At 72.6% G+C, this 57,671-nt stretch carries 50 protein-coding genes (1 of these 50 running past the window's edge); 34 read left to right on the forward strand and 16 right to left on the reverse strand.

Annotated features, from left to right (window positions below; all coding sequences use genetic code 11):
- The coding region (locus tag IEY93_RS21295) for a GlxA family transcriptional regulator (protein WP_307837580.1) at window positions 1-975 on the forward strand (975 nt) is incomplete at its 5' end.
- A 263-nt stretch (window positions 976-1,238) separates the two neighbouring features.
- Window positions 1,239-1,724: a hypothetical protein gene (locus IEY93_RS21300; protein WP_189164870.1), complete on the forward strand. Its 486-nt coding sequence runs from the start codon at window positions 1,239-1,241 to the stop codon at window positions 1,722-1,724.
- A 132-nt stretch (window positions 1,725-1,856) separates the two neighbouring features.
- Here IEY93_RS21300 and IEY93_RS21305 read toward each other — a convergent pair whose 3' ends face one another.
- Window positions 1,857-4,001 carry a HelD family protein gene (locus tag IEY93_RS21305; protein WP_189164871.1) on the reverse strand — a complete coding sequence of 715 codons (2,145 nt, stop codon included), beginning with the start codon at window positions 3,999-4,001 and terminating at the stop codon, window positions 1,857-1,859.
- Between the two features lie 169 nt (window positions 4,002-4,170).
- Here IEY93_RS21305 and IEY93_RS21310 point away from each other — a divergent pair, with 169 nt between their 5' ends.
- Window positions 4,171-4,509, forward strand: a complete 339-nt coding sequence (locus tag IEY93_RS21310; protein ID WP_189164872.1) for a hypothetical protein — start codon at window positions 4,171-4,173, stop codon at window positions 4,507-4,509.
- 232 nt (window positions 4,510-4,741) lie between these two features.
- On the opposite strand, the gene IEY93_RS21315 is transcribed toward IEY93_RS21310, so the two are convergent.
- The 3 genes from IEY93_RS21315 to IEY93_RS21325 all read right to left on the reverse strand — a co-directional run bounded on the left by IEY93_RS21315 (window position 4,742) and on the right by IEY93_RS21325 (window position 9,907).
- Window positions 4,742-6,394, reverse strand: coding sequence for a DNA repair helicase XPB (locus tag IEY93_RS21315; protein ID WP_189164873.1), 1,653 nt, complete (start codon window positions 6,392-6,394; stop codon window positions 4,742-4,744).
- A gap of 138 nt (window positions 6,395-6,532) precedes the next feature.
- The gene (locus IEY93_RS38415) at window positions 6,533-7,360 is read right to left on the reverse strand and encodes a hypothetical protein (protein WP_203968480.1); all 828 of its coding nucleotides are present in this window, start codon (window positions 7,358-7,360) and stop codon (window positions 6,533-6,535) included.
- 129 nt (window positions 7,361-7,489) lie between these two features.
- On the reverse strand, window positions 7,490-9,907 hold the full coding sequence (locus IEY93_RS21325) for a helicase-associated domain-containing protein (RefSeq protein WP_189164874.1): 2,418 nt from the start codon (window positions 9,905-9,907) through the stop codon (window positions 7,490-7,492).
- 331 nt (window positions 9,908-10,238) lie between these two features.
- Between IEY93_RS21325 and IEY93_RS21330 the strand changes: the two genes are divergently transcribed.
- Window positions 10,239-11,678 carry a hypothetical protein gene (locus tag IEY93_RS21330; RefSeq protein ID WP_189164875.1) on the forward strand — a complete coding sequence of 480 codons (1,440 nt, stop codon included), beginning with the start codon at window positions 10,239-10,241 and terminating at the stop codon, window positions 11,676-11,678.
- Here IEY93_RS21330 and IEY93_RS21335 read toward each other — a convergent pair.
- Entirely contained in the window at window positions 11,626-12,270 is a 645-nt protein-coding gene (locus IEY93_RS21335) for a TetR/AcrR family transcriptional regulator (RefSeq protein WP_189164876.1), read from the reverse strand. The genes IEY93_RS21330 and IEY93_RS21335 overlap by 53 nt on opposite strands.
- Window positions 12,271-12,627: 357 nt before the next feature.
- Here IEY93_RS21335 and IEY93_RS21340 point away from each other — a divergent pair, with 357 nt between their 5' ends.
- Together IEY93_RS21340 and IEY93_RS21345 are read left to right on the forward strand one after the other, a co-directional pair.
- Window positions 12,628-13,251: an HAD family hydrolase gene (locus IEY93_RS21340; RefSeq protein ID WP_229691331.1), complete on the forward strand. Its 624-nt coding sequence runs from the start codon at window positions 12,628-12,630 to the stop codon at window positions 13,249-13,251.
- A gap of 65 nt (window positions 13,252-13,316) precedes the next feature.
- Window positions 13,317-13,715: a cold-shock protein gene (locus IEY93_RS21345; RefSeq protein ID WP_189164960.1), complete on the forward strand. Its 399-nt coding sequence runs from the start codon at window positions 13,317-13,319 to the stop codon at window positions 13,713-13,715.
- Window positions 13,716-13,837: 122 nt separating this feature from the next.
- On the opposite strand, the gene IEY93_RS38420 is transcribed toward IEY93_RS21345, so the two are convergent.
- Window positions 13,838-15,781: an MFS transporter gene (locus tag IEY93_RS38420; RefSeq protein ID WP_229691332.1), complete on the reverse strand. Its 1,944-nt coding sequence runs from the start codon at window positions 15,779-15,781 to the stop codon at window positions 13,838-13,840.
- A gap of 312 nt (window positions 15,782-16,093) precedes the next feature.
- Between IEY93_RS38420 and IEY93_RS21355 the strand changes: the two genes are divergently transcribed.
- Together IEY93_RS21355 and IEY93_RS21360 are read left to right on the forward strand one after the other, a co-directional pair.
- Complete coding sequence (locus IEY93_RS21355; RefSeq protein WP_189164878.1) at window positions 16,094-16,915, forward strand: DUF3027 domain-containing protein; 822 nt, start codon at window positions 16,094-16,096, stop codon at window positions 16,913-16,915.
- 88 nt (window positions 16,916-17,003) lie between these two features.
- Window positions 17,004-20,054: a sacsin N-terminal ATP-binding-like domain-containing protein gene (locus tag IEY93_RS21360; RefSeq protein ID WP_203968440.1), complete on the forward strand. Its 3,051-nt coding sequence runs from the start codon at window positions 17,004-17,006 to the stop codon at window positions 20,052-20,054.
- A gap of 99 nt (window positions 20,055-20,153) precedes the next feature.
- Here IEY93_RS21360 and IEY93_RS21365 read toward each other — a convergent pair whose 3' ends face one another.
- Window positions 20,154-20,441, reverse strand: coding sequence for a DUF2530 domain-containing protein (locus tag IEY93_RS21365; protein WP_189164879.1), 288 nt, complete (start codon window positions 20,439-20,441; stop codon window positions 20,154-20,156).
- A 150-nt stretch (window positions 20,442-20,591) separates the two neighbouring features.
- Here IEY93_RS21365 and IEY93_RS21370 point away from each other — a divergent pair, with 150 nt between their 5' ends.
- On the forward strand, window positions 20,592-22,067 hold the full coding sequence (locus IEY93_RS21370; RefSeq protein ID WP_203968441.1) for an NCS2 family permease: 1,476 nt from the start codon (window positions 20,592-20,594) through the stop codon (window positions 22,065-22,067).
- 61 nt (window positions 22,068-22,128) lie between these two features.
- Here the strand turns inward: IEY93_RS21370 and IEY93_RS21375 are convergent, their stop codons facing one another.
- On the reverse strand, window positions 22,129-23,451 hold the full coding sequence (locus tag IEY93_RS21375) for an FAD-dependent oxidoreductase (RefSeq protein ID WP_189164880.1): 1,323 nt from the start codon (window positions 23,449-23,451) through the stop codon (window positions 22,129-22,131).
- 47 nt (window positions 23,452-23,498) lie between these two features.
- On the reverse strand, window positions 23,499-24,044 hold the full coding sequence (locus IEY93_RS21380) for a PadR family transcriptional regulator (protein WP_189164881.1): 546 nt from the start codon (window positions 24,042-24,044) through the stop codon (window positions 23,499-23,501).
- Between the two features lie 317 nt (window positions 24,045-24,361).
- Here IEY93_RS21380 and IEY93_RS21385 point away from each other — a divergent pair, with 317 nt between their 5' ends.
- The gene (locus IEY93_RS21385) at window positions 24,362-24,619 is read left to right on the forward strand and encodes a helix-turn-helix domain-containing protein (protein ID WP_307837584.1); all 258 of its coding nucleotides are present in this window, start codon (window positions 24,362-24,364) and stop codon (window positions 24,617-24,619) included.
- A 63-nt stretch (window positions 24,620-24,682) separates the two neighbouring features.
- Here the strand turns inward: IEY93_RS21385 and IEY93_RS21390 are convergent, their stop codons facing one another.
- Window positions 24,683-26,689, reverse strand: a complete 2,007-nt coding sequence (locus tag IEY93_RS21390) for an ATP-binding SpoIIE family protein phosphatase (RefSeq protein ID WP_203968443.1) — start codon at window positions 26,687-26,689, stop codon at window positions 24,683-24,685.
- Between the two features lie 343 nt (window positions 26,690-27,032).
- On the opposite strand from IEY93_RS21390, the gene IEY93_RS21395 reads away from it, so the two are divergent.
- Window positions 27,033-27,584 (forward strand): helix-turn-helix transcriptional regulator, encoded by a 552-nt coding sequence (locus IEY93_RS21395; RefSeq protein WP_229691333.1) that lies wholly within the window; start codon window positions 27,033-27,035, stop codon window positions 27,582-27,584.
- A gap of 10 nt (window positions 27,585-27,594) precedes the next feature.
- Window positions 27,595-28,023 (forward strand): VOC family protein, encoded by a 429-nt coding sequence (locus IEY93_RS21400; protein WP_189164884.1) that lies wholly within the window; start codon window positions 27,595-27,597, stop codon window positions 28,021-28,023.
- Window positions 28,024-28,127: 104 nt separating this feature from the next.
- Here the strand turns inward: IEY93_RS21400 and IEY93_RS21405 are convergent, their stop codons facing one another.
- Together IEY93_RS21405 and IEY93_RS21410 are read right to left on the reverse strand one after the other, a co-directional pair.
- A complete protein-coding gene (locus IEY93_RS21405; RefSeq protein WP_189164885.1) occupies window positions 28,128-28,982 on the reverse strand; it encodes a cellulose binding domain-containing protein in 855 nt (284 codons plus the stop codon).
- Window positions 28,983-29,241: 259 nt separating this feature from the next.
- Window positions 29,242-29,832 (reverse strand): peroxiredoxin-like family protein, encoded by a 591-nt coding sequence (locus tag IEY93_RS21410; protein ID WP_189164886.1) that lies wholly within the window; start codon window positions 29,830-29,832, stop codon window positions 29,242-29,244.
- Between the two features lie 129 nt (window positions 29,833-29,961).
- On the opposite strand from IEY93_RS21410, the gene IEY93_RS21415 reads away from it, so the two are divergent.
- The 5 genes from IEY93_RS21415 (at window position 29,962) to thpR (ending at window position 34,753) form a co-directional block, all read left to right on the forward strand.
- On the forward strand, window positions 29,962-30,591 hold the full coding sequence (locus IEY93_RS21415; protein ID WP_189164887.1) for a TetR/AcrR family transcriptional regulator: 630 nt from the start codon (window positions 29,962-29,964) through the stop codon (window positions 30,589-30,591).
- A gap of 104 nt (window positions 30,592-30,695) precedes the next feature.
- Complete coding sequence (locus IEY93_RS21420) at window positions 30,696-32,045, forward strand: MFS transporter (RefSeq protein WP_189164888.1); 1,350 nt, start codon at window positions 30,696-30,698, stop codon at window positions 32,043-32,045.
- Between the two features lie 248 nt (window positions 32,046-32,293).
- Complete coding sequence (locus IEY93_RS21425) at window positions 32,294-32,752, forward strand: MarR family winged helix-turn-helix transcriptional regulator (RefSeq protein ID WP_189164889.1); 459 nt, start codon at window positions 32,294-32,296, stop codon at window positions 32,750-32,752.
- 236 nt (window positions 32,753-32,988) lie between these two features.
- Window positions 32,989-34,236: an MFS transporter gene (locus IEY93_RS21430; protein WP_189164964.1), complete on the forward strand. Its 1,248-nt coding sequence runs from the start codon at window positions 32,989-32,991 to the stop codon at window positions 34,234-34,236.
- Complete coding sequence (gene thpR, locus IEY93_RS21435; RefSeq protein WP_229691335.1) at window positions 34,187-34,753, forward strand: RNA 2',3'-cyclic phosphodiesterase; 567 nt, start codon at window positions 34,187-34,189, stop codon at window positions 34,751-34,753. The genes IEY93_RS21430 and thpR overlap by 50 nt, the downstream gene beginning before the upstream one ends.
- Before the next feature lie 228 nt (window positions 34,754-34,981).
- Here the strand turns inward: thpR and IEY93_RS21440 are convergent, their stop codons facing one another.
- Window positions 34,982-35,953, reverse strand: a complete 972-nt coding sequence (locus IEY93_RS21440; RefSeq protein WP_189164890.1) for an aldo/keto reductase — start codon at window positions 35,951-35,953, stop codon at window positions 34,982-34,984.
- A 172-nt stretch (window positions 35,954-36,125) separates the two neighbouring features.
- On the opposite strand from IEY93_RS21440, the gene IEY93_RS21445 reads away from it, so the two are divergent.
- The 6 genes from IEY93_RS21445 to IEY93_RS21470 all read left to right on the forward strand — a co-directional run bounded on the left by IEY93_RS21445 (window position 36,126) and on the right by IEY93_RS21470 (window position 43,052).
- A complete protein-coding gene (locus IEY93_RS21445; RefSeq protein WP_189164891.1) occupies window positions 36,126-37,253 on the forward strand; it encodes a hypothetical protein in 1,128 nt (375 codons plus the stop codon).
- Window positions 37,254-37,388: 135 nt separating this feature from the next.
- A complete protein-coding gene (locus IEY93_RS21450) occupies window positions 37,389-37,850 on the forward strand; it encodes a hypothetical protein (protein ID WP_307837581.1) in 462 nt (153 codons plus the stop codon).
- Between the two features lie 107 nt (window positions 37,851-37,957).
- The gene (gene lhgD / locus IEY93_RS21455; protein ID WP_229691336.1) at window positions 37,958-39,142 is read left to right on the forward strand and encodes an L-2-hydroxyglutarate dehydrogenase; all 1,185 of its coding nucleotides are present in this window, start codon (window positions 37,958-37,960) and stop codon (window positions 39,140-39,142) included.
- 23 nt (window positions 39,143-39,165) lie between these two features.
- Window positions 39,166-39,867: a response regulator transcription factor gene (locus IEY93_RS21460; RefSeq protein WP_189164892.1), complete on the forward strand. Its 702-nt coding sequence runs from the start codon at window positions 39,166-39,168 to the stop codon at window positions 39,865-39,867.
- Complete coding sequence (locus tag IEY93_RS21465; RefSeq protein WP_307837582.1) at window positions 39,864-41,555, forward strand: sensor histidine kinase; 1,692 nt, start codon at window positions 39,864-39,866, stop codon at window positions 41,553-41,555. Before IEY93_RS21460 ends, IEY93_RS21465 begins: the two co-directional genes overlap by 4 nt.
- A gap of 432 nt (window positions 41,556-41,987) precedes the next feature.
- Window positions 41,988-43,052, forward strand: a complete 1,065-nt coding sequence (locus IEY93_RS21470; RefSeq protein WP_189164893.1) for a cobalamin-independent methionine synthase II family protein — start codon at window positions 41,988-41,990, stop codon at window positions 43,050-43,052.
- 133 nt (window positions 43,053-43,185) lie between these two features.
- Here the strand turns inward: IEY93_RS21470 and IEY93_RS38425 are convergent, their stop codons facing one another.
- Entirely contained in the window at window positions 43,186-43,866 is a 681-nt protein-coding gene (locus IEY93_RS38425) for an efflux RND transporter periplasmic adaptor subunit (protein ID WP_229691351.1), read from the reverse strand.
- Between the two features lie 370 nt (window positions 43,867-44,236).
- Here IEY93_RS38425 and IEY93_RS38430 point away from each other — a divergent pair, with 370 nt between their 5' ends.
- From IEY93_RS38430 to IEY93_RS21520, 11 genes are all read left to right on the forward strand, one after another.
- On the forward strand, window positions 44,237-44,836 hold the full coding sequence (locus IEY93_RS38430; protein WP_229691355.1) for a hypothetical protein: 600 nt from the start codon (window positions 44,237-44,239) through the stop codon (window positions 44,834-44,836).
- 288 nt (window positions 44,837-45,124) lie between these two features.
- A complete protein-coding gene (locus IEY93_RS39940; protein WP_443728968.1) occupies window positions 45,125-45,406 on the forward strand; it encodes a hypothetical protein in 282 nt (93 codons plus the stop codon).
- 305 nt (window positions 45,407-45,711) lie between these two features.
- Entirely contained in the window at window positions 45,712-46,908 is a 1,197-nt protein-coding gene (locus IEY93_RS21480; protein WP_189164895.1) for an efflux RND transporter periplasmic adaptor subunit, read from the forward strand.
- Window positions 46,909-47,087: 179 nt separating this feature from the next.
- Window positions 47,088-47,816, forward strand: a complete 729-nt coding sequence (locus tag IEY93_RS21485; protein WP_189164967.1) for an ABC transporter ATP-binding protein — start codon at window positions 47,088-47,090, stop codon at window positions 47,814-47,816.
- Window positions 47,813-49,105, forward strand: a complete 1,293-nt coding sequence (locus tag IEY93_RS21490) for an ABC transporter permease (protein ID WP_189164896.1) — start codon at window positions 47,813-47,815, stop codon at window positions 49,103-49,105. The genes IEY93_RS21485 and IEY93_RS21490 overlap by 4 nt, the downstream gene beginning before the upstream one ends.
- A 25-nt stretch (window positions 49,106-49,130) precedes the next feature.
- A complete protein-coding gene (locus IEY93_RS21495) occupies window positions 49,131-49,787 on the forward strand; it encodes a hypothetical protein (protein ID WP_189164897.1) in 657 nt (218 codons plus the stop codon).
- Window positions 49,788-49,832: 45 nt separating this feature from the next.
- Complete coding sequence (locus IEY93_RS21500; protein ID WP_189164898.1) at window positions 49,833-50,522, forward strand: response regulator transcription factor; 690 nt, start codon at window positions 49,833-49,835, stop codon at window positions 50,520-50,522.
- A 73-nt stretch (window positions 50,523-50,595) separates the two neighbouring features.
- Window positions 50,596-52,083 (forward strand): sensor histidine kinase, encoded by a 1,488-nt coding sequence (locus IEY93_RS21505; protein WP_189164899.1) that lies wholly within the window; start codon window positions 50,596-50,598, stop codon window positions 52,081-52,083.
- 279 nt (window positions 52,084-52,362) lie between these two features.
- A complete protein-coding gene (locus IEY93_RS21510; RefSeq protein ID WP_189164900.1) occupies window positions 52,363-52,890 on the forward strand; it encodes a hypothetical protein in 528 nt (175 codons plus the stop codon).
- A gap of 105 nt (window positions 52,891-52,995) precedes the next feature.
- A complete protein-coding gene (locus IEY93_RS21515; RefSeq protein WP_203968444.1) occupies window positions 52,996-54,879 on the forward strand; it encodes a P-loop NTPase family protein in 1,884 nt (627 codons plus the stop codon).
- The gene (locus tag IEY93_RS21520; protein WP_189164901.1) at window positions 54,876-56,615 is read left to right on the forward strand and encodes a GTPase; all 1,740 of its coding nucleotides are present in this window, start codon (window positions 54,876-54,878) and stop codon (window positions 56,613-56,615) included. Before IEY93_RS21515 ends, IEY93_RS21520 begins: the two co-directional genes overlap by 4 nt.
- A gap of 471 nt (window positions 56,616-57,086) precedes the next feature.
- Here IEY93_RS21520 and IEY93_RS21525 read toward each other — a convergent pair whose 3' ends face one another.
- Both IEY93_RS21525 and IEY93_RS21530 read right to left on the reverse strand, forming a co-directional pair.
- Complete coding sequence (locus IEY93_RS21525; protein WP_189164902.1) at window positions 57,087-57,554, reverse strand: DIP1984 family protein; 468 nt, start codon at window positions 57,552-57,554, stop codon at window positions 57,087-57,089.
- A 103-nt stretch (window positions 57,555-57,657) separates the two neighbouring features.
- A protein-coding gene (locus IEY93_RS21530; protein ID WP_189164903.1) for a DMT family transporter crosses the window boundary here: on the reverse strand, window positions 57,658-57,671 show its end. The gene runs 301 nt beyond the window's last position; only the last 14 of its 315 coding nucleotides appear in the window; its start codon lies beyond the right edge, outside the window — the gene reads right to left on this strand; its stop codon occupies window positions 57,658-57,660.

Here is a 57,671-nt window from a genome sequence, read left to right on the forward strand (position 1 = left end):
CGGGAAGGCAGGACGGTGGTCGTCGTCGTGTTCGACGGTGTCCGGCTGCTCGACGTGACGGGGCCGCTGGAGGTGTTCACCACCGCCAACGAGCACGGCGCGGACTACCGGCTCCGCCTGGTCTCACCCGGCGGCCGGGACATCATCGCCAACGGCGGCGTCCGCCTCGGCGCCGACGGCGCCCTGGAGGACCTGCGCGAGAGCCCCGGCATCCTGCTCGTGCCCGGCAGCCCGGACGTCGCGGCCACCACCGCCGACCGGCCGCTGCTGGACCAGATCAGGCGGCTGGCCGCCGAGGCGGAGCGGGTCGCCTCGGTGTGCGCCGGAGCGTTCGCGCTGGCGGCGGCCGGGGTGCTGGACGGGCATCGCGCCGCCACCCACTGGGACCTCGCCGACCGGCTGGCCCATGAGTACCCAGGGGTCACCGTCGACGGCGACGCGATCTTCGTCACCGACGGCAGGATCGTCACCTCGGCCGGGATCAGCTCGGGCATCGACCTGGCGCTCGGCCTGGTCGAGGCCGACCACGGCGCCGACCTGGCGAGGACGGTCGCCAAGCACCTGGTGGTGTTCATGCAGCGGCCCGGCGGCCAGTCGCAGTTCAGCGTCAGGCTCACCACCCAGGCGCGGCGGTCGGCGACGCTCCAGCCGGTGCTCGACGCGGTCGTCCTGGACCCCGCGGGCGAGCACGGCCTGGAAGCCATGGCCGGCCGGGCCGGGCTCAGCGTCCGCCAGTTCACCCGGCTGTTCCGGCGCGAGACCGGGACGACGCCGGCGCGGTACGTCGAGCGGGCGCGCGTGGAGCACGCCAAGAACCTGCTGGAGACCGGTGACGAGCCGCTCGACGTGGTCGGCCGCAGGGCCGGCTTCGGGTCGCCCGAGACCATGCGCCGCGCCTTCGTGCGCGAGCTGAGCGTGCCGCCGGCCACCTACCGTGCCAGGTTCCGCACCACGGGAGCGGGCCGCCGGCCCTGACCGCGGGGCTCGCCGGGCGGGCGGAAGCAGCCATCCGGCGAAGGTGAGCGGGCGCGGCACTACGCGAGGGCCGCACCCGGTGGGCCGGGCCGCGGGCTCTTGTGCGTCGTTGTGCACACTCGGCGCCGAGTGTGCATTCGTCCACAGAACAGGACGGATCACTCCCGTAGTTTCTGGGTCGTCCGGAACCGAGCGGCACCCACGCTCGGCGGGAACCCAAGGGGACCCGGTTCACCGGGCACTGTTCACACGGGAGGAACCCCATGCGCAAGCTTCGCACCCTGCTGGCCGGCACGGCCGTGGCCGGCTCGCTGGTGGCCGGCCTGGCCGGCACCGCCACCGCCGCCTCGGCCGACACCGCGGCGGCGACCACCACCGCGGGCACGGCGGCCACCGCGCAGGCGCAGAGCTCCAAGCACTACTTCGGCCCGATCTACTCCACCTACGGCCGTGGGGAGCACCGCGGCGACCGCTCCTATGTCAAGGGCTACTGGTGGTACTCCAAGTCGGAGGGCCGTTACTACATCGACTTCGACCTGTTCGATCGTGACCAGGACCGGCAGTACAGCTACGCCGACTTCTACTACCACGACGACGAGGGCTGGCACCGCTACAAGCGCTTCGCCACCTACGGCCACATGGGCAAGCGCATCTGGCTGGACGACGACGTCGACGGCTTCCGCTTCCGCGTCGGCGAGGGCGGCAGCAGGGACTACGACTGGAGCACCTGGTACAAGTACGGCTTCTGAGCCGGCCTCCGCGGCCCTGGCGGGATCGCGGGATGAACAATGAAGGGCGGCCGTTCCCTGCGGAGCGGCCGCCCTTCTCGCGTGGCGCCGGAATGCCGATCGCCAGGGAGGACGGCGTACGCCCCGGCCGCGCTAGGTGAGCTGCGGGGGGAGGTCGCGGGTGTGCAGGACGGTCAGGGCGGTGACCGCGCGGGTGAGGACGACGTAGAGGCGCGCCAGGCCACGAGCCTCGGCGTCGGCGATCTCGGCCGGTTCCACGACGATGACGTGGTCGTACTCCAGACCCTTGGCCAGCGAGGCGGGGATGACCGAGACGCGCTGCTCGGCGGAGGAGTCGGGGCCGAGCAGGTCATGGGGGAGGCCGGCGGCGGCCAGGGCGTCCGCGGCGGCGGGGGTGGCGGCGTCGGCGGCGATCACGCCGATGGAGCCCTCGCGTGCGGCCGCCGCCCGGACGGCCTCGACCAGAGCCGCGGTCAGGTCGCCGGCGCGGCGTACCGTCAGCGAGCCGGCGCCGGGGCGTAGCGAGCGCGGGGCGGCCAGGGTGGGGGCGACCGAGGGGAGCAGGCGGGCGGCGAAGTCGAGCACCTCGCGGGGGACGCGGAAGCCCAGGGTCAGCTCGGTGACGTCGCCCTCGTCGAAGCCGAGGTGGCGCAGCACCTCCTCCCACGACCGGGCCGACCAGGGGGTGGTGCCCTGGGCCAGGTCGCCGAGGACGGTGGCCGAGCCGGTGCGGCACCGGCGGCCGAGTGCCCGCAGTTGCATCGCCGAGAGGTCCTGGGCCTCGTCCACGACGACGTGACCGAGCGTCGGGGTGCGTTCGATCAGGTCGGCCAGCTCGTCCAGCAGCCCGGCGTCGGCGGCCGACCACTTGGCCGACTTCCAGGACCGTGGCGGCTTGGCCCACAGCAGAGCCTCGCGCTCCTCGGGGGTGAGATCCGACTTGGCGGCCGCGGCGGCGAGGAAGTCGCCGTCCGACAGCAGCCGGAACAGCACCTGCTGCGGGGTGACCTTGGGCCAGATCTGGTCGACGAGCTGCTTGACCGGCTTGGACCTGGCCACGGCGTCCTGTACCCGGTCGTCGGGCGACTCGCCGCGCTGCTCCATGCGCACGAGCACGGCGTGCGCGAGCCGCTGGGCCAGGGCGGCGCGTCCGGGTCCGTACCGGGTGGTGCCGCGCAGTGCGGCGACGATCTCGCGCACCTCGTGGTCGGGGACGCGGAAGCGGTTGACGCCCCGGGTGATCAGCACGCCCTCCTCGGGCTTGCTGATGTGCAGCCACAGGGCCCGGTGGAGCACCGGCGCCATGCGGGCGTCGCCCTTGATCGTGGCGATGGCGGGGTCCTCGGGGGCGGCGTGGTCGCCGAGGATGCCCGCGACCGTGGTCTGGTCGACCTTCACCTCGCCCAGCGCGGGCAGGACCGAGGAGATGTAGGACAGGAAGGCGCGGTTCGGCCCGACGATCATGACGCCGGCCCGTGAGAGCTTCTCGCGGTGGGTGAACAGCAGGTACGCGGCGCGGTGCAGGCCGACGGCGGTCTTCCCGGTGCCGGGCGCCCCTTGGACGCACACGGTGCGCGTCAGATCGGCGCGGACGATCTCGTCCTGGTCGGGCTGGATGGTGGCGACGATGTCGCGCATGGGGCCGGTGCGCGGACGCTCGATCTCCTCGGTGAGGATGCGGGACTCCTTGAGCGCCGTCCCCTGGTCGAGCGGTTCGTCCTCGTACGCGGTCAGCTCGCCGCCGTGGAAGCCGAACCGCCTGCGCAGCCGCACTCCCATCGGCTCGGACGGCCGGGCCTGGTAGAACGCCCGGGAGACCGGGGCGCGCCAGTCGATCACCAGCGGGCGGCTGCCGTCGTCGTGGACGTGGCGGCGGCCGACGTGGATGGTCACCGGCAGGTCGTCGTCGCCGGCCCGGTCGAGGCGGCCGAAGAACAGCGGCGTGTCGGGGTGGTCGGCGAGCGCGGCGACGCGCTGGTCGAGCAGGCCCTGCAGGACCTGCCGGGAGACCCAGTCACCGGCGGCGTCCGCGGAGAGCGACTGGGCGTGCTCGCGCATGGCCCGCAGCGCGGCGCGCGAGATGGCCAGGTGCGCCCGTTCGGCCTGGAGCACGTCGGTGGGTTCGTCCCCGATCGGGACCTCTGGCGGGCCGGCGGTGACCTTGGCCGGGTCCCGCGGCGGATCGGACGGGTGATCATTCAGTGGGGAGAGGGAATCGGGCGGGTCGGGCTGGTGCTGGTCGCCGGGTATGTCGGGGGCCAATCGATGTCCGGGCATGCCGAAGCGCTCCTTGAGGGACGGAGGTGGTTGACAAAGGCAGCGAACCAACGAGCTTAACGGATTTGGCGGGCAGGGTTGCCTGCTCGCCCGCCGGGAACGGGGTGGGGGTAGATGCGACGCTTGTCCGGAGTTTGCCGCCTCTTGGGCGTTGGGTACGCAGGGGAAGGTGACGATGCGTGCCCCGACGGCGGTCCCTGCGGTCATTCCCGCCCTGGCGAATCTTCTGCTCGGCGGTCTGTGGACGCTGTCGGTCTTCGCGGGCTGGGGACTCGCCGCCTTCTGCGGGGACGGAGAGGCGCTCGACGCGTGCATGGACCGGCTGACCGTGGTGGCCACATTGTCCGGCCTGTTCGCCATCGCGGCCGCCACCGGCACGGTGGGCGGGTTGTTGCCACCGGTAATACGGAGATATCCGGAAAAGTCGTTGATACTCGTGGCGGTTGCTACGGGTTCCTGGCTAATCGCGTTGGGTGTGCTTTACGTCGGCGGGTTAGTCGGTCGGTGATCCCGCCGACACGTTGCGTTGCCGTCGCCCAAAATCCTGAAAAAGCGGGACATGCCTTGTGATTTGATTGAATCATGGGGGTATGTCGCAGTTGGCACCCGGGCTGCCAATAGGCGAGGGGGTGATGCGGTGAACAGGACCCAAGGTATTTCCTGGACCTGAATGCCCGTTTCCTGGGGAAACCTTTTCCTGGGCCGGGTTTGGGGGGACGGCGACGTGCCGCTCGGCGAAGTCATTCGCCGGCGAGCACGTCGTCCGCATCGATGATCTGATAGGCGTATCCCTGCTCGGCCAGGAACCGCTGCCGGTGCGCGGCGAAGTCCTGATCCACCGTGTCCCTGCTCACCACCGAATAGAACCGTGCGCCCCCGCCGCCGGCCTTCGGGCGCAGCACCCGGCCGAGCCGCTGGGCCTCCTCCTGCCGCGAGCCGAACGTCCCGGACACCTGGATCGCCACCGACGCCTCCGGCAGGTCGATCGAGAAGTTCGCGACCTTCGAGACGACCAGCACCTGGATCTCCTTGTCGCGGAACGCCTGGAACAGCCGCTCGCGCTCCTTGACCCGCGTCTCGCCCTTGATCACCGGCGCGTCCAGGTGCTCGGCCAGCTCGTCGAGCTGGTCGATGTACTGCCCGATCACCAGCACCTGCTCGCCCGCGTGCCGGCCCACCAGCGCCTCGGTGACCTTCAGTTTGGACGGCGTCGTCGCGCAGAAGCGGTAGCGCTCCTCGGCCTCGGCCATCGCGTACGCCAGGCGCTCGGTGTCGCTGAGCGTGACCCGGACCTCCACGCAGTCGGCCGGCGCGATCCAGCCCTGGTTCTCCATCTCCTTCCACGGTGCGTCGTACCGCTTCGGGCCGATGAGCGAGAACACGTCGCCCTCGCGGCCGTCCTCGCGGACCAGCGTCGCGGTCAGGCCGACCCGTCGCCTGGCCTGCAGGTCGGCGGTCATCCGGAAGATCGGTGCGGGCAGCAGGTGCACCTCGTCGTAGATCACCAGGCCCCAGTCGCGGGCGTCGAACAGCTCCAGATGGCGGTAGGTGCCCTGGCGGCGCGTCGTCATGACCTGGTAGGTGGCGATGGTGACCGGGCGGATCTCCTTCTTCGTCCCGGTGTACTCGCCGATCTCGTTCTCGGTGAGCGAGGTGCGCCGGAGCAGCTCCTGCTTCCACTGGTGCGCGGAGACGGTGTTGGTGACCAGGATCAGCGTCGTCGCCTGGGCGTGCGCCATCGCCGCCGCGCCCACGATCGTCTTGCCCGCGCCGCACGGCAGCACCACGACACCCGACCCGCCGTGCCAGAACGCGTCCGCGGCCTGCTGCTGGTAGGGGCGCAGCTGCCAGCCGTCCTGGGCCAGCGTGATCGGGTGGTGCTCCCCGTCGACGTACCCCGCGAGGTCCTCGGCCGGCCAGCCGATCTTCAGCAGGGCCTGCTTGATGTTGCCGCGCTCGCTCGGATGCACCGCCACCGAGTCGCCGCCGATGCGCTCGCCCAGCATCGGCTGGATCTTCTTCGAGCGCAGCACCTCTTCGAGCACGGCCTTGTCACTGCTGGTCAGCGTCAGGCCGTGGTGGTCGCTCTTCTCCAGGCGGAGCCTGCCGTACCGCGACATCGTCTCGGCGATGTCCACCAGCAGCGCGTGCGGCACCGGGTAGCGGCTGTGGGAGATCAGCGCGTCGATGACCTGCTCGGCGTCGTGCCCGGCGGCGCGGGCGTTCCACAGCGCGAGCGGAGTGATGCGGTAGGTGTGGACGTGCTCGGGCGCCCGCTCCAGCTCGGCGAACGGCGCGATCGCCTTGCGGCAGTCGTCCGCCTTCTCGTGCTCGACCTCGAGCAGCAGCGTCTTGTCGGACTGGACGATCAACGGGCCATCAGACACGTTCATACTCCTGGGTTGGCATACGGGAACCGTACCGGCGGCCCCGTCCGCTCATCCAACAAGTGAGCGGCCCGGATCAGTCCCGCTTTCCCATCGCTTGACCTGCGAGAGGCCGTGCGCGGCGGCGCGCAGGCCCCCGGCCGGTCACTGGTTCTTGCTGATCGCCATGACGATGACGACGGCGAGCACGATGAGCAGCAGCGCGACATTGATCCCGAGCGAGATCCACGTCCACTTGAGCAGTGAACGGGCCCGCTGCGGCTCGGTGTCCACCTTGCCCAGGGCGACGCCGGCGGTGATGGCGCCCGCGATGCCGCCCGGCGTGACGTAGCAGGTCATCATGCAGACGATGCTGATGACCAGGGCGACGATGGCGTGCGTGCGCGGCCCATCGCCGGCCGGCCGCGGCGCGTAGCCGTAGGGCTGCTGGTAGGGCGCGCCATAGCCGTACGGCGGCTGCTGCCCGGCGTAACCGGCGCCCGGGTCGTACCCCGCCTGACCGTATGCGGGCTGGCCGTAACCCTCCGGCCCATAACCGGGTTGCCCGTATCCGGGCTGGCCGTAGGCGTTCTGGCTCTGGCCGTATCCCGGCTGCTGGTAGGCGGCCTGGCCCTGGGCGGGCGCGCCGTAGGGATCGTAGGACTGCTGCCCCGGAACCCCGTACTGCTGCTGCGCCCCGTACGGCTGGGCCGCGGGCCCGGGGGGCGGCTGCTGCCCGTACGCCTGGCCGTACGGCTGCTGGGCCGCGCCCCCATAGGGCTGAGCCGATGGGTGCCCGTACGGCTGCTCGTCGAAGGGGGGCTGCACGAGGGTGCGGTCGATGGGCGGGCGCGCACCGTCCTGCCGCTGGTCGTGTCCCTGACCGTAGGGCGACGGCGAGCCGCCGTGATCGTACTGCCCGCCCTGTGGCCCGTAGGGACTCTGCCAGTCCTGCGGGCCACCGCCGTAGGACTCGGGGGTGCCGCTGCTCAAGATCTCTCACTTCTCCCGGGTGTCCGGCGGATCAACACTTACCACGCGATAAACCCCCACGCCCGGCCAATGCCTCGAACGTCACAGATCAGTGCCGTTCCGTCGTCGCGGGGCTCGGTGTTCGCACCGTCAGTTCACGTCCGCGACGCCGGTGATGCGGTGCAGCGCGAACCGGTGGACGGCGGCGCGCGTCTCGTCGTACGCGGTCAGGTAGCCGCCCTCCATGCGGGCGGGTTCCAGGATGCGGCTGGTGGCGTGGCCCTGGGAGTCCAGATAGCCGATCCACACGCGGGCGCCCTGCCGGATGGCCTCCTGCAACGCCAGCACCGTCCCGGTCGAGGGGGACCGCGGCACCTGGCCGTCCGGCGCGGCCACCGGTCGCCTGCGCGCCAGATGGGCCTCGTCGCCCGCCCTGATCGCCCGTACGGCCGCCGTCACCACGTCCGGATCGAGACCCGCGGGCCCCGGGCCGGGCCGTGCCGACGGCGGGCGCTCGGTGCGCTTGGCATCCGCCCGGGTCACCAGCACGTCGCCCTCGGACGACTCGGCGACCGGGGAGTACCCGAGGGCGCGCAGCGCGTCGACCACCATGGCGCGTGAGCTGCGGGAGGCGATGACCGTGGGCGCGAGCCGGCGCAGCCGCAGCGGCGCCGACCGCTTGTCGGCCATCACCTCGTCGAGCACGGACGGATCGTCGCACCGCACGTACGACCCCGCGGTGCCGACGCGGATGCGGCCGTGCCTGCGCGCGACGTCGGTCACCAGATAGCGCAGCGGCTGCGGCACGGGCGTCGTGGAATGCTTCTCCAGCATCGCCAGCAGGTCGTCCGCGCTGGACCCGGCGTCCAGGGCCCGCCGGATCGAGGCGTCGCCGAAACGGTAGACCGTCGCGCCACCCTTGGACTCGACGTCGGCGGTGAGCGCCAGCCGGCGGCCCAGCTCGCTGGTCAGCGGGCCGGGGGCCACGGCGGTGAGGTCCGCCTGGAGTACCACGTGGTCCACCGGCTCGGGCAGCAGCGGCGCCAGCAGCTCGGCGGGCGCACTGCCCGGCCGGCTTGCACCGGACCTGGAGGAAGCCTCGGCAGGCAGCAGCGCCCGCCCGAAACCGGACATCACCCCCAGGCCGGTGAGCCCGAGCACCTCGGCCTCGCGCAGAGTGAAGTCCACCAGCCGATCGCGGTAGGCGCCCCTGCGGCGGGGCTGCTCGAACGCCAGCCGCTCGCGCACCGAGGCGGCCGTCGGAGCGAGCCCGAGGCCGGCCGAGGCCAGCACCCGCAACGTGCGCAGCCGGACCTCCGCCGCGGCCGGGCGGCGCAGCTCGGGGTGCAGGACGTTCAGCAGGCGGTCGCGGTCGTCCCGCTCACCGACCATGCCCGGGACCCGGTCGCCGGCCAGCCAGGCGGCGGCCAGCACCTCCCAGCGGTCCTCGGTGGCCTTCACCCGCCAGCCGTCGTAGCCGGTCGTCGGCAGCCACTCCCCGTCGACCGGCGCGCTCGCGGCCACCAGCCCCGCCGCGTACGCGACCTCCACCACCAGCGCGGCCGTCCACTCGGGCAGGTCGAGGAGCTGCGCGGTCCGCCGGAGATCGCGGACGGCGACACCGCCCGCGCGCAGGATGCCCGGCGGATCCACGCCCCACATCTCGCACAGCTCCTCCACCGTGCGCACGAAGGAGAACGCCTGCCCGGCGGCCGTACGGTCGGCCAGCGACCGGTCGCGCTCTGCGCCCTCCAGCGGCGGCGCCACCGGCCGCAGGTCGCGGTGGACCCGGCCGCCGCGCAGCACCAGCGCGACCTCACGCGGCAGCACCACGGTCTCTTCACCGGTCGCGGCGAGCAGGCCGCGGGCGAGAAGCTGCTCGATGGGCGACTGGGCGGTGGCCACGCTCACCTCGCGCCGCGCGTTGGGCAACCGGCCCGCGGGCGGCCCCCAGGCCAGCTCCTCCAGCGCGGCACGTGCCTGCGGGGAGACGTCCCCCAGCAGGCGCTCGACGATCACACCCTCGGCGAGCAGTGCCGCCAGGCGCGCGGGCACGGGCTCCTCCCCGCCGGCGTCGTGGAGGTGGACGGCCTCGATCAGCTCGCGCAGCCGCTCCGGCGGATGGTGCCGGAACGCCTCCACCGCCGGCGGCCCGAGCCCCGCGGGGGACTCCGAGACGTCCCGCACCCCGGGTGCGAGCCGGAGAGCGCTCTCGGGGCCGAAGATCAGTGCGAGGCCGAGCAGCTCGTCCACCGCCGCGCGCAACGCCCCGGGAAGCAGGCCGGCCTCCTGCGGCAGCACGGACGCGGCCATCGCCGCGCGCAACTCGCCGTAGGCCAGGCCGGGCCCGTCCTCGGCGGTCATGACCAGGAGCGTCTCCACCACGGCCAGGGAGAAGCGGTCGAGCCGGTCGAGAGCCCTGCCGGTCGCCGACGGGCTGGTCGCCCGGATCGCCAGGCCCTCGACATGCGCGGGAACCGGAGTGATCAGCTCAGGGCGGGCCGCCACCAGGGCACGGACGCGGTCGTCACCAAGGCCGCGCAGCCAGTCGGTGAAGTCGGTGTTCATCGGCGGGCGGCGGACGGTGAAGCGGGAATCCCGACCCGTGAGGGTGGGAACCCCGCGGCTCCAGCCGTGCGGAGGAAATCGACTCGCTCCACCGAACCCTCCTGGTCCACCGGCCGTACGTCCCACCTGGCGGGAACGTCCCCTCCATCGTAGGAGCCCTCCGCCCGCCCCACGCCAGCCCGGCCACCCTCCCCGCCCTTCCCTGCCCGGTCGCCTCCTCTGGACAGGTCCGGTGGGCACGTCGTACACCGGGTGCGCTCACCGGCGGCCCGAGGTGACCGCTTCGGGGGAAACGGCGCATTGATCTATGGGCTGGGGCAGGATGGCGAGGGTGATCGAGCGCGCCGATCAACTGGTCCTGGAGTACGTCAGCAAGGTCGCTGACGCGGCTCACGGCGTGCTGCGCACCGAGCAGCGTCTCGACTTCGTGCGCCGGGTGCGCGCCCGCATCGAGGAGGACCGCCGGGGCGCCGAAGATCTGGCGACCGTGCGCAGGGTGCTCGCCCGGTTCGGCGACCCCGAGGAGCTGCTCCGGCGTGAGATGCGGCGGCTGGCCGGTACGGAGCCGGAGGCCGTCGCGCGGCGTGCCCCGGCGGCGCGCCCGGGTGGCGGCCTGAGCGGCCTGCGGCGCCGAGTCCGGCCTGGTTCCGCTTCCCTCGCCCGCCGCCCCGCACAACCGCCGTCCGCGCGGGGCTCCGCTGCCGCTCCCGGTCGCCCGCCGAGTCCCGATCCCGGTTCCGCGCCCGGCTCGGTCTCCGCGCCCGGCTCGGTCCCTGCGCCGGGCGCGGGCGTCGCGGTGCCGGGCTCCGCGGACGCGGCGGGCGCTCCCGCCGGGCCGGGCGTGATGCCGGCGCCGGTGGGCGATGACGACACCTCCGTGCTGCCCGCGGTGCCGGTCTCCGGCCCCGCCCCGGGCGCTGACGAGTTCGGCGACTCGGTCACCGAGGTGCTGTCGGCCGTGACCGGCGGCGGCCCGCCGCCGGCGCCCGCGCCGGGCCTGCCCAAGTCGCGACCGCAGGCCAGGGGAGCAGCCGTGCCCGACGCCGGGGAAGCGGCGGTGCCGGGGAGACCGGGGCCGCGGCGGACGCCGAGGCCCGCGCGGCCGTTGCCGCGGGGCGCGGGCCCGGCCAGGCGGCGGGTTGCGCCGGAGCCCGCCGCGGACGGCGCTCCGCCGTCCCGGCCGGTGCGCCCGGGCAGGGCGGCGATGCCCTTCGGAACGGCCGCGCGGGCCGCGGGCGGGCGTGGCCGCGGAGCGGCCACGCGGAACGCTCAGGGCCGTGGCGCCGCGGCATCCGCGCGCGACGTCCGGGGCCGTGGCGCGAGGGCGTCCGCGTGGGAGGTCCGGGGGCGTGACGTCGGGATGGTCCTGGCGAACGCCCGCCGCGAGGTCGCCGGGACGGCGCTGCTGCTGCTGTCCGGCCTGCTCGTGCCGGTGCCTCTGCCGTACGTCGCGATCTTCCCGCTGCCGCTGGTCGTGTGGGCGGTGGGGACGCTCACGGTGCTGTCGTGCGACGGCTGGATGTTCTCAGATCGTCTGACCGGGGTGCTCGCTCCCATCTTCGCTTATGTGTTCGGTGGCGTCGTGCTCGGCGCCCTGCGCGCCCCCGAGGCGCCCGAGGACGGGCTGATGGCGTTCGTCAACTCGTTCTGGCACGTCAGCGGGCTGATGTTCATGCTGGGAGCCGGGGGCGGGGCGGCCTGGCTCGGCTACCGCCTGGTCAACCCGCCACCTCCGCCACCCCGGCGGCGGCCGCCGCGGCCTGTTCGCTGAGCAGGCCGAGGGAGAGCCGGACCCAGGAGGCCACGAACCGGTCGTGATCGGCCCGGCCGGGCGGCTCGCCGACGGTCTCGACGAACAGCCGGTAGTGCACCACGGCACCGCCGAGCACGGCGCCGATCGCGGGCCAGTCGAGGTCGGCGTCCGCGTACTCCGGCTGTGCGCGGAACCAGCTCGTCATGGCGTCGAACATGGGTTGCAGCAGTCCGTCCCGCAGGACGGTGACCAACTCGGGGAACTGGCTCAGATCGCGGAAGAAGACCCTGGTGAGCCACATCTCCTCGCACACCTTGGCCAGCCCCGCCCGGCACAGGCGGTCGAGGCGTTTCTCGATGGGCAGCGAGGTGCCGATCGCCTCGACCTGGACGAGGGCGTCGGCGATCTGCGAGCGGGTGCGGGCGGCGTGTTCGTTGATCACCGCGGCGAGGACGTCGTACTTGGACCTGAAGTGCCGGTAGAGACCGCCCGCACCGGGAGACAGCCCTGCCGCGGCCTCGATCTCCGCGACCGAGGTCGCCGCGTAGCCGCGCTCGGCGAAGAGCCTGAGCGACTCATCGATGATCCGTTCGCGCGTCGATCTGGTCATTGAACGTGATTACCTCCGCCCAGACCTTATGTGGTCGAGGTGCGCCTATCTGCGCAGGTCACTCGGCGGGCACAGCCCGCTGCGGCCCCGCCACGTCGTCGTGGCCCGCCGCACTCCGTCGCCCGGCGGCGCGTGCCCGCCGGGGGTCGTGCGGTTGCCATCCGAGGCCGCTGTTCCGGTTCTCCAGGGCCGCTGCCACGTGCGTGCGCGGCCTGTCGTGGACCCAACTGGACGACCTGGATGACCTGGATGAAAGGGACGGTGATAAGTAAGCCTTTTTCGTCATGTCAAGGTTGCCACATGCTCTAGTGGTTCGGGCACCTCTTCCGGTTTGGCATCCTGCTTAGCGTGTATTCAGTGGGATTCGATCTCGACCTGACGCTCGCCGACACTCGCGAGGGAATCGCGGCGGTGTACGACGAGGTGGCGCGTCGCCTCGGTGTGCCGATCGACACCGCCACGGTGATCGCACGGCTCGGCCTGCCGCTGGAACAGGAACTCACACACTGGTTCCCGCCGGAGGAGATCCCGGCCGCCGCCGACCTCTACCGCGCCCTCTACGCGGGTCTCGCCATCACGCGGACCCGGCTGATGGCCGGGGCCGCCGAGGCGGTGGCCGAGGTGCGCGACCGCGGTGGGCGCGTCATCGTCGTCACCGGGAAGAACGAGCATGACGCCCGCCGGACCATCGATGCTCTCGGCCTGGAGGTCGAAGAGGTGGTCGGTTCGCTGTTCGGAGCGGGCAAGGGCGCGGCGATCTCCCGTTTCGGTGCCGCCCTCTATGTCGGAGATCACGTGGCCGATATCGAGGCCGCCAGGGCGGGAGGCGCGCTGAGTGTCGCCGTGGCGACCGGTCCGTACACCGAGGACGCGCTGCGCGCCTATGGAGCCGATGTGGTGCTGCCCGATCTGACGGAGTTCGGGGGTTGGTACACGACCTGGCGTGACCCGGAAAACGAGGCCGGTTCGACGGTCATCTGATGCTCCGGCTGGGCATAACCTTAAATCCCACTACCATTCCTGACAGTCTGAACGAGGTCACCCCTGTGCCTACCGGCAAGGTCAAGTGGTACGACGCTGACAAGGGCTTCGGATTCCTCACCCGCGACGACGGCGGTGAGGTGTTCGTGCATTCATCGGCGCTTCCCAAAGGGGGCGAAGCGCTCAAGCCGGGTCAGAAGGTCGAGTTCGGTGTGGCCGAGGGCCGCCGTGGCCAGCAGGCGCTCTCGGTTCGCGTGCTGGAGCAGCCGCCGACGCTCGCCAAGACCGTGAAGCCCAAGGGAAAGCGCAAGAAGCCGGACGAACTCGTCGTCATCGTCGAAGACCTGATCAAGCTGCTCGACGACGTCTCGAATTCCTACCAGCGGGGCAAGCATCCCGACCCCGCCCACGCCAAGAAGATCGCGACCGTGCTGCGCGCGGTCGCGGACGACATCGACGCCTGAGCACCGCGCCCCCGCGTCCTCGGCTGGTCTCCACCGCCCCATCGGGCAAGGTCACGATGGGGCGGTTTCTCACATGTCCCGCAGCGGGAGCGGGCCCGAGGACGGGCCGCCGGCGCGGGCGGTCAGTAGCCGTGCGGGTTGGTGAGCGGCTTGGTGGTGCCGGGCCGCGGCGCGGCTCCGTGCGCGTCCCGTCCGCCGGGACGCGCACCGTCTTCTGCGCGGGCCCTCGAGCCGTCCGGCTCCGTCACGTCATTTGCGTCTCTCGTGGCATTTGCGCCATTTGTCGCATTCGCTGGACGTACGGGGAACCCGCCCGCCGCGGGTGTCTCCGATTCGTGGCCCGATGACGGTGTGGCCGCGTTTCCGAATGGCGACGCGGACCCATTCCCCGACGGCCGCACCGGCGGGTTCCGCTCGTCGCGGATGTGCTCGTCGCGGGCGCGCAGCCTGCGGCGGCGGGCGACGAAGAGCCAGGCCAGCGCCGCCGCCAGCGCCGCGGCCATGATCCCCAGGCCGATCGGGCCCGCCGAGCGCCCCGGCAGCAGGGACAGCAGCAACCCGGCCAGGCCGCCGCCGACCCAGGCGATCTGGAGCATCGCCTCGACCACGCCGAAGGTGGAGGACCGGACCTCCTCGCCGATCTCCCGCTGGACGGTCGCGTCCAGCGCCAGCTTGCCGACCTCCTGGGCGAAGCCCGCTACCACCGCGACCCCGACGGCCGTCCACACCGAGAAGAAGAACGCCCCGGCCGCCACGGCCGGCGCGGACAGCGCCAGCGCGATCAGCGCGATGAGCTGGGGGGAGCGTCCGCGTACCCAGGAGGCGACCATCGCCCCCAGCAGGCCGCCCGCCCCCGCGCCGCCCGCGAGGATCGCGATCGTCGCCTGCTGCGGCAGACCGGCCGTACGCAACGTCCCCTCTTGGACGAGAAAGAGGAGGAAGAAGAGCAGAAATCCGGACAGGACGCGGATCGCGACGTTCGCCTGCATGGCCGCCGCCACCACCGGGCCCACGTTCAGCAGCGTGCGCCAGCGGCCCCGGCCGCCGTCCCGCCCGGCGCGCGGGCCGTCCTCGCTCCCTTCGCGCCTCTCCGCAGAGCCACCCGCACCCGCCGGCCCGCCGTTCCCGCTCGCGATCTCGGCGGGGTGCCCGGCGTACCCGCCGAGCCGGACGCCGCCCTCGCCCGGCCGATCGGCGTCCAGGTACGCCCGGCCGTCGTCTGCGCCACGGCCGCCGGCGCCGGCCGGTTCCAGGTCGTCCAGGTCCAGATCGTCCAGATCGGGGGCGTCGACATGGCGCGGCAGCCGTACCGCGGCCACCCCGGCGACCAGGAAGAGGAGCATGGTGAGGCGCAGCAGCCACGCGGGGCCCGGCCAGGCGGCGAGCCCGACCGCGACCGGCGCCGCCAGCGCCGCGCTGACCAGCGAGAACAGCGCCACCCGCGCGTTGGCCGTCACCAGGCTGATGTCGGCGGGCAGCACGCTCGGCATGGTCGCGGCCCGCGAGACGTTGTACGCCTTGGACAGGACCAGGACGGCCAGCGCGGCCGGGAAGAGCGTCAGGCCGTCGGACGGGCCGATCGCGGCGGCCATCGCCCAGCACAGCAGGCCCCGGGCGAACAGCGTGCCGGCCATGACGTACCGGCGGCCCGAGCGGAAGCGGTCGAGGACGGGGCCGACGAACGGCGCGACGACGGCGAACGGCGCCATCGTGATCAGAAGGTACAGCGCGACCTGCCCGCGGGCCTGGTCCACGGGCAGCCCGAACAGCAGGGTGCCGGCCAGCCCGATCGTGATGAGCGCGTCCCCCGCGCTGTGGGCGGCGGTCAGCTCGATCAACCGGCCGAGCCCCGTACGGCCCGCGCCCTGGGCGTGGGTGAGCCGCCGCGTCGCCCGCCCCACCCCGCGGCCGGCGTTCGCCGTCCCCCGGGCGGTGGCCCGCCCGGCCTCGCCCGTCTTGCGGACCGCGGTGCGGCCGGCGCGGAACGTCCCCCGCCCGGCCCGCGTGACCGCGTGCCCGGCGCGGGTCAGCGACGATCGGACGTCCTTCCAGGAAGCCGGCATCATGCGCGCGCGGAGCGGCCGACGGTGCTTGTGCCGGTGGTCAGGCGCTCCACGCCTCCCCCTTTCCGCTCGCTCGCGTCCGCCGCGCCGCCGAGCCTTCCCGGCGCCCGTCGCGTACGCTCGGCGAGCGCCGGGCCCGCCGGTGCGCGCGGCCCGGGCCCGCCCACGTACGGCGTGCCCATGATCTGCTCCGGCGAGTCGGCGCGCCAGGGTCCTTGACGGTGGATCTTCCGGTTGGTGGCGTGCCGCTTCGGTTTCAGGTCTACCCGACCGATACGCGTGATGTCCGCTCGCGGCATGGGTGAGAATTGACATGTGAACCGCACTCGTTCCCGCACCTTCACCGCCGACCAGGCCTGCGCCGCCGCCGTGGAGCCGGCGAGGGCCGCCGCCGAGGAGATCGCCCGTCCCGGCGAGGTCGGTGAGCACCTCGGCTTCGCGGCCGAGGGGGAGCGCGTCGTCACGCACTACTTCGCCTGTCTCGACCGCGCCTACCGTGGCTGGCGCTGGGCCATCACCGTGACCCGAGCCTCCCGCGCGCGCAACGTGACCATCAGCGAGACGGTGCTGCTGCCGGGCGCGGGCGCGCTGATGCCTCCGGCATGGGTGCCGTGGAGCGAGCGGCTGCGTCCCGGCGACCTCGGCGTGGGCGACCTGCTGCCGACCTCCGACGACGACGACCGCCTGGCTCCCGGCTTCACCGAGACCGATGACGACAACGACCGCCAGATGATCTTCGAGTACGGCCTCGGCCGGGCCCGGGTCCTTTCGGCGATCGGGCGCGACCAGGCCGTGCGCCGCTGGCACGCCGGCGACGCGGGGCCGCACACCCCGCTGGCCCACGCCGCGCCCGCGCAGTGCTCGACCTGCGGCTTCTACTGGCCGCTCGCCGGTTCGCTGCGCCTCGGCTTCGGGGTCTGCGCCAACGAGTACGCCCCGGACGACGGCAAGGTCGTCGCCGCCGACCACGGCTGCGGTGCGCACTCCGAGGCGGCCGTGGGCACCCCGGTCCCGGTGGAGCAGCCGACGCCCATCCTGGACGATCTCGGCTACGACCTGATGGTGGAGCCCGCCGCCCAGGCCGACGAGGCCGGTTCCGTCGAAGACGAGGGCAGCGAGCCGCTCGGCCATTCCTGACCTCCGCGCCCGGCCGCCCGGTGACGCGCCGCACCCCATCGCGGGCCGGCGGCTGCCGGTCCGTCTCCTCCACCTTTGGACATGACTGGTGACTGACATCTTTGGCACCGAACGCATGCGGGCCACCGTTCTCGCCGCATGGACGGCCTCGCCCGCGCGGTTCCGCGAGGACGCCAACGCCGAGGAGGACTTCGCCCTCGGCGGCTACCGCGACCGGCTGATCGTCGAGCTCGCGCAGAACGCCGCCGACGCGGCCCTGCGCGCGGGCGTCCCCGGCCGGCTGCGGCTGACCCTGCGAGACGGCGTGCTGACCGCCGCCAACACCGGAGCCCCGCTGGACGCGACCGGCGTCGAAGGGCTGTCCACGCTCCGGGTCTCCGGCAAGCGCGACGAGTCGGGCTCGATCGGCCGGTTCGGCGTGGGTTTCGCGGCGGTCGTGTCGGTCTGCGACGAGCCGATGGTGGCCTCCCGGGCGACCGGCGCGGTCCGCTGGTCGCGCGCCGAGACGGCCGCGATCGTCGCCGGCGAGCCCGCGCTGGCCGCCGAACTGGGCGCCCGCGGCGGGCACGTCCCGCTGCTGCGCCTGCCGTTCGAGGTCGAGCCGGTGGCGATCCCGGACGGTTTCGACACCGTCGTACGGCTGCCGCTGCGGGACGCCGCGGTCGAGCGGGCGGTCCGCCGGATGCTCGACGAGACCGGCCCCGCGCTGCCCCTCGCCATGCCGGCGCTCGCGCACATCGAGATCGAGGCCGGAGACGAGACGCGCACGGTCACCGCGGACGGGTGGCGGGTGGTCGAGGAGTCGGGCGTCTTCGGTCCCGAGCAGGTCGCCGAGCTGTTCGCCGACCGCCCGACCGAAGAGCGCGCCCGCCCGGGCTGGCTGGTCCGCTGGGCCGTCCCCGCCGAGCACGGCGAGCTGCCCAAGGACGTCGCCCCGGTCGTCCACGCGCCGACGCCCAGTGACGAGCCGCTGGACCTTCCCGCGCTGCTCATCGCCACCTTCCCGCTGGCCACCGACCGGCGGCACGTCGCCTCAGGGCCGCTGACCGACTTCCTGGTCGAACGCGCCGCCGAGACCTACCTGCGGCTGCTCGCGTCCCTGCCGAAGACCCCGCGCCTGCTCGACCTGGTGCCCGGGCTGATGGGCAAGGCCGAGCTGGACGCCGCGATCCGGCGGGCCATCCTGCGCCGCCTGCCGGACACGCCGCTGCTCCCCGCGATCTCCCCGCCCGCCGACGCCGACGCCGGCGAGGGCACCCACGGCGCTGCCGAGAGCGAGGCGCCGTACGTGGTGGCCGGGCGAGAGGCGTCCGTGGTGGCCGGCCCGGCCGAGTTCCTCGCCAAGATCGCGCATGTGGTGCCCGGGCTGCTCCCGGCCGGCTGGGCGTCCCGGCACCCCGCGCTCACCACGCTCGGCGTCCGGCGGGTCGAGCTGTCCGACGTGATCGACCTGCTCTCCGGAGAGGCCGTCGAGGACGCCACCCCCGCCTGGTGGCGGTCGCTGTACGAGGTGATGCCCGCCGACGACCGGGAGGCCCTCGGTGCGGTGCCCGTCCCGCTCGCCGACGGCCGTCTCGTCCGCGGCCCGCGCGGCACCCTCATGCTCACCGAGAGCTCGTCGCTGGACTCCTCGCTGCTCGGCCCGCTCGGCCTGCGCATCGTGCACCCCGAGGCCGCCCACCCGCTGCTGCTGCGGCTCGGCGCCGCCGAGGCCACCCCGCGCAGCGTCCTGGAAGACCCGCTCACCCGCGCCACCGTGTCGGAGTCGGTCGACAGCGCCGATCCCGAGCCGGTCGCGCAGGCCGTCCTCGCGCTGGTCGACGCCGCGGGCCTGTCCGCGGGTGAGGCCCCGTGGCTGTCGGCGCTGGCGCTGCGCGGCGCGGACGGCGAGCTGTACCCCGCGGGCGAGCTGCTGCTCGGCGAGGGTTCCCTGGCCAAGCTGATCGACCCCGGCGTGCCGTTCGGCGTCGCCGCCCCCGACCTGGTCGAGCGGTACGGCCCGCGGGTGCTGTCGGCCGCCGGCGTGCTCGACGGCTTCGCGGTGGTCAACGACGACGACGTCCTGCTCGATCCGGACGAGTGCGACCACGACCTCGACGCCGAGGACGAGTGGCTGGACGCCATCCTGGACCTGCTGCCTGACGCCGACGTGCCGCCGGTCGCCCGCGAGTTCACCGCGATCCGCGACCTGGAGTACGTCGCCGACTGGCCCTCCGCGCTCGCGCTGCTGTCCCGCCCACCGTTGCGTGCCGCGCTCCAGCCGCTCCGGGCCCTGGTCAACGGCGAGATCGTCGAGGTCCCCTCGTACACCGCATGGTGGCTGTCCCGCCACGAGGTGCTCGACGGCAGGCGTCCGACCTCGCTCCGCCTGCCCTCCGGCGACCCGCTGCTGTACGGCCTGTACGGCGACGCGCCCACCGGAGTGGACGAGACGGCACTCGCGCTGATGGGCGTACGGACGACGCTGGCCGACCTGCTGGCCTCGCACGGCGGGCCGGACGAGCTGCTCGACCTGCTGGCGGACCCCTCGCTCGAAGTCGACCGTGCCCAGCTCCGCTCGCTGTGGATGGCACTGGCCGCCGTCGAGCCGTCCCGGGTGGCGCCGCCCACCGCCGTACGGGCCGTGCTGAACGGCGAGATCGTCGTCGCCGACGCCGATGACGGACACCCGGTCGGCGGCAACGGCGGCCCGGTCCCCGAAGGCTTGGCCGCCGCCGGTGGCCCGGTGGTCGCCGAGGCGCCCGACCTGCTGCCCCTGGTCGCCTCGCGGCCGCTCGTGCTCGCCCCGTTCGACCTGGCCGAGGCGCTGTCGGAGCTGCTCGACCTCCCCGTGATCGGCGAGGAGGTCACCGGTGAGATCACTTCTTCCGGCGTGGAACGGCCGGTCCCCGCGCAGGTGCGCTCGCTGGTGCCCTCGGCGCCGTCGAGCTACGTCGAGCACGCCGAGCTGACCGTGGACGGTGTCGTGGTGCCCTGGCGGTTCCACGAGGGCATGGTCCACGCGAGCGGGGTGGAGGGCCTGGCCCGGGGCCTGGCCTGGGCGAGCGGCCAGTGGAGTGACCGGCTCGCGGTCGCCGCCCTGCTCCGCGACCCGCAGGCCGTCCCTCTGCTCCTCGCCGAAGCCGACCTCGACGGCTGACCGCATTCCGCCCGCTCCTCAGCGGTCACCGGCGTCACAGGTGACGCCGGGCCGTCACGAGGAGCGGGCCCTCACGGACGCGCCGGCACCGTCATCGAGTCATGATCGCGTGCGGTCCGGGACGGAGGCGTCGCCCCGGTCTCCGGCCGGCGGCGACGCTTCGGCCGGCCGCGCGGCCGGACGGTCACGGCGCTTGACGAACCAGTAGCCGAAGATCCCCAGCCCGACGCCGGCCGCGCACGTCCAGATCCACCACTGGTGCTCCGGCCCGGGCTGGATGATCAGCAGCACGACCAGGGCGACGACCCACAGGCCTGTACCGGCCAAGATCGTCGCGGCGTCCTTGGTCTCCAGCGGGGCAAGATCCGGGGGGCGCGGCTCGTTCACATCTCCCAGACTAGGCGAGACGGCCTCTCACCAGGTGCGGCGGGTCGGATAAGCCCCGTCGGACCCGAACTGCACACAAGTTGGTCTCATCCCGGCCACGAGCAGCCAGCGGGTCTTTCCGACCGTGGTACCGCCTGTCACTCTGCCCGCGTGAGTGAGATAACCGCCCCCACATCCCGGCCGACCGGGTTTCTCGGCTGGCTCGACCGCTATTTCCTGATCTCCGAGCGGAAGTCGACCCTCAACCGTGAGATCCGTGGCGGCTTGGCCACGTTCTTCACAATGGCGTACATCGTCGTGCTGAATCCGCTGATCCTCAGCGGTGCCAAGGACGCCGACGGTCAGTTCCTGGGCGACGGGACCAGCGGCGCCAACGTCGCGGCCATCGCCGCGGCGACCGCGCTGACCGCCGGTGTTCTGACCATCCTCATGGGCTTCGTCGGCAAGGTGCCGTTCGCGCTGGCCGCCGGCCTCGGCCTCAACGCGTTCGTGGCCTTCGGCATCGCCTCCCAGATGTCGTGGGAGGACGCGATGGGCCTGATCGTGCTGGAAGGCATCATCATCACGATCCTCGTGCTGACCGGCTTCCGCACCGCCGTCTTCCACGCGATCCCCGCCCAGTTGAAGACCGCGATCAGCGTGGGCATCGGCCTGTTCATCGCGCTGATCGGATTCGTGGACTCCGGTTTCGTGCGCAAGGCGGCCGGCACGCCGCTGGAGCTCGGCATCGGCGGCGCGCTGACGAGCTGGCCGATCTTCGTCTTCGTCGTCGGCCTCCTGGTGACCGCGGTGCTCGTCGCCCGCAAGGTCAAGGGCGCCATCCTGATCGGCATCATCGGCACCACCGTGCTGGCGGTCATCGTCGAGGCGATCGCCAAGGTCGGCCCGTCCATGGGCGGCAAGAACCCGCTGGGCTGGAGCGGGGTCAACCCGGCGATGCCCGACAAGATCGTCGGGGTGCCGGACACCAGCCTGTTCGGGCAGTTCAGCCTGTTCGGGTCGTTCGACAGGGTCGGCACCGTGCTCGTCGTGCTGTTCGTCTTCACCCTGCTCATCACCGACTTCTTCGACACGATGGGCACCATCGTCGGCGTCGGCACCCAGGCGGGCCTGGTCGCGCCGGACGGCACGCTGCCGCGCACCCGCGAGATCCTGCTGGTCGACTCGATCGCGGCGGCGGCGGGCGGTGCCGCCTCCACCTCCTCCAACACGACCTACATCGAGTCGGCGGCCGGCGTCGGCGAGGGCGCCCGGACCGGCCTGGCCAGTGTGGTGACCGGAGTCCTGTTCCTGCTCGCGGCCTTCCTGTCACCGCTGGTCGAGATCGTCCCCTACGAGGCCGCGGCGCCCGCCCTGGTCATCGTCGGCTTCCTGATGCTGACCGCCGTGCGGGGCATCGACTTCGACGACTACGAGATCGCCATCCCGGCCTTCCTCACCATCGTCCTGATGCCCTTCACCTACTCCATCTCCAACGGCATCGGCGCCGGCTTCATCAGCTACGTACTGATCAAGGCCGTCAAGGGCAAGTCCCGAGAGGTCCACCCCCTCCTCTGGGTCGTGGCCGCCCTCTTCGTGGTCTACTTCGCTATCGGCCCCGTCAAGATCCTCCTCGGCCTGAGCTGACCAACCCGGCCGTTCCGGATCCCGCCAAGGCCCGGAACGGCCTCGACTCCTGCTTCCAGCCTCAGCGCTCCCCGAACACAGCCCGGCCGAGGGGTGGGATGGCTCCGCAGGTGCGGAAGAACCAGCGGGTGGCCGACCGCTTCAGGGGGTTGCGGTCGATCGCGGCGGTGGTGTTTCTGACGACTTCGCGGACGGTGCGGAACCCGTGGTCCAGCATGTCCGCCTCGTAGGCGTGCAACGCCTGTGACAACGGCTCCTCGCCGCGGTCGGCCGCGGTGAGCGCGGTGCAGAGTCGATGCGCGTCGCGCAGCGCCGTGTTGCCGCCGAGTCCGCCGACGGGGGGCATGTGGTGGACGGCGTCCCCGAGTCCGGTGACGTTGCCTGTTTTCCACGGCCGGAGTGGTTCGGCGGCGCCGAACTCGGTCCGGTAGAGGGTGTCGGGGGTTGATTCGGTGAGTAGCCGGCGCAGGTCGGGATGCCACTCGGCCGTCCGTTGAGCCAGCATCTTCCGTACTGCGGCCGGGTCGGCTTGGGCTTCGGAGGTGAAGTCGCCCGGAAGGGAGTCGCGGTGTGCAATGAACGCCCACAACACGTAGTCGTCATCTTGCGCGTTCGCCAGCAGTTGCTCCGGCTCCAGTCCGAGCGCCCGTAACCGGTCGCCGAGCCTGGCGCTGATCGCCGCCGAGTCTTCGCGCCTGCGGAAGATCGCGGTGAACAGGAAGTCCTGGGGTGGCCAGAAGACGTTCATACCGGCGAGCAGTTGCTTCGGCAGCCACCGCCGGTTCGCCTCGGTGAGGAAGAGTTTGCCGGCGACGGCCGTCGCCGGCAGTGTGGTGCGGCCGGCCGAGGGATGGAGTTGTGCCCACACCCGGGAGTTGGCGCCATCGGCCGCGACGAGCACGTCGGCGGTCGCGGTGCTGCCGTCAGCGAACTTCGCCGTGACCGTGCCATCGTCCACCCGGATGAAACCGGTGCACTCCTTGCCGAAGCGGACGACGTCCTCCAGGCCGGCCAGCAGCAGCTTTCGGAGTGTGACGCGGCTCACCGCGTGCCGGCCGGTCGTGGGGTCCAGCGGGTCCGGGACCCGGCCGTCCTGGCCGATGCGGACGAGTGGTCGCATCCGCTCGTCGAGGAAGCTGATTCCAGGCCCCGGGTCGCCCGCGCTGGCCACCAGCACCTCCCACAGTGCGGGCGGTAGGCAGGCGTGCAGAGCGAGACTCCCGGCCGGCTCGATGTTGAGCCGGAAGCCCTGGAGTCGAGAGTCGGGAGTGAGATCCCGTTCGTACACGGTGACGTGCACGCCGGCCTGCCTCAGGCCATGCGCCAGGCAGAGCCCGCCGACGCCGCCGCCGATGACGGCGACGTTCAACCGCTCAGGTGACATTGGTTCCCGCCTTCGGTAGAAGGCACCTCTTCGCGGTGCCCGTGCTGTCAGGCCGGCTCGTCCGTGCTCGCGAGTTCTGCGAGCAGGCGGTCGTGCCAGGTCAACTCCGTCTCCAGCCGCATCAGGGTGTGATCGAAGGCGATGGCCTCCAGCCTGCTCAGGTGCGGCTGGGCTTCGACGCGCAAGGTGCGCCAGAAGTGGAGTTGCGTGGCGTAGGTATCGCGGCGCTGCTGGATGGCCGTGTGCAGTTCGCCGGGGTCGATCGCGCCGCCGTGGAGGAGCACCACCTGGATCGGATCCGGTCGGAGCTTGGTGTCGGCGAGGACGGATCTGATCAGCGAGACCAACTCGGTGTGGCCTTTGTCGGTGATGCCGTACACGGTGCGGGCAGGGAGGTTGCCCTCCTGCTCGGTGCGGACCACCTCGACGATGCCTTCGTCCGCCATCCGGCGCAGCGCGCCGTACAACGATCCGGGCTTGATGTCCGCCCACAGCTCCACCCGGTCCATCTGTGCGGCGGCCCGAATCTTGTGCCCGTGCATGGGGCCGCCGTCGGCTAGGGCGCCGAGAATGAAAAGGCGGGTTGCTCGCATATGAGTACTCAAACACGAGTACCACGCCTAGTCAAGAAGTAGTACTCAAAAACGAGTAGTCCGTCGTGATCGTGGTGCGGGCGCCGGCGGCGATCAGGGAACCAGGGTCAGCGCAGCTGACGCCATGGACGGCCTCGTCGCCGGGCAGCCGGGTGGTCCCGAAGCGCCTGGATCGATGTCTCTGGTCTGTCGCGTATATCGGCTCAGCGCCGTGCAGGGCGCCAACGTCTCTGTCGTGACGCACATGGTGACTACGGTGAACGAGGGTGAACGCGATGGGGCAGCACAAGGCGTGGGCGGACGTGCGGGCCGAGATGATGAGTCGTCCTGGTGCCGATGTGGCCTATGAGACGGCCCGCGTCTGCTACGAGCTAGGGAAGGCCGTACGACTTCGCCGTACGGAGTTGGGAACGACCCAGTCCGAGCTGGCACGTCGTGCAGGTGTCGAGCGGCAGGAGATCGCGCGATTCGAGGCGGGAGGGACAATGCCCACGATTCCAATGCTCCAAGAACTCGCGGAAGCGTTGGAGTCGCGGCTCACCGTGCGATTCGAACCACGAGGCCAGGCGAACTGATCACTTCCTGACGTTCCCCGGAAGGCCCGATTCGATTCGGCCGGGTGTGCGTGGTCACGGCGGTCAGGTGGGTTGTGGTGGGGTGGTGGGGAGGAGTTGTTCGGTCCAGATGCATTTGCCGGTGGCGGTGTAGCGGGTGCCCCAGCGGCTGGAGAGGGCGGCCACCAGTTGCAGCCCGCGTCCCCCCTCGTCGGTCTCCGACGAGCGGCGGATCCGGGGCGTGCTGAGACTGCCGTCGGAGACCTCGCAGGTGAGCACCTCGCCGCGGAGCAGGCGTAGCCGGATGGGGCCTTTGGCGTGCCGTACGACGTTGGCCACGAGCTCGCTGGCGAGCAGCTCCGTGGTCACCGTCAGCTCCTCCAGTCCCCAGGAGGCGAGCTGGTCCCGGACGTGCCCGCGGGCCTGCCCGGCGGCCGTGGCCTCTTCACGCAGCGGCCAGGAGGCGACGTCGCCGGCCGGCAACCTGTGGGTGCATGCGATGAGCAGGGCCGTGTCGTCGGTGGTGGAGTGCTGGCCCGGGAGCAGGGTGGTGGTGAGGGCGTCGCACAGCGATTCCAGGCGGTTCTGCTCCTTGCGGACGACCGCGGGCCCCGGCGGCGGAAGGGTGTCGCAGATCTCCAGGGGTACGGCGTCCTGCGCCAGGGCGGTGGTCAGGACCCGGGCGAGCTCCGCCATGCCCTGGTCGATCTCCAGGGTGGCCGATTCGACCAGGCCGTCGGTGTAGAGCACCAGCAGGCTGCCCTCGGGCAGGTGCATCCGGAAGGTGTCGAAAGGCGGGGACGCGGCGCCCAGGGGCGGATCGGGGTCGCCGTCGGGGTAGAAGACGGGGCCGCCCGGGCGGAAGACGGCCGGAGGGGGGTGGCCCGCACGGGAGAACACGCACTCCCCGGTGGTGGGGTCGTAGATCATGTACAGGCAGGTCGCGTAGGAGTCGTCCCCGAACCTGGCCACCAGGTCGTTGAGGTGGGTGAGCAGTTCGTCGGGCGGTAGTTCGAGGTCGGCCAGGGCGTGCACGGCCGTGCTCAGCCGGCCCATGGTGGCGGCCTGGGACACCCCGTGCCCCATGACGTCGCCGATCACGAGGGCGACGCGTTCGGCGGACAGCCGCATCACGTCGTACCAGTCGCCGCCCACCTCCATGTCCTTGCCGGCGGGCAGGTAGCGGGCCGCGGTGCGGACGGCGGGCGGTGAGGGGAGCGCGCGGGGCAGGAGACCGCGCTGCAGTTCCTGGGCGCGGTTGTGTTCGGCGTCGTAGAGGCGGGCGCGTTCCAGGGCCTGGGCGACCAGGCCGCTGATCGCGGTGAACAGGTTGCGTTCCTCGGCGCTGAAGGTACGCGACCGGTCGAAGGCGATGACGCAGCCGCCCATGGCGTATCCCGAGGCGATCAGCGGCAGTGCGACCCACGCGTTCTTGCCGCCCTCCGCCGGCACGTGGGCCAGGCTCGGGTGGCATTTGACGAAGTCATCGGCCGAGGTGATGAACACCGGGGAGCGTTCGCGCATCGCGCGCGCGATCGGCCAGTCGTCCGCCAGCGGCAGGTCCAGGGTGTCGGTGACGAAATCCTGTGAGTACCCGACGGCGCCCACGGCGCGCAGGCGTTCGTCCTCTCCCCGGTAGAAGATGCTCAGACCGGTGGCGCCGAACGGCGGCAGGACGTTGTCGGCGACCGCGTCCACGACGTCCTGGACGGTCAGCGCGTCCGCGAGCGCCCCGGTCAGCTGCTGGATCCTGGCGACGCGTCGCGCGGCGGCCCGTTCGGTGCCGGCGCGCTCCTCCTTGTGTCTGTGCTGGGCGGTGACGTCGCTCAGGCGGATCGCCATTCCTCCGGGGAAGGGGCTCTGGCGCATGCGGTACCAGGACCGGCCGGTGCGCCATTGGACGTCCAGATCGACCGGCATGCCGTCGGCGGACCGCCGCCGGGCTTCGAGGTGGGGGACGCCGGCCTCGCGGAGGACATCCCAAAGTGACCGTCCGGCCGGATCGGCGGCGGAGGCGAGGATGCGTTCGGCTTCCAGGTTCGCGAAGGTGATGCGCCAGTCGTCGTCCACCACGAGGAATCCGTCGCTCATGTGGCGCAGGACGTGCCCCAGCGGTTCCTGGGCAGCTGCGAGGTTATCCCCCAACATCCTCCTTCTCTTGCTGGACCGCCGAGCACAGCGCACTCAACGAGGGATACCGACATATGCCACGCTACGTGATGGAACGTAAAGAAATCCGGCAAGTACGGCTGCGGACGCGTATGCTGCGGGCCCTGTTCCGGATCCTGCGGCTTCGGCCGGGCCCAGAGGGGTTCAACACGCGCCGCGGCCGGCTGGACGGCTCGGCCGGGTCACGCGGCCCTCCGATTCCGGGCTTCCCATCCCCGGGCCTGACCAGGGGATAGGACGGGCACGGCTGGGTTAGTGTCGTGAGGTGGGCGGGAAACGGACGGTGCCGGCGGCGTTGCTGCCCCGGCTGCGGCTGGCGCGCGACCACATCGACCGCCACTACCAGAGCGACCTTGACCTCGATCGGCTCGCCGCCGTCGCCGGGATCTCGAAGTTCTACTTCATCCGCTGTTTCGAGGCGGCCTACGGCGAGACGCCGAACCGCTACGTCCTGCGCCGCCGGCTGGAACGCGCGCAGGACCTGCTGAGGTACGCCAACCTGACGGTGACCGAGATCTGCATGGCGGTCGGGTTCACCAGCCTCGGGTCGTTCTCGGCGAAGTTCCACCGGATGGTCGGCGAGAGCCCGAGCGCGTACCGCGACCGCTGGGCCGCGCACGGCGCTCCGCGGGTGCCCGGATGCTATTTGTTCATGGCCGGAGTGCTGGACCCCTCGCGTAACGTCGCCCCCGAGGCCGGCGCCGATGGCCGGGAGGGTGGTGGCGCCGGAGAGGTGGATCCCGCGGGCCAAGGCCCGGCGGACGAGGGCCGCGATTGTGCAATTTTGGAGAAGCCGCAGTTCAGCGAGGTCGGCTAGCTTCTCTCGCATGATTACCAACGTCTCGCTGACGACCGTCTACTGCCTCGACCAGGACGAGGCCCGCGACTTCTACGTCGATGTCCTCGGCTTCGCCGCCGGGGCCGACGTCCACATGGGCAAGGACTACCGCTGGGTGACGGTCTTCCATCCAAGCCAACCCGAGCTGGAGATCACTCTGTCGAAGCCGGGGCCGCCGCTCGACGAGGAGACGGCGGCCTTCTATCGAAAGCAGCTGGAGAAGGGGCAGATGGGCGGTCTCGGCCTGCGGGTCGACGACTGCCGGAAGACCTACGAGGAGCTGTCCGCCAAGGGCGTGACCTTCCTGCAGGAGCCCTCCGATCGGCCGTACGGCGTCGAGGCCGTCATCCGCGACAACTCGGGCAACTGGCTGGTGCTGGTGGAGCCCAAGGAGTTCACGCCGGAGGACTTCGCCTGATCGTCCACCGGCGTCCCGTGCCCTGACGGCCGGCTCAGGTCCGTCAGGCCGGGTTCCTCGGGCTCCTGCCGCCCGTTCCTCGTCGCGGTCGTCCGCACGCCGTGTCAGGTGGTCGCGCAGCGGACGCCGTTGAGATAGAAGCCGATGGGAGTGGGCGCGACGCCGTCGTGCGCGGCGTTGAAGCCGGTCTGCACCGACCCACCGGGCGGGATGACGCTGTTCCAGGGCAGGTTCTGGGCGCTGAAACGAGTGCCGTTCTGGCTCCACGACGCCGAGTGCCACGAGGTGAGGCGCGGGCCGGGCGGCGCCCACTCGATGACCAGCGTCCAGCCGTCGATCGGGGTCGCGCCGGTGTTCTTGATCGTGACCCAGGCGCTCAGGCCGGTGTTCCAGACCGTGACCCCGTAGGTCACCGAGCACGACAGACCAGGCGTGGGCGTCGGTGTCGGCGTGGGCGTGGGCGTGGGCGTGGGCTTCGGACTCGGCGTGGGCGACGGGGTGGGGACCGGGAGGCCGGGTCGGGCGAGGGCCTTGAACAGGTCGGACGGCTGGCTGACGTTGCCGGCGGCGTCCCTGGCCACCACGTAGTAGGTGTAGTACTGCCCGGTGACCAGGCCGCTCTCGGCGAACATCGGGTAGGAACCGCTCGGCACCGTTCCGGCCTTGACGAACCCCGCCGTGGTCTCGCGGTAGATGTCGTAGGCGACGACCCCGACGTTGTCGGTCGACGGCTGCCAGCAGAACGCCACGCCGGGGTAGTCGGCGAGGCAGTACTCGCGCACGCCGGTCGGCTTGGACGGAGGCGTGACGTCGGCGGCGGCCCGCGTGCCGGACGCGGCGCCGAGGCCGGTCGCGGACGTTCGTGAGACGGCGGCGTACGCCCCGGAGACGAGGGGCAGGGAGAGGGCGAGGAACGCGACGGCCAGGGCCGCCCACGAACGCAGCGTGCGGAGTCTCATCGTTGCCTCTATCGGTCCGATGACGGTGACGACTTCCGCAAGCGAGCGTGAAGCACCCGCGCCGCTTCGTAAAGCGTGGCCGGCCGTCCCGTCCCAGACGTGCTGGTCGCCGATGAACCGTTCAACCAGGGGTCCCCGTCCTGGTGGTCGCGGCATGAGGGCGGACGAGGACGCGGCGTTCCGGCCGAGGTCCGCCATCGCGGCGAACGCGTGGCCGGCCGCGGAGGCAGGGCCTCGGGCGCGGGTCCGGGCGGGCCGGTCAGGGGTGCGAGGTGGTGGAGGGGGTGCGGGCGAGGGCGAGGATGGTGTCGACGGGCCACTGGTCGTAGGCGTGCTCGCCGTACTTGGCGGCGAGCACGCGACCGTCAGGGCCGATGAGGAAGTCGGCGGGCAGACCGAGGCGGCCGCCCGGCTGGACGGAGGAGGGCAGGGGGCGCCGCCGGAGCAGGACGGGGCCGAGGTCGCGCAGGATCCCCCAGACGATCGGTCCCCAGGCGCGCGGGTCGAGCAGGGCGCGCGGGGCGGACTCCACGCCGAACTCGGCGTAGAGCCGCTTGCCCGGATCGGCGACGACGGGGAAGGGCAGGCCGGTCACGTGCTGCCGCAGTTCCTCGGCGGGGGAGTGGAAGACGACCACTTCGCGGACGCCCGCCGCGGTGATCTCGTCGTGCCGGGCGACGATGGAGCGAAGGTGCAGGTTGCACACGGGACATCCGGCGAAACGCCGGAACTGCAGGTGGGTGAGCCATCCGGCGTCCGGCACGGAGACGGGGGCGCCGGTGACCGAGTCGAGGCTGCGCGGGGAGATCGGCGTTCCGGTGGTCAGGCGGGCGGGTCGGTTCGGTGGCATGCGGGGCTCCAGAGGGTTGATGAGAGGCCGGCGGCGGGTCGCCGTTCACCCGGCGTGCCGCCCCGGATCGCTGTAGGCGTGCGGTGTACGCTTACGACGTTATGAGCGTATGTTGTACGCTGTCAACCCGTGCCCCGCCCTCGTTCACTCAGCCATGACGACCTCGCCGCCGCCGCGCTGGCGGTGATCGACCGGGACGGCCTCGCCGCGCTCTCGATGCGGGCGGTCGCCGTGGAGCTGGGCATGGGCACGATGTCGCTGTACCGCTACGTCAGTGACCGGGAGCAGCTGGAAGGGCTGGTCGTCGAGCGGGTGCTGGCCGGCGTGGACGTCTCGCCGCCGCCGGGTTCCTGGACCGATCAGGTCACCGCGCTGGTCGAGCGGGTGCGCGCGGCCGTCCGCGTCCATCCGGAGGTGGTGCCGCTGACGATGACGCACCGCCACACCTCCGCCGCCCTGCTGCGCTGGACCGAGGCGATCCTCGGCGTCCTGGCCGGGGCCGGCTTCACCGGCCGCCGCCGGGTCCTCGCCTTGCGTGCGCTGCTGGGGCACCTGGTCGGTTCGTTGCAACTGGAGCACCTCGGCCCGCTGTCCGGCGCCGGCACCGGGATCATGGCGGGGCTGCCGCGCGAGGAGTTCCCGTTGCTGGCCGAGACGGCGCGCGAGGCGCGCGAGGTGCCGCCCGGCGAGGAGTTCGGCCAAGGGCTGGCGGTGCTGCTGGCCGGCCTGCGCACGTTCCTCGCGATGGACGAGGGGTGAGCACGGGGTCGCGCTGAGGCCGGCGGGCGGAAAAGGGTTTGCCCGGCCGCAGGACGCGGAGCTACTGTCAAACGCCGTTTCCCCAGCTGAACGGACAGATGGTCATGCCTTGGCGCGCCCTCGCCCGTCGCTTCCCGGTGCTCGCGATCCGTGACTTCCGGCTGCTTCTCGCCGATCGGCTGCTCGCGCCGGCGGCCGTGGCCTTCTCGCTGGTGGGCGTCTCCTTCGCCGTGCTGGACCTCACCGGCTCGACCGCCGACCTGTCGTACGTGCTCGCCGCGCAGATCGCGCCTTCGCTGGTGTTCACGCTGATCAGCGGGGTCGTGGCCGATCGGGTGCCGCCGCAGCGGGTCGTGGTCGCCGCCAACATCATGATCGCGGTGGCGGAGGGGCTGCTGGGCATCCTCGTGCTCGGCGGCCACGTGCTGCTGTGGCACATGATCGTGCTGGAGGCGCTGACCGGCGTGGGGATGGCCGTGTTCTACCCGGCCTCGCAGGCCCTGCTGCCCAAGATCGTGCCGGACGAGCTGCTCCAGCAGGCCAACGCGATCAGCAGGCTCGCGATGAACGGCGCCCAGATGGGCGGCGCCGCGGTCGCCGGTGTGGTGGTCGCGGCCGTCGGCCCCGGGTGGGCGCTGACGGTCTGCGGCGTCGGCCTGCTCGGCACGATCCCGCTGCTGCTCGCCATCCGCGTCACCGGCCACGCGGAGGGCGGGGGCGCCGGCATGCTGTCCGACCTGCGGGACGGCTGGTCGGAGTTCGCCTCGCACACCTGGCTGTGGGTGATCGTCGTGCAGTACTGCGTCATCCTGATGGCCTGGTACGGCGGGTTCATGGTGCTCGGTCCCGCGGTCGCCAAGGCCGAGCTCGGAGGTGCGACGGCGTGGGGCGCGATCGCCTCGGCGGAGGCGCTCGGGCTGATCATCGGCGGACTGCTCTCCCTGCGTTTCGCCCCGAAGCGGCCCATCCTGTTCGTCGCGATCGTCGGCGCCGTGTTCGCGATCCCGCCGCTGTCGCTGGCGATGCACTGGCCGCTGCCCGCGGTGTTCCTCGCCGCGGTGTTCTTCGGCCTCAGCATGGAGGTCATGGCCGTCCAGTGGAGCGTGGCGCTCGCCCGCAACGTGCCCGCCGACCGGCTGGCCCGCGTCTCCGCCTACGACGCCCTCGGGTCGGTCACGGCGATGCCGCTCGGCGCGTTGCTCGCCGGCCCGATCGCGGAGAAGATCGGGCCCGCGCCCACGCAGTACGGCGCCGGGGCCCTGATCGTCCTGGTGTCGGGGTTCAGCCTGCTGTCCCGCCAGGTGCGCACGATGCGCGCCGTGGGCTCCAGCGGCCTCGGTGCCGGGGTCATCCCGCCCCCGCCGGTCTCGTCCACGTCCCCGGCCGGCGCCGCTTCCGCCGGCCCCGTCGCTGCCGAGTCTGCTCAGGGCGAGCCTCAGGCCGACCCTGCCTAGGCCGGGCACCCGCCTGCCCGGCAGAGCCGCCACGCCGGGCTCGTCCAGGCCTGGTACGGGTGGCGCTGTCGTGGCCCGGGGCGGGCCGGCCGGCACGTCCTGGGCGTCGGGCCGGGTCCGGTGGCAGGGGCGACGGCCTGGAGGCGGTCCGCTTGGGCGCCGGTCGTGCCCGATGATCTTCTTTGACAAGTACCTCTTATGGCCTGGAATCATCGCATGCCGGATATAGTTAGCAAAGGTAATGACTCATGCTAAAGATCCCCAAGACGGAGCGCCCGTTGGACCTGCGCAGCGACGCCGGGCTGGCTTCCGCGCTGCGCGTCTCACTGGCGCGGCTGACCAGACGGCTCCGCCGGCAGGGCGGGGCGCACAAGCTGACCCCCACTCAGGCGGCGACGCTCGCCGCCGTAGAACGGCGCTCAGAGATCACTCCTGGCGAGCTCGCCGAGCTCGAGAAGATGCAGCCACCCTCGATGACGCGGGTGATCGCCGCGCTGGAGGAGCGGGGGCTGGTCGCGCGCACTCCCCGGCAGACCGACCGGCGGCAGGTGGTCGTCAGTGTGACGGAGACCGGGCGAGGACTGCTGAAGGAGGAGCGCCGCGGCAAGGAGGCATGGCTGGCGCAGCGGTTGAAGGAGCTGACGCCCGAGGAACGCGCGACCCTGCGGGCGGCCGCGCCGATCCTGGAGAAGCTTTCGCAGATGTGACCGTTCGTCCACAGCCTGTGCGTGCGCCGGCCGTGGACGACGCCCTCACCGGCCGGCACCGGCCGGCCGCGCCCGCCGTTCGTCCACAGGCTGTGGACATCGGGCTCACGGCGCCACGTGAGGCCGGTACGGTCACCTCGTCCGCGAAGGCGGAGGACGTGCGCAGATGGGAGCTTGGCGAGGTGGAGGCCGAGGAGATCCAGGGAGCCGAGGCCGTCCCCCCGGCCAAAGGCGGCATGTTCCGGTCCCTGCGCAACCACAACTACCGCCTGTTCGTCTCCGGCGGCGTCGTGTCCAACATCGGCACGTGGATGCAGCGCACCGCGCAGGACTGGCTGGTCCTGGAGCTCACCCACGGCAGCTCGGCCGCCCTCGGCGTGACGACCGCCCTGCAGTTCCTCCCGGTGGTCCTGTTCGGCCTGTGGGGCGGCATGCTCGCCGACCGCTACCCCAAGCGGCCGTTGCTCATGGCCGCGCAGTCGCTCATGGGCCTGCTGGCGCTCACCATGGGCCTGCTCACCGTCACCGGGCACGCCCAGGTGTGGCACGTGTACGTCATGGCGTTCCTGCTGGGCCTGGTGTCCTGCGTGGAGGTGCCCACGCGGCAGTCGTTCGTCGTCGAGATGGTCGGCCGTGACGACCTGGCCAACGCCATCGCGCTGAACAGCTCGACCTTCAACCTCGCACGGGTCGTCGGCCCCGCCCTGGCCGGTGTGCTGATCTACGCGCTCGGCGGCACCGGGCCGATCTTCATCCTCAACGCGGCCTCGTTCGCCGCCGTGATCGCCGGCCTGGTGCTGATGCGCGGCTCGGAGCTGAGCACCCCCGAGCCGCTTCCGCGGGCGAAGGGGCAGCTACGCGAGGGGCTGTGGCACGTCTGGCAACGGCCCGAGCTGCTCATGCCGATCCTGCTGGTGGCCTTCGTCGCGATGTTCGCGACCAGCTTCTCGATGAGCATCGCCCTGATGGCCAAGCAGGTCTTCGGGCAGGACGCCTCATCGTTCGGAGTGGCGTCCAGCACGTTCGCGATCGGCGCCCTCGGCGGGGCGCTGCTGGCCGCGCGGCGGGTGCGCCCGTCCCGCCGGCTGCTGATCGGCGGCGCCGTCTGCTTCGGGGCGGCCGAGATCGCCTCGGGGCTCGCGCCCTCCTACCCGGTCTTCCTGCTCCTGCTGATCCCGGCGGGCATGGCCATGATCACGACGAACACCACGGCCAACTCCTCGGTGCAGCTCGCGGCCTCACCTGAGATGCGCGGCCGCGTCATGGGAATCTATGTCCTGGTGTTCACCGGTGGCGCCCCCATCGGCGCACCGCTGGTCGGCTGGATCGGCGAGCTGGCCGGGCCGCGCTGGGGCGTGGTGCTCTGCGGGGTCATGTGCCTGGTGGGTGTCGGCCTGGCGATACTGCTCACCCGGTTCGCCGAGGAAAGGACGCGTGGTGCGGCTGTTCGTGGCGTTGTCGCCGCCCCCGAAGGCGCTCGCTGAGGTCGCCGAGGCCGTCGAGCCGCACCGGGGCGGCTGGCCCGACCTGCGCTGGGTCGCACCGGAGCTCTGGCACGTCACCATGGCCTTCCTCGGCGAGGTCGGCGAAGAGACGTTGCCGCGCCTGGCCACCCGGCTGGCCCGGGCCGCGGGCCGCTACCCGCCGATGACGCTGTCGTTCGGAGCCGGAGGGGCGTTCTCCTCCCCGTCCAGGGCGCAGGTCGTGTGGCTCGGCCTGCGGGGCGGCGGAGCCGAGTTGTCCCGCCTGGCCGCCTCCCTCGCCGCCGGCGCGCGGCGCGCCGGGGCCGCGCAGACCTCGGACAAGCCGTTCCGCCCGCACCTGACCCTCGCGCGTGCCCGCCCGCGCGGCGGGGTCGACGCGCGTCCGCTGGTCGAGGCGCTGGCCGCCTTCGACGGGACGCCCTGGCGGGCCGAAGAGGTCCACCTGGTCCGCAGCCACCTCGGGGCGTCGGTGCGGTACGAGGTGCTCGCGGCGTGGCCACTCACCGGGCACGGCTAGGCTCCGATGCGTGGATCGTCCTCGACGCTGGCTGCTGCCCACCGTGCTCGCGCTTCTCGTGATCATCGTGGTGATCGGCGCGCTGTTGTCGTAGGCAGGTCGCCGGTGGCCCCGGGAGTGGTGTGAAGAGGGCCCCGGGCGCACCCGGGGCCCCTCCCGGAAGGCGCCCTCCGGCGGTGCCGCTCGGTCAGAGCGGGCACCGGCCGTTCAGGACCGGGCGCCGGCCGGTCACCAGGCGTAGGCCTCCGGAGCCGGACCGCCGGGACCGGGGAAGATCTCGTCGAGACGGGCGAGCGCCTTGTCGTCCAGGTCGATCTCCAGCGCGCGCAGGCTGCCGTCGAGCTGCTCCAGCGTGCGCGGGCCGACGATCGGACCGGTGACCGCCTGCTGGCGCAGCAGCCAGGCGAGCGCGACGTCGGCCGGCTGCTCGCCGAGCTCATCGCAGAACGCCTCGTACCGCTCGATCTTGTCGCGGTGCTTGTCCAGCTCGGCCAGCACGCGGTCGGCGGCGCTGCGACCCTTGTCGATCTTACGGAGAATGCCGCCGAGCAGGCCGCCCGCGAGCGGGCTCCAGGGGATCACCCCGAGGCCGTACGCGTCACAGGCGGGCAGGACCTCCAGCTCCACCGTGCGGGTGAGCAGGTTGTAGTGCGACTGCTCCGACACCAGGCCGGTGAAGGAGCGCCGCTTGGCGGCCTCCTGGGCGGCCGTGATGTGCCACCCGGCGAAGTTCGACGACCCGACATAAATGATCTTGCCCTGCTGTCGCAGGACCTCCATGGCCTCCCAGATCTCGTCGATCGGGGTCTCCCGGTCGACGTGGTGCATCTGGTACAGGTCGATGTAGTCGGTCTGCAGGCGCTTCAGCGACGCGTCACAGGCGCGGCGGATGTGCAGCGCGGACAGCTTGCCGTCATTCGGCCAGTCGCCCATCGAGCCGTTCAGCTTGGTGGCGATGACGGTGCGCTCGCGCCGCCCGCCGCCCTTGGCGAACCACCGCCCGATGATCTGCTCGGTTACGCCCTCGCCCTTCTTCCAGCCGTAGACGTTGGCCGTGTCGAAGAAGTTGATCCCCAGTTCGTGGGCCCGATCCATGATGGCGTGCGAGTCCTCTTCCGAGGTCTCGGGCCCGAAGTTCATGGTGCCAAGGCACAGCCGGCTCACGGTGAGACCGGAGCGCCCAAGGTGTGCGTATTCCATGCCACTCACCCTAGACACCTGGAGTGCACTCCAGCCCAGCCCCCCGTGGACGCTGTTTCGGGCCGGCCGGTAATGGGTGCTCGGACGGACCTGACCAGACCTATCCCAACTCCAGGGGTGGACGGGGGATCGCCGCGGCGCGCCGGTCCGGGGTGCGGGGCATGATGGGCGGGTGGGGAGCAGCAGACGGATGATCGCGGTGGTTCGAGTGCTGGCCGCGTTCGGCATGGCGGTCGCGGTCCCGGCCGCGGTGGCGGCGCCGGCCGCCTTCGCCGGCACGGCGCCGGCGCTCACCGCGCCGCGTGGCAAGGCCGAGAGACCCGCGGACGACAAGCAGCGGCTGCTGTTCCGGTTCAAGGACCCGCGCATCACCGAGTCCAGCGGCCTCGCCGTCTCGCCGACGCACAAGAACGTCGTCTACACCCACAACGACAGCGGTGCGGGCGCGCAGTTCTACGCGGTCGGCGCCGACGGGCGCACCCTGGCGACGTTCACCGTGGCCGGCGCCGCGTCGCGCGACTGGGAGGCCATGGCCGCCTCGGTGGACCCGCAGACCGGGCAGAGTGTGCTGTGGTTCGCCGACATCGGGGACAACCTGAACGGCGGCTGGCCGGACTACTCGATCTACAAGGTGGCCGAGCCGAAGGTCCTGCGGGACGCCACCGTCCAGGCGGTCCGCTACCGCTTCCGCTACAAGGACGGCAACCGCAACGCCGAGGGCATCATGGTCCACCCGGCCACGGGGCGGCTGTACGTGGTGAGCAAGGAGTTCGCCGGGTCGGTGTACGCCGCGCCGGCCAGACTGCGCACGGACAAGGTCAACATCCTGCGCCGGGTCGCCCCCGCTCCTATCATGGCCACCGATGCCGCGTACGCGCCCGACGGGTCGAGCTTCGTCATCCGCACGTACTTCTCGGCGTCGGTCTACCGGGCGCCGGGCGACCTGATCACCCGCGTGTCCATGCCGTCGCTGCAGCAGGCGGAGTCGATCGCCTACACCCGGGACGGCCGGTCGCTGCTCACCGGCACCGAGGGGGCGAACAGCCCCGTCTACCAGGTCCCGCTCCCGGCGGCGGCCCTCCCGTCCGGGTCGCGCGCGCCCGCCCGCGTCGCCGAGACTCCGCCGGCCTCGGCCACGCCGTCCCGGCCCGCCGGCGCCCCGAACGCCTCCGCCTCGCAGGCGGCGGCGCGGGACGACGGGGACGACGGTGGGGTGCCGGGCACGCTGATCGCGCTGTGGCTCGGCGTCGCCTTCGGTGCCACCGGCATCATCGCGATCATCGCCCGCCGGGTCACCTGACCACGGGGCCTTCTTCTCCGCTCGGCCGTCCGTTGCCCTAGAGCGTCCCAAGCTTGGACAAGAAGGGCGAAAGATCTCGCCAAACTCCATACCGCCCAGACGCCTATCGAACAGACATTCGATACACTTTCCGGCGTGTACCTGCCGCCCGAATGGCCGCCCGAGGTCCGTCCGCCGGGGAGCCCCGACTGGGAGTCCTCGGCGGTGGCCTGGCTGCTCGACGCGGTTCCCCCCGACTACCGGGGCTACGGCGTGCTGCGGCGGCACCCGCTCGCCCTGGCGCGCATGGCCGCCTACCACGTGAACGCCATGGTGGAGGCCGCGCGCGCCGGCTACCGGCGCGCGGCGGTCGACCTGAAGGACCACCTGCCCCCGCACGCCGTCGAGGCCGTCCTCGCGACCTACCGCCAGGAGGGGCCGCGTCTCGTCCGGCTGGCCGCCGCGGTCGAACTGGTCGAACATGCCCTGCGCGGCGAGCCGTTCGTCCCCCGGCTGGACCCCTCCGCCGCCCGCGTGGCGACCGCACCTCCCCATGGCGGCCAAGCCGGCCGTACCGGGGAGGACCCGTCGGCTCGGGGACGTCAGCGCCGCTCCTAGCCGATGATCGGCCGCATGGGGGGCCTTGCTCGGCCGGGTCGTCCAGAGGGCCTGGGCGCAAGGCGTCGTATGGCGCCGGTTCGTCAAACCAGGGAAGATAGCGGGTTGTGAGCGAGCGAATCGGAATAATCGGGGCAGGCATCCTCGGCCTGGCCGTGGCCCGGGAGCTGGCCGCACGCGGTGCCACCGTGACGGTCCTCGACAAAGAGGACCGGGTCGCCGTTCACCAGACCGGCCGCAACAGCGGCGTCGTGCACGCCGGCATCTACTACACCCCCGGCTCGCTCAAGGCCCGGCTGTGCCGGGACGGCGCGGCGATGCTGCGCGAATACTGCGCCGAGCACCGCATTCCGTTCGAGGAGGTGGGCAAGCTCGTCATCGCCTCCACCGCCGCCGAGCGTCCCGGCCTGCGGCGCATCGCCGCGCGGGCCAGGGAGAACGGCGTGCCGGGCATCGCCGAGCTGGACGCCCTCGGGCTGCGCGAGGTCGAACCGCACGCCGTCGGCGTCGGCGCCGTGCACTCCCCGCACACCGCGATCGCGGACTTCCCCGCCGTCGCCCGCCGCATGGCCCGCGACGTCACCGAGGGCGGCGGTTCCGTACGGCTGGGGCAGCCGGTGCGGGCCCTGCGGGAGACGGCGAGCGGCGTCCAGGTGCTGGCCGGCCGGGCCCGGCTGACCTTCGACCGGCTGGTCGCCTGCGCGGGCCTCGGCTCCGACGCCGTCGCCGCGATGAGCGGGCACCCCGGTGACGTGCGCATCGTCCCGTTCCGCGGGGAGTACTACAAGCTGACCGGCCAGGCCAAGGACCTGGTGCGCGGCCTGGTCTACCCCGTCCCCGACCCGCGCTACCCGTTCCTCGGCGTCCACCTGACCCGCCGCATCGACGGGGAGGTGCTCGTCGGGCCGAACGCCGTGCCGGCACTGGCCCGGGAGGGGTACTCGTGGGGCCGGGTGTCGCCGCGGGACCTGCGCGACATCCTCACCTGGCCGGGAACCCGCCGGATGGCCGCAGCGCACTGGCGCACCGGTCTGGCCGAGGTCTACGGCTCGCTGGTCAAGGGCTCCTTCCTGCGGGCCGCCCGCCGGTACGTGCCGAGCCTCGTGGCGCAGGACCTGGTGCGGACCACCGGCGGCGTGCGCGCCCAGGCGGTCGGCCGGGACGGGTCCCTCGTGGACGACTTCGTGGTGGACGTCCACGGCCGGGTGATCCTGGTGCGCAACGCGCCCTCGCCCGCGGCGACGTCCAGCCTGGCGATCGCCCGGCACATCGTTTCTTTCATTCCGGCTTAGGGCGATGAGGCCACTATAGGAAGGTGACCGAAACGCCTGAAGCCCGACTGCTGGTCGTCGAGGACGATCCCAACATCCTGGAACTGCTGGCCGCCAGCCTGCGGTTCGCCGGCTTCTCGGTGACCACGGCGTCCAGCGGGGCCCACGCGGTGGCGGCCGTCCAGCACCAGCGGCCGGATCTGATCGTCCTGGACGTCATGCTGCCGGACATGGACGGATTCCAGGTGGTACGGCGCCTGCGCAGCGGCGGCGCGCACACACCGGTGCTGTTCCTGACCGCCAAGGACGCCACCGAGGACAAGATCAGAGGGCTGACGCTCGGCGGGGACGACTATGTGACCAAGCCGTTCAGCCTGGAGGAGGTGATCGCCCGCATCCGCGCCGTGCTGCGCCGCACCGCGGGCGACCCGGCGGTGCCGCCGCCCCGGATGACCTTCGCCGACATCGAGCTGGACGAGGAGAGCCACGAGGTGTGGCGGCGCGGCCAGGTCATCCCGCTGTCGCCCACCGAGTTCAAGCTGCTGCGCTATTTCATGGCCAACGCCGGACGGGTGCTGTCCAAGGCGCAGATCCTGGACCACGTGTGGGACTACGACTTCCGCGGCGACGCCGGCATCGTCGAGTCGTACGTCTCCGTGCTCCGCCGGAAGATCGACACCGGTACGCCCCGGCTGATCCACACCCTGCGCGGTGTCGGCTACGTCCTGCGGGTGCCTCCGGCGTGAACCCGCTCCCGCCGCTCGCCCGCACGCGCACGAAGGTCGCGGCCCTGTCCGCCCGGACGCCGCTGCGGATCAAGCTGATCGCCGCCATGCTGGCCCTGGTCGCCATCGCGCTCGCGGGCATCGGCGCCGGCAGCGTGTCGGTGCTCCGCGGCTACCTGCTCGACCGGGTGGACCAGCAACTCGCGACCTTCGCCCAGGATGTCGCGCGGCGCCTGCAACGCGGCTCCGGTCTCGGCCCGGGTTCCGGACTCGGACCCGGGCTCGGCAGCCGTGTGCCGCCCGACGGGCTGATCCAGGTCCGGGACCGGGACGGCGCCCTCCTGGTGACCCTCGCCGGCCTGGAGGCCGAGCACCGGCCCGGGCCCGTGCTGCCCGATCTGTCCGGGGCGCCCTGGCGTCCGCAGACCGTCCCGGCCGCGTCCGGGGGCGGGGAATGGCGGTTGCGCGCCGTGTCGATCCCGGACGTGGGGAGTTTCGTCATCGCGATCGACCTGTCGTCGGTCAGCCAGATCACCACGCGGCTCGCGGTCACCGAACTGCTGGGCGGCGGCGCCGTCATGATCATCCTTGCCGTGCTCGGCGTGGTCATCGTGCGCAGGAGCCTGCGGCCGCTGGTGGAGATGGAACACGCCGCCGCGGCCATCGCCGCCGGTGACCTCGGCCGCCGGGTGCCCGACCGTGACCCGCGCACCGAGGTGGGCAGCCTCGCGGTGTCCTTGAACGGCATGCTCGCCCAGATCGAGTCGGCCTTCCGCGCCCGCGAGATCTCCGAGGCCGCGGCCCGTACCTCCGAGCAGCGCATGCGCAGGTTCGTCGCCGACGCCTCCCATGAACTGCGCACCCCGCTGACCTCGATCCGCGGGTTCGCCGAGTTCTACCGGCAGAACCCGGCCGGCGACCCCGCCCGCCTCATGCGCCGCGTCGAGGACGCCGCCACCCGGATGGGCGTCCTGGTCGAGGACCTGCTGCTGCTCGCCCGCCTCGACCAGCAGCGGCCGCTCGCCATGACCTCGGTGGACCTGCTCGCCCTGGCCGCCGACGCCGTGCAGGAGGCCCGCATCCTGGCCGCCGGCCGCGCCATCGCGCTGGAGGTCTCCGGGGACGTCGCGCCCATCGTCTCCGGTGACGAGGTGCGGCTCCGTCAGATCATCGGGAACCTGGTGAGCAACGCCCTCGTCCACACTCCGGCCGGCACGCCGATCACCGTACGGGCGGGAGCGGCGGGGACGACCGCGTTCCTGGAGGTGGCGGACAAGGGCCCCGGGCTCGCCCCCGACCAGGCCGAGCGGGTCTTCGAACGCTTCTACCGCGCCGACCCGGCCCGCTCCCGCGCCCCCGCCCTGCCCCCGTCGGCCGCATCGGACGGTCAGGCAGGCGAGAGCGGCGTCCCGAGCGACCCATCCCCGGGGCAGGAGGGCGTAGGCGACGGCGAACCAGGGCCGCCTCGCAGCGACCCGCCCCGAACGGAAGCCCCGCGAACGGCACCACTTCGGACCGGATCGCTTGGGGCGGAAGCCTCCCGGGCGGCGGCTTCCGGGGGGAGCGGGCTCGGGCTGGCCATCGTGGCCGGGCTGGTCGCCGCGCACGGAGGCACCGTCACCCTGGAGACCGCTCCGGGCGCCGGCGCCACGTTCCGCGTGGACCTGCCCCTCTCTCCGGACGTGCTCGGCCCCGCGACCGCCGGTTGATCGCTCCTCGCGTCCGTCGCATCGGCGGCGAGGCGCCGGCGAGTGCGGTGACCGGAAAGGTCTGCCGGATTATCGCCCCGGGGCGGCGTCGGCATTCGCCGTACGCGGTCCCGCCGACGCGGCGCCGCGGGAGCATCGCGTCGGACGGCAAGCAGGTGCCCGGCGTAGGTAGGAGAGCACACCGGGCCCGAGGACGGCGACCCCGGCTTTCCCCTCGCGGGAGGCACCGGCGGGGGTCGGTCGCGAGGGAGGCGCTCACTCCGCCCATCTCGAAGAGAGGTGTCCCTTTACTACTGAGGTGTACTCACCTCCGCTATGGGATGACTTGTCCTCCTCCCGGGGGAGCGTTCGTCTCCGCCCGATCGTCACTCCGTACCGCCGGGTCGTAAATGATCATTGATCGGGCCGTGGATCTCTGTCTACGCTCGCGGCATGGGCATCCCTACCGAACCAATCGGCAGCATCCCCCGTTCCCCCGAGCTGCTGGCCGCGATGGCCGACCACGCCGCCGGGCGCATCGGGGACGACGATCTGACCGCCGCGCAGGACGCCGCGGTCGCCGACACGATCACCCGGCTGGAGCAGATCGGCTGTCCCGTCCTGGTCGACGGCGAGCAGTCCAAGCCCAGCTTCGCCACCTACCCGCTCCACGGGCTGGACGCGCTGGCCGGCGACGGCGCGGTCATCCCGTTCGCCGACGGTCACACGCGGCAGCTGCCCCGGCTGACGGCCGGGCCGTTCCGCTACGGGCAGCACGCCGCGACGTACCTGCGCGCCGCGCTCGGCCACACCGGCCTGCCGGTGAAGCAGGCCGTCATCGCGCCCTCGGCGCTCAGCCTGCTGTACCCGGCCGACGGGATCGGGGACTATCCGCGCAAGGCGTTCATCGACGACCTGATCGCCGAGGCCGAGGCCGACATCCGCGGCTGCCTCGACGCGGGCGCTCACGTCGTGCAGCTCGACTTCACCGAGGGACGGCTCTCGCTCAAGCTCGACCCCAGCGGCGGGCTGCTGGAGCAGTTCGTCGACCTCAACAACCAGGTGCTCGAACGCTTCAGCGACGCCGAACGCGCGCGCATCGGCGTCCACACCTGCCCGGGCGGCGACCAGGACTCCACGCACAGCGCCGACGTCGACTACGCGGGCCTGCTGCCGAAGCTGTTCGCCCTGCGTGCGGGCAACTTCTACGTACAACTGGCCAGCGAGCCGGACCGGGGGCGGGTCCTGGACATCATCGCCGCCCACCTGCCGGCCGAGGCCAAGATCTTCGTCGGGGTGACCGACCCGATCGACCCGCGGGTCGAGACGCCGGAGGAGGTGCGCGACCGGGTGCTGGAGGCGGCCCGTCACCTGCCCGTGGACCGGCTCGGGACCTGTGACGACTGCGGGTTCTCCCCGTTCGCCGACGACACCTCCACCTCGCGGGAGACCGCCTTCGCCAAGATCGCGGCCCGCGTCCAGGGCACCGCGCTCGCCGCCGAGTCCCTCGGCGCCTGAGCGACACGGTCGCCGCCGACCTGCCGGGAGGGCTCTCCGGCAGGTCCGGGGTGACCGGTGAGCCGGCGAACGTGGCGGGTGCCCTCCCTCACCGGAGGAGGGCACCTCACCAGGCGGTGCTTGACCGTCCTGATCAGGAGGACGTGGGGCTCGGGGCGGTGAGGTCCGGGAAGCCGTCGTCGGGGAAGCCGCCGGCCGAGCTTCCGGGAAGTTCGACCTGGTCGCCCGCCGACAGGCCCGAGGTGACCTCCACGTACTGGTCACCCCGCACGCCGAGCCGGACGGTCCGCTCGACGGCTCGCCCGCCGGCGCGCACGAGCACCGTCGCCGCGCCGTCCGCCCTGGTCCGCACCGCCTGCGCCGGCACGTACACGGCGTTCTCCGCCTCGTCCAGGGTCACCCGCACGGTCGCCGTCTGCCCCAGCAGCAGTCCCTTCGGGCGACGTTCGAAGGCGATCGTCACGCCGTACTGCACGAGCTGCCCGTTGGCCGTCGCGGTCACGTCGATGTGCGCGACCCTGCCGCGGTAGGTCGCGCCGGGCCGGGTGGCCAGGGACACCGTGGCGGTCTGGCCGACCTTCAGCCGGACGACATCGGTCTGGGAGAACATGGCCCGCACCTGCAGTTCGTCCAGGTCGCCGAGCGTGATGAACGACGACCCGGCGGTGGCCTGTGTCCCTGCCGTGCCGGACACGGCGAGGATCGTCCCGGCCGCAGGGGCTTTGATGGCGACTCCGTCCAGCGCCTCTTCGGCCTGCCGCAGCGCCGTCTTGGCCTTGGCGATGTTCGCCTCGGCCTCGGCGACCGTGGTCACCGCCTGGCCTCCTTGGCCGCCTTGGCGGTTTTGACCCGCCATACCCGCCGCGCCGGCCGAGCCGCCCTGGCCTCCGCGTCCGCCTTGACCCTTCTGGCCGTTCTGCCCTGCTTGGTCGGTCGGCCGGGCGGGCTTTCCGCTCTGACCGCCGTTGTTCTGGTCGTCGTTCTGATCCCCAGGAGGGCCGCAGGTCGGCGACGGCTGCGGGGTCGCCGGGTCACCGTGCTCGGGGCCGGGAGCCGGATCGGCCGGCCGCGGGACGACCGGAACCACCGTCGGGGCCGGGTGCGGCGACTCCGCGCGAGTGGGCAGGGCCGTCGGCGTGGGGGCCGGGTGCGGCGACTCCGTGCGAGTGGGCAGGGCCGTCGGCGTGGGAGCGGGCGAGCGGGAGGGCTCGGCGGACGTGCCCGTACGGGGGGTGGTCGCGGTGCCGCGGGATCGTGACGTCGCGGTTCCGCCGGTGCCGGAAGCGGTCGCCGTGGGGTGGGGCCGGGAGGGCGTTGAGGTCACGGTCCGCTCCGGCCTCCGCTCCCGGTCAGCGGCGTGCGTGGACGCGGATGTGACCTTGGGCTTCTCTGCGGGAGCCGCCGAGAAGGGGGGCGTCGGTTTTCCGGAGGCTGCTCGCGAGGACGTGGGCTTCGGCTTCAGGGAGGGAGCACGTGAGGACGTGGGCGTGGCGTCCGGGCCTGACGTGGAGTCGTCCTTGGCGGTCCCCCGGGGACCCGCCTTCCGGGCCGGCTTTTCCGAGGTCGGGGCCGGTGTCCGGGAGGAGGCGGGGGCGGGAGTGGACCTGCGCGCCGGAGCGGCCGTGGGCGTGGCGGCAGGTGTAGGCGTGACCGTCGGCGTCGGCGTCGGTGTGGGGTTCGGGGTGGCCGCGGAGGCCCCGCCGCCACTGGTCGTGGATGTACTGCCGGTCGTGTCACCTGTGCTTTCCCCGCTCGCCGTCGGCTTAACGGACCACGCCGAGTAGGCCGCCGGGGCCACCGTCACCGCGACCGGGCGGAAAGGGGACGGGGTGACGGGGTAGCCGACGCTGGGCTCGGGCGTGGGCGTACCGGGACGGCCGGACTGCGAGGGCCGCGGCGTCGCGTTCGGCAGCGGACAGGTCGGAGAGGGTTGTCCGGTCGGTCGTGCTGAGGGCTGTGCGGATGGCCGTCCTGAAGGCACCCGGGAGGGCCGTCCGGCGCCTTGCCCGGATTGTCCGGACTGTCCAGGCTGTCCGGACGATCGGCCGGAGGTGTTCTGCGCCTCTTCGAGCTTGTCCAGCGTCTCCTCCGCCGCGGCGAGCGACGCCTTGGCCGCGTCGTGGTCCTCCCGCGCGATCGTGTCGTCCACCCGCGCCAGCACCTGCCCCGCGCGCACCTTCTGGCCGGCCGACACGTACACCTTCTCCACCGTGCCGTCGGCGCCGAAGGCCAGGTCACGCTCATGGGCGTCCACGGTGCTCCCCGCCGCCGAGACGCCGCTGACGATCGTGCCCCGCCTGGCCGAGGCCAGCTCGACCCGCGTGGTCGCGGGGGTGCTCGCGTCCCCCAGGTAGACCAGCCCGGCGGCCACCAGGACGATGCCGGCGAGGGCGAGTCCCCCGGCGCGTACGGCGGTTGGCGGAGTGCTCGATCTCATGCGGCCATCCTGGTGACCCGACGTGACGCCAAGCTCAGCCCGGCCTGAGAGTTTCCTGTGGATCCGGATCCGGCGCGATCCCCTGAGCTGGGACTCCGTCCCCGCCACCCTCCCCCGGTCCGTCCCGTCCGGGCCCTGCGCGGCGCGGACGGCCGCGGCTTTCAGCAAACCTTCAGGGACGGCGGAGGTTGGCCCAAGCGGCGTGGTCCAGGCTCGGGGATCGTGAAGCTGTCGACGAAGCGCAGAGCGCTGATCGTGAACGGCGCCCTCGGGGTGCTGTTGCTGGGAGGCGCCGGCGTGGCGTACGCCTCCCTGAACGGGGGCTCCGCCGCGGAGGCGGCACCCGTCACCACGCCGGTCACGCGGGGGACCGTCCTGTCGTCGGTCTCGGCCTCCGGCTCCGTGGAGAGCGCGAAGACCCGGTCGCTGAGCTTCAGTACGAGCGGCACGGTCGAGAAGATCTACGTCGAGGCCGGGGACAAGGTCACCAAGGGCCAGATCCTGGCCCGCCTCGACGACACCGCCGCTCAGGAGGACCTCGACGCCGCACAGGCGAGCCTGAGCGCGGCCGAGGACGGCGACACCTCCACCGCGTCGGGCTACTCGCAGTACGTCCAGGCGAGGAACGCCTACCGGGACGCCAAGCGCACGCTCGACGGGACGGTGCTCAAGGCGCCGTTCAGCGGCACGGTCACCGCCGTGAACGGGACGGCCGGCGGCTCGTCCTCCGGTTCGAGCGGATCGTCGTCCAGTGGCTCGTCGTCCGCTTCGGGAAGTTCTCGCGCGGGCGGCTCCTCCGGTTCGTCGGGTTCGTCGAGCTCCGCGAGCTCCGCGAGCTCCGCGAGTTCCTCCGGCTCCAGTGGCTTCATCGAGGTCGCCGACACCAAGCGCCTGCAGGTGGTCGGGGACTTCACCGAGTCGGACGTGACGAAGCTCAAGCGCGGCCAGACGGCCACGGTGACCTTCGACGCGCTGCCCGGTGTCACCGCCTCCGGCAAGATCGCCCTGATCGACCCGGTGGCGCAGACCAGCAACAACGTGGTCCAGTACGCCGCGACCATCTCGCTCACCGATGTGCCGAAGACGGTGCGGCTCGGCCAGACCACCTCCGTCCAGGTCATCGTGGCCAAGGCGGACGACGCACTGGTCGTTCCCACTTCGGCGGTCAGAACCGCGGGCGGCCAGAACACCGTCACGGTCCTGGCGAACGGCGCACAGGCCACCAGGACCGTCGAGATCGGCGTCAAGGGGGACACCCTCACCGAGATCAAGTCCGGGCTCGCCGAGGGCGACCAGGTGGTGCGGAGCACGGGCGGCGGCACCGGCGACCTGCGGGGCGGCTTCCCCGGCGGTGGCTTCCCCGGTGGCGGCGCGATCCGCATCTCCGGCGGCGGTGGCGGTGGCGGGGGTGGCCGGTGACGCCCTCGGACGCCCGGCCCGGCCCCGGAGGCGGCGGGCCGCTGTGGCGGGACGCCCGCGAGGGGCATCGCCAGGCACAGGACGCTCGCCAAGGGCAGGATGACCAGGCAAGGCAGGACGCCCGGCCGGCGGAGCAGGGCACGCGGGCCGGTCAGTGCGCGGCGGGTACGACGCCGCCCGTGCTGGACGTGCGCGGGGTGACCAAGGTCTACGGCGAGGGCGACGCACAGGTGCACGCGCTGCGCGGCGTCTCGCTCGCGGTCGGGCGCGGCGACTACGTCGCGATCATGGGCGCGTCCGGGTCCGGCAAGTCGACGCTGATGAACATCCTCGGCTGCCTGGACGTGCCGACCGGCGGCAGGTACCTGATCGACGGCACCGATGTCGGGCTGCTGGACGATCGGCGGCTCGCCATCCTGCGCAACCGGAAGATCGGCTTCGTCTTCCAGTCGTTCAACCTCATCCCCCGCATGTCCGCGCTGGCCAACGTGGAGCTGCCTCTGGCGTACGGCGGGGTGGGCGCCGGGCCGCGCCGGCAGCGGGCGCTCGCGGCGCTGGAGCAGGTGGGGCTGTCCGACCGGGTGCGTCACGAGCCGAACGAGCTGTCCGGCGGCCAGCAGCAGCGGGTGGCGGTCGCCCGCGCGCTGGTCACCGCGCCGTCGCTGCTGCTGGCCGACGAGCCGACCGGCAACCTCGACACCAGGTCGACGGCGGACGTGCTGGCCATCATGGACCGGCTCAGCGACGCCGGGCGCACCATCGTGCTGATCACGCACGAGGACGACGTGGCCCGGCACGCCAAGCGGGTGATCCGCCTGGTGGACGGACTGATCGTGGAGGACCGCAGGCAGGCGCCCGTCGACGGACCGCCGCCCCGGCTCGCCTCCCAGGCGGTGGGGGACCGATGAACGCCCTGGAGGTCCTGCGCTTCGCCGTGCGCGGCCTGACGGCCAACAAGATGCGCAGCGCGCTGACCACGCTCGGCATCCTGATCGGCGTCGCAGCGGTGATCATGCTGGTCGCGGTCGGCGAGGGCTCCTCGCAGGCCATCCAGCAGAACATCCAGCGGCTCGGCGCCAACACTCTCACCGTGATGCAGTCGTTCAACGGCGGTGGCGGCGGGCGCGGTGGCGGTGGCGGTGGCGCTTTCGGCCTGGGTGGCGGCGGTGGCGGGCGCGACCAGCAGCAGGCCACCGGCCCGCGCACCCAGGCCAAGCCGCTGACCCTGGACGACGCCAGGGCCCTGGCCGACCCGGCGAACGCCCCCTCGGTCAAGAGCGTCTCCCCGGTGGTCACCGCCTCGGCGCAGACGGCGACCTACGAGGGGGCGAGCCACTCGATCCAGCAGCTCGTCGGCACCTACCCCAGCTACTTCGAGGCGTCGAACAAGCCGGTGGCCACCGGGTCGTACTTCTTCAACGACGACGTCATGGCCGCGCGGAAGGTGGTCGTGATCGGGCGGACCGTGGCCGAGGACCTGTTCGGCGCCGTCGACCCGCTCGGCAAGCAGATCACCGTCGGCGGCGTACCGTTCACCGTGATCGGGGTGCTCAAGGAGTCCGGGTCGTCCGGATTCCAGGACGGCGACGACATCGCGATCGCGCCGCTGCCCGCCGTGCAGCAGAGCCTGACCGGGTTTGGGTCCCTCGGCCAGATCATCGTCCAGGCCAGGAGTGCGACGGCGGTCGACGCCGCCCAGTCGGAGGTGACGCAGGTCCTCGACCAGCGGCACGGCATCACCGGCGCGAACTCCACCGCCGACTACCGCATCCTCAACCAGGCGACGCTGCAGGAGACGGTCAGCGCCGCGACCGGGACCTTCACCGTGCTGCTCGGCGCGGTCGCCGCGATCAGCCTGCTGGTCGGCGGCATCGGCATCACCAACATCATGCTCGTCACCGTCACCGAGCGGACCCGGGAGATCGGCATCCGCAAGGCCATCGGCGCGCCGCGCGGCGCGATCCTCGGCCAGTTCCTGGCCGAGGCCACGATGCTCAGCCTGATCGGCGGGCTGCTCGGGGTGGCCATCGCGCTGATCGGCACGAGATTCACCATCGCCGGCATACAGCCCGTCGTGGTGCCGGCGTCGATCGTGCTGGCCCTCGGCGTATCGGTCGCGATCGGGTTGTTCTTCGGCAGCTACCCGGCCAACCGGGCGGCCAAGCTCCGTCCCATCGAGGCGCTGCGGCACGAGTGACGTGCGGCAACCGCAAGGAGTGATCATGAGTACGAGCAGGCGCAAGCCGGTCGCGACGGAGGAGCCGGTGACGGCGCACGAACTGCTGGAGACCTCACCGTTCCAGGACGACCTGGACGCCGAGCCGGCCCCCCGTCCCGAGCGGCGCCGCACGTCCAGGCTGACGCTGGCGCTGGCGGCGGGAGTGCTGCTGGTCGCCGGCATGATCGTGGGCATCCAGGTGCAGAAGCTGTGGGGTGTCGCGAACGCCCGGCAGGCCGCGATCCAGGGGCTGCTCGGCGGCGCGGGCGGCGGGCAGGGGGGCGGCGGCAGGTTCGGGTTCCCCGGCGGTCAAGGCCAGCGGCAAGGCCAAGGGCAAGGGCAAGGGCAGGGACAGGGGCGGGGACAGGGCCTCGGCGGCGGGCAGGGCGGCGCGTTCGGCAACGTCACCGTCGGCACGGTCAAGCTCGTCGACGGCGGCAAGATCTACCTGGAGACGACGGGCGGCGGCATCGTCACGGTCAAGACCTCCAGCGACACGAAGGTCCAGGTCAGCAAGGAAGGCAAAGTGAAGGACCTCAAGCCGGGCGCCACCGTCGTCGTCCAGGGCGAGCGCGGCGACGACGGCTCGGTCAGCGCGACGTCCGTCGACCAGGGCGGGGCCGGCCTCGGCGGATTCGGCGGCAACCGGGGGCGTGGCTGATGCGCGACCGGGAACCGTGGGCCGTACCGGCAGGGGAGGCGCGTCGTGCCCGGTGAGGCCAGGCTGCTCGTGGTCGACGACGAGCCGAACATCCGTGAGCTGCTGTCGGCGACCCTCCGGTACGCCGGGTTCGACGTCACCACCGCCGCGGACGGGCGCGAGGCCGTCCAGCTCGTCGAGCGGGTCCGGCCCGACCTGGTGGTGCTCGACGTGATGCTGCCCGACATGGACGGATTCGCGGTGGCGTCCCGGCTTCGTGCGGCGGGCAGGCGGACCCCCGTCCTCTTCCTCACCGCGCGGGACGAGGCCGAGCACAAGCTGAAGGGGCTCGGGCTCGGGGACGACTACGTGACCAAGCCGTTCAGCCTGGAGGAGGTGCTGGCCAGGATCCGCGCGGTGCTGCGCCGCACCAGGGGCGACCTCGACCTGCCCACCCGGCTGCAGGTGGCCGACCTGGAGCTGGACGAGGAGGGGCACCAGGTCTGGCGGGCGGGCCGGCGGGTGAAGCTGTCGCCCACCGAGTACAAGCTGCTGCACTACTTCATGGTCAACGCGGGGCGGGTGCTGTCGAAGGCGCAGATCCTCGACCACGTCTGGAACTACGACTTCGGCGGGGACCGGAACGTCGTCGAGTCCTACGTCTCCTATCTGCGCCGCAAGATCGACACGGTGGAGCCCCGGCTGATCCACACGCTCCGAGGAGTGGGCTACGTCCTCCGCGCACCACGGCAGTGACCGCCCCGCCGCCCCGTCCCGCTCCTCCGCCGGCCCGGCCCAGGAGCCGGTCCGCGGACCGAAACGTACAGCGGTGCGGCGATCGCTGGCCCGGTCGCCTCTGTGGCTGCGCCTGGTGGTGGGCACGCTCGCGCTGGTCACCATCGCCATCGCGCTGACCGGCGGCGTCGCCGTCCAGCTCCTGCGCGGCTACCTCGTCGAACGGGTGGACCAGCAGCTGACCGCCGCCGGGACGCTGCGCCGTGAGATCGCCATCCCGCCCGACCTGCAGCCGCAGGCGCGCGAGCTGACCCGCCCGCTGCGCCAGTTCGGCCTGTTCTACATGGCCCTGCTGCGGCCGGACGGCAGTGTCGAACGCACGCTCCAGGAGCCGCCCGGCAGCACTCCGCCCACCTTGTCGCCGGCCAGGATCGGTGCCGCGCGCCCGTCCGGCCGGCCCGTGCCCTTCACCGTCGAGTCGGCGTCGGGCACCCGATGGCGGGCCGTGGTCGTGACCGAGGGCCTGTCCGGGGCTCCGCGCACCCGGCTGATCGCCATCCGGATGGACGACATCGACGCCACCGTGAACCGGCTCGCCCTCATCGTGGCCGGCGTCGGCGGCGGCGTGCTCGTCATCCTCGGCTTCGCCTGCCACTGGCTCGTGCGGCGCAGCCTGCGCCCGCTGGGCGAGATCGAACGGACCGCGGGCGCCATCGCCGGCGGTGACCTGTCGCGCCGCGTGCCGCTGCGGCACCGCCGTACCGAGATGGGACGGCTCGGCCGGGCCATCAACGGCATGCTCGCCCAGATCGAGGCGGCCTTCCGGGACCGGGAGGCGTCCGAGATCGCCGCGCGCAGGTCGGCGTTCGAGGCCCGGCGCTCTGAGGACCGCATGCGCAGGTTCGTCGCGGACGCCTCCCACGAGCTGCGCACGCCGCTGACCTCCATCCGCGGCTTCGCCGAGCTGTACCGGCACGAGACGCCGAGCCTCGCGGAGGCGGGCAGGCTGCTGCGCCGGATCGAGGACGAGGCCACCCGTATGGGTCTGCTCGTGGACGACCTGCTGCTCCTGGCCCGCCTCGACCAGCAGCGTCCGCTCGATCGGCAGCAGGTCGACGTGCTCAGCCTGGCCGCTGGAGCCGTGCTCGACGCGCAGACGCTCGCCCCCGACCGGGAGATCGACCTGGTCCGGCTGGACGAGGCCGACGACCCGGTGGTCGTGGCCGGTGACGAGGCGCGGCTGCGCCAGGTGGTCGCCAACCTCGTCGGCAACGTGCTGCGGCACACCCCGCCCGGTACGGCGTTCCGCGTGGGGGTCGGCAACCTGGACGGACGGGTCGCGATCGAGGTGGCCGACGAGGGGCCGGGGCTGGCGGTCCAGGACGCCGAGCGGGTGTTCGAGCGGTTCTACCGCGCCGACCCGTCCCGCACCAGGAACGGCGGCTCGGGGGGCAGCGGGCTCGGCCTGTCGATCGCGGCGGCCCTCGTCCACGCCCATGGCGGAGCCATCACCCTGGACAGCGAGCCCGGCGACGGCGCCACCTTCCGCGTCGTCCTCCCCCTCGACGCCGCCCCCTCCTAACGGGAGCCACCGGGTCGGCCTGTTCAAGTGGACTCGGTAAGCCGCTGGTGAGCGGGCACTTCCGGCCGATCGACGGCAGGCATGGCCTGATCGCCTGGACGGCCGTCGGGCCGGAGTGACGACCTGGATGACGTGCACGGCGTGCGGGGTCCGCATGATCGAACTACCTCGATCGCTGGTTGACAGCGGATATTCAGCTCCGTCCCACCTGGGCTGGAGTTTGGTGGCCTTCTATGGACATCGCCAAAGTCCCTCGGCCTTCCGATGGAGTCCACTTTCGTGAATGCATCGCCCCGTGTACTCGGCCTCGCCGCCGTGGCCACCGCCCTGCTGGTATCAGGTTGCGGAGGAGGCTCCGCCACGACGGCCGGCGCTCAGCCGTCGCCGGGCGGAGCCGGTGGCGGCGGAGCGGCGTTCGCCGAGTGCATGCGCAAGAACGGCGTGGACGTGCCCATGCGCCGCCCGGGTGGCGGCGCGCCCACGGCTCGGCCGAGCGGTTCCCCGTTCGCCCGGCCGAGCGGAGGGCCGGGGGGCTTCGGCACCATGTCTCCAGAGATGCGCAAGGCGTTCGAGGCGTGCCGCTCGCTCATGCCTCAGGGCCGCCGCGGGCCGGGTGGCCAGGGCCAGGGCTTCGACCCCTCCGCCATGCAGGCGTTCCGCTCGTGCATGAAGGACAACGGAGCGGAGCTGCCGGAGAAGGGTGGCATGCGGCAGCTCAAGACCGAGGACCCTGCCGTGGCCAAGGCCCTGGACAAGTGCCGCCCTCTCCTCCCCACCACCCCGCCGACCCCCCAGCCCACCACCTGACCGAAGCACCGCCTCGGCCTCACCTGGAGAAGTGCCGCGGGTTCGGCGGGTTTCGGTTCGGCGCCGACGGGGATAGCTCGGCGCCGGTGGGGCATGACCGGTCGTATGGCAGGGAACAACGAGTTGCTCAAGGCCCTCGAGGCTCTGCGACGCCTGCTCGATCACGACCTCTTCCCGCTCGCGATCGGGGACGTCGCGTCGCACCGCCGCGCGCTCAAGGAGCTGAGGGGCCAGCTCGACGACTACCTGCTGCCGCGCGTCGCCGCCATGGACGCGCCGCTGCTGGCCGTGGTGGGCGGCTCGACCGGGGCGGGCAAGTCGACACTGGTCAACTCCCTGGCCTGCGCCGACGTCACCGAGCCCGGGGTGCTGCGCCCGACGACGCTCGCGCCGACCCTGGTCGCCAGCCCGGCCGACGAGGCGTGGTTCACCAGGCAGAACGTCCTGCCCGGCCTGGCCAGGACGACCGGGCGGGGGCGCGGCGAGCCCGGCACGCTGCGCGTCGTCACCGCCGGCACGCTTCCCGCCGGGCTCGCGCTGCTGGACGCCCCCGACATCGACTCCGTGGTCACCGCCAACCGCGAGATCGCGGCCCAGCTCCTCGCCGCCGCCGACCTGTGGCTGTTCGTCACCACGGCCGCGCGGTACGCCGACGAGGTGCCCTGGGGCTTTCTGCGCAGCGCCAGAGAGCGCAGTACGGCCCTGGCGGTGGTCCTCGACCGGGTGCCGGCCGAGGCGATGGAGCCGGTCACCGCTCACTTGACCCGGCTGCTGGCGGAGAACGGCCTCGCCGGGACGCCGCTGTTCAGCGTCCCGGAGGTGGCGCTGCCCGAGGAGAACGCCCGCCTGCCGGAGGAGGCCGTACGGGCCGTGCGCGGGTGGCTGGCCGAGATCGCGGCCGACGCGCAGGCCCGCGCGGAGGTCGTCCGCAGAACGCTTTCCGGCGCGCTCGACAGCGTGACCACCCGGGTCCCCGCTCTGGCGGACGCGGCCGACCGGCAACGGGCGGGCCTGGCCGACCTGCGGCTGTCGGTGGAGTCGGCGTACGGGGCGGCGATGGCCTCCTTCGACGACGGCATCCGGGACGGCTCGCTGCTGCGCGGCGAGGTGCTGACCCGCTGGCAGGATTTCATCGGCACCGGCGACCTCATGCGCTCGTTGGAGTCGCGCATCGGCTGGCTGCGCGAGCGCATCGTCGCGGCGTTCACCGGCGCGGCCCCGCCCGACGCCCGGTTGCGGAGCGCGCTGGAGACCGGGGTGGAGTCGCTGATCCGCTCCGCCGCGGACGCCGCCGCCGAGCGCGCGCTGGAGGCCTGGTCCGGCATGCCGGCCGGCCGGGACGTGATCGAACGGGCCGGCGCGGTCGCCGCGGGACGCCTCGGCCGCGCCTCCGCCACCCTGCCCGACCGTTCCGCCGCGGCCGTCCGCGCCTGGCAGGCGTACGTGCTCGAACTGGTCGCCAAGGAAGGGGCGGAGCGGCGCACGACGGCCCGGCTCGCCTCGTTCAGCCTGAACGGCCTCGGTCTGCTGCTCATGCTCATGGTCTTCGCCTCCACCGGAGGGCTGACCGGCCTGGAGGTCGGCATCGCCGGTGGGACGAGCGTGCTCAGCCAGAAGCTCCTGGAAGCGGTGTTCGGAGACCAGGCGGTGCGCGCCCTCACCCAGGCGGCGCGCGAGGACCTGCGGCGGCGGGTGGGCGAGCTGCTGGACGAGGAGGCGGTCCGGTTCACCGCGCTGCTGGACGGGCTCGGACCGCCGGAGCCGATCTCCGCCGACCTGCGGCGCGCGGCCCAGGCCGTCCACGACCACCGGTCCGAGATCACCTCGACTCCCCAGGACGCCGCGACACCGGGCACGGCCGAAGCCGCGATGACCGGCGGCAAGGGGACGGACGGACCTGCGGGAGCCGGGGGCATCGGCTCCGGAGCCGCCGGGACCGTCGAGGGGAACGGGCTGGTCCTGCGTTCCCAGCCTCTGGACCTGCCATGAAGGTGCTCCGGCGGCCGAAGGCCGCGCCACTGGACGCCAGGCTGGCCGCGCTGTCCGAGGCGGCCGGCCTGGCTGATGGGCGGCTGGCGCCCGTCGCCGTCGAACGAGCCGAGGACGTGGTGGCCCGCGCCGGAGCGCGGAGCCACCTCTCGGTGGAGCACACGGTCGTGGCGCTCGCCGGGGCGACGGGCAGCGGGAAGTCCTCGCTGTTCAACGCGCTGTCCGGCACCTCACTCGCACAGGTGGGGGTGACCAGGCCGACGACCTCGACCGCGCAGGCCGCGATGTGGGACCCGGAGGGCGCCGGGCCGCTGCTCGACTGGCTCGACATCCCGCGCCGCCACACGGTCGACGGCACCGTTCATGCGACGGCCAACGGGAACAAGGGGGGCGCCGACGGCTCGCTGTCGGGGCTGATCCTGCTCGACCTGCCCGACCACGACTCGATCGAGGCGGCCCACCGTCTGGAGGTGGACCGGCTCGTCTCCGTGGTCGACCTGCTGGTGTGGGTGCTCGACCCGCAGAAGTACGCGGACGCCGCCGTCCACGAGCGCTATCTGCGCCCACTCCGGCGGCACCGCGACGTCATGCTGATCGTGCTGAACCAGGCCGACCGGCTGAGCGCGGCGGCGGCCGACCGCTGCGTGCGTGACCTGCGCCGGTTGCTGGACGAGGACGGGCTGCCGGGCGTGCCGATGATCACGACGTCCGTGCCGGAGGGCAGGGGCGTCGCCGAACTGCGCTCGGCCCTGGTCAAGCGCGTCGCGGACCGGCGTGCCTGGGCGGCCCGGCTGGAGGCGGACGTCGAACGGGCCGCCGTCCTGCTCGCCGCCGCCTCCACCAGCCCGCCCCCCACCATCACCGAACCGGAGGCGGAGCAGGAGCTGGAACGCTGGGCCGAAGCGGTGGACGACAGGGCGCCGGGCGAGCTGGAGCGGCGCGCGGAGACGGCGGAGAAGGCGGTGACCACCGAGCTCTCCCGGCCGCTCACCGCCGCGCTCGCCGAGGCCGCGGGCGTCCCCCTCGTGGTGGAGGCCGTCCGGAAGGGCCATCGGCACCGCGCGGTCGTCGCCACCGGCTGGCCGGTCACCCGCTGGCTGCGCCGGCTGCGGCCCGACCCGCTCCGCAGGCTCCACCTGGCCGGGGCCGCGGCGGCGGCGGGAGGGCGTACGTCCATCCCCGCCGCCACCGGCGTACAGGTGTCGCGCATGGAGACGGCGATCAGGGACGTGGGCTCGGCCGCCTCGGCGAACCTGCCCGAGCCGTGGGCGGTGGCCGTGCGGGCGGCCGCCCGGTCGAGGGCGGACGGCCTGGTCGAGGCCCTGGACCGCGCGGTCGCGGTCACCTCCACGGGCGCGACCCGCCGCCCCCGCTGGTGGCGGGCGGTGGGCCTGCTCCAGTGGCTGGTGCTCGCCGTCACGCTCGCCGGAGCCGCGTGGCTGACCGTTTTGTTCGCCCTGGACTATCTACGGCTTCCCGAGGTGCCGACGCCGACGCTCGGCACGATCCCCTGGCCCACCGTCCTGCTCGTCGGCGGCGTGCTCGCCGGGCTGCTGATCGCCCTGCTGTCCCGGCTGGCCGCCGCCCTCGGGGCCGCGCGCAGGGCGCGTAAGGCCCGCCGTGCCCTGTGGCAGGCCGTGGGCGAGGTCGGCAACGAACTGGTCCTCGTCCCGGTGCAGGACGAACTCCGCCACGCCCGCCGCTTCGCCGGCCTCCTCACCACCGCCCACGGCTGACCCGCCGGCTCCCCGGGCCTGGACCTCAGCCCGAGGCCAGGGGGAGGAAACGCGACGGTGATGTCGCGTGATCCCGTCGGTGCCGACGGGGAGCACGATCGGCATGCCGCTTACCGGAGGGCATGGCGAGGCCCGAGGCGGCGGTGTGCGGAGGCCGAGGCGTCGGTGCGCAGCGACCGGCATGGCGAGGCCCGGGGGTGCGGTGCGCCTCGGGCTGCAGGTTTCGGTGGCGCATCGTTGATCGGGGTGCGGAGTGCCCCTTGCCCGCCCTCGCCGTCGTGGATCTGCACCCGGTGATGTGCCGTGCCCTGTGCGCCGTCACCTGTTCGGTGTGCTGGGCATGCGTTGTGTGCGTCGGGGAATCGAACCCCTGCGCCTGCCCTCGGCGCACCAAGAAAGGGGCCGAATTACCCGCCGGCCCGCGGGTTCGTGCACGCCTCCACGTCGGCTACCTGCTCCGCACCTCGATCGTCAGTCCAGCAGGTCGGCCTCCCAGTTGGTGCGCTGGATGAGCGTGTCCACCTCGCGGAGCTGCCGGGCGAGGTCGTCGGCCTGGACGCGCAGCGCGGCCACCGGCAGCGCCGGGATCATCTTCAGCTCCGAGCGCAGTTGCCGGAACCCGTGATGCCCGTCGCCGGCGGCGGCGTTCGCGGCGGAGGTGATCGTGGCGTGCCGCAGCCGCAGCACGTCGCGGCGGGCCAGCGCGTCGGTCAGCGTGCCACCCGTCTCAAGCCGGGTGGCGGCGTTCGTGTGGTTGATCCGCCGGATCAGCGACTCCAGTTCACCGAAGACCTCGCCGGCCTCGGTCAGCAGCGCGGCGGCGTCCTCGGCGGGCGCCTCACCCTCCTGGTAGCGGGCGCTGGCGGCGATGCGGGCGCGCAGTTGCTCGGCGCGGCGCGCCGCATCCGCGCGAAGCGCAAGTGCCTCAGCAAGCTTCATGCCGACCATTATGGACACCCAAGATCGAGCAACGCCTCCCATTTCCCCGACGCGGCGGCCTCAGCGGAAGGCGCGCGGCAGCCCAGGTGACGTGTGTTCCGGCTCAGGTGGTGATCC

The sequence above is a fragment of the Sphaerisporangium melleum genome (assembly GCF_014646695.1).
Taxonomy (GTDB): Bacteria; Actinomycetota; Actinomycetes; order Streptosporangiales; family Streptosporangiaceae; genus Sphaerisporangium; species Sphaerisporangium melleum.

What these genes read in the sequence shown, in the direction of transcription:
- IEY93_RS21420 (WP_189164888.1), top strand. Translation starts at nt 30,696, where the DNA reads ATGCCTTGGCGCGCCCTCGCCCGTCGCTTCCCGGTGCTCGCGATCCGT.
- IEY93_RS21400 (WP_189164884.1), top strand. Translation starts at nt 27,595, where the DNA reads ATGATTACCAACGTCTCGCTGACGACCGTCTACTGCCTCGACCAGGAC.
- IEY93_RS38420 (WP_229691332.1), bottom strand. Translation starts at nt 15,781, where the DNA reads ATGATGCCGGCTTCCTGGAAGGACGTCCGATCGTCGCTGACCCGCGCC.
- IEY93_RS21425 (WP_189164889.1), top strand. Translation starts at nt 32,294, where the DNA reads ATGCTAAAGATCCCCAAGACGGAGCGCCCGTTGGACCTGCGCAGCGAC.
- IEY93_RS21315 (WP_189164873.1), bottom strand. Translation starts at nt 6,394, where the DNA reads ATGAACGTGTCTGATGGCCCGTTGATCGTCCAGTCCGACAAGACGCTG.
- IEY93_RS21300 (WP_189164870.1), top strand. Translation starts at nt 1,239, where the DNA reads ATGCGCAAGCTTCGCACCCTGCTGGCCGGCACGGCCGTGGCCGGCTCG.
- IEY93_RS21380 (WP_189164881.1), bottom strand. Translation starts at nt 24,044, where the DNA reads ATGCGAGCAACCCGCCTTTTCATTCTCGGCGCCCTAGCCGACGGCGGC.
- IEY93_RS21305 (WP_189164871.1), bottom strand. Translation starts at nt 4,001, where the DNA reads ATGCCCGGACATCGATTGGCCCCCGACATACCCGGCGACCAGCACCAG.
- IEY93_RS21470 (WP_189164893.1), top strand. Translation starts at nt 41,988, where the DNA reads ATGGGCATCCCTACCGAACCAATCGGCAGCATCCCCCGTTCCCCCGAG.
- IEY93_RS21385 (WP_307837584.1), top strand. Translation starts at nt 24,362, where the DNA reads ATGAGTCGTCCTGGTGCCGATGTGGCCTATGAGACGGCCCGCGTCTGC.
- IEY93_RS21490 (WP_189164896.1), top strand. Translation starts at nt 47,813, where the DNA reads ATGAACGCCCTGGAGGTCCTGCGCTTCGCCGTGCGCGGCCTGACGGCC.
- IEY93_RS21405 (WP_189164885.1), bottom strand. Translation starts at nt 28,982, where the DNA reads ATGAGACTCCGCACGCTGCGTTCGTGGGCGGCCCTGGCCGTCGCGTTC.
- IEY93_RS21430 (WP_189164964.1), top strand. Translation starts at nt 32,989, where the DNA reads ATGTTCCGGTCCCTGCGCAACCACAACTACCGCCTGTTCGTCTCCGGC.
- IEY93_RS21495 (WP_189164897.1), top strand. Translation starts at nt 49,131, where the DNA reads ATGAGTACGAGCAGGCGCAAGCCGGTCGCGACGGAGGAGCCGGTGACG.
- IEY93_RS21375 (WP_189164880.1), bottom strand. Translation starts at nt 23,451, where the DNA reads ATGTCACCTGAGCGGTTGAACGTCGCCGTCATCGGCGGCGGCGTCGGC.
- IEY93_RS21325 (WP_189164874.1), bottom strand. Translation starts at nt 9,907, where the DNA reads ATGAACACCGACTTCACCGACTGGCTGCGCGGCCTTGGTGACGACCGC.
- IEY93_RS21515 (WP_203968444.1), top strand. Translation starts at nt 52,996, where the DNA reads ATGGCAGGGAACAACGAGTTGCTCAAGGCCCTCGAGGCTCTGCGACGC.
- IEY93_RS21410 (WP_189164886.1), bottom strand. Translation starts at nt 29,832, where the DNA reads ATGCCACCGAACCGACCCGCCCGCCTGACCACCGGAACGCCGATCTCC.
- IEY93_RS21440 (WP_189164890.1), bottom strand. Translation starts at nt 35,953, where the DNA reads ATGGAATACGCACACCTTGGGCGCTCCGGTCTCACCGTGAGCCGGCTG.
- IEY93_RS21520 (WP_189164901.1), top strand. Translation starts at nt 54,876, where the DNA reads ATGAAGGTGCTCCGGCGGCCGAAGGCCGCGCCACTGGACGCCAGGCTG.
- IEY93_RS21390 (WP_203968443.1), bottom strand. Translation starts at nt 26,689, where the DNA reads ATGAGCGACGGATTCCTCGTGGTGGACGACGACTGGCGCATCACCTTC.
- IEY93_RS21335 (WP_189164876.1), bottom strand. Translation starts at nt 12,270, where the DNA reads ATGACCAGATCGACGCGCGAACGGATCATCGATGAGTCGCTCAGGCTC.
- IEY93_RS21525 (WP_189164902.1), bottom strand. Translation starts at nt 57,554, where the DNA reads ATGAAGCTTGCTGAGGCACTTGCGCTTCGCGCGGATGCGGCGCGCCGC.